Below are 54,339 nucleotides of genomic sequence, written 5' to 3' on the forward strand. Positions count from 1 at the left end.
CATCATGGCCGTTTATAGTACCGCAGTCTCTCCCCTTTATTTTTACTGAAGAGCAGACAGAAACCATAAATACCGGCTTTGACATGCCGGGGAAGTCCTTATAGTACAATAATTTTCGATATCCAAACTGACCCCGAGAATGCCATTAGCTGTGGGTTTACTTTGCCGGCGTGGCTTTCCGGATTGCGGCCTGCAGTTTTTCAGTGGTCACCGCCTCCGGGAGGACGGTGATGGTGTCCGGTGTTGCTCCGCTGACGGGCATCACGATGATTCCCGGCGTGCCGGTGAGACCCAGCGCCTCTGCCAGGTTACTGTTTTTCTCCAGGGACGCGGTATGGTCGCCCGGAGCTGAGGTGGCCAGCCCCGCTTTTGACGCCGCCCCGTAAATATCCTCCGCCGTCAGTTTGCCTTCATTATGGCCGCTGGCGTAGATGGCATTGTGATAGGTGACATAGGCCTGCGGACCTTTTTTTTGCCAGACCGTCAGCCCCTGCTGCGCTGCCTTAAGTGAGGCTTCCCAGCGACCACCAAAAATTGGCCACTCCTTAAAGAGGTAGCGGACGTCCGGCTGCGCTTTCATGACCTTCTCCAGCTCCGGCGCGAAGCGGCTGCAGAACACGCACTGGTAATCAAAGAATTCAATCACCGCGACCTTTGCATTATCAGGCCCGTAAGCCGGAGTATCCGGATCATGCAGAAGGTTCGCCTGATTCTCCATCACGCTGAGTGCAAACATCTTCTGCTTATGTGCCTCCTGCTGTTCCTGCAGCTTATGACTGACCGTCACCAGAATCTCCGGGTGGGACACCAGGTAGTCTGCTGCGATTTCCCCGATACGGGCCTCCTGCTCCGGGCTGAAGACCGGCTTCGGGGCCGAAGCGTGTGCCATTGCAATAAAGCCAATGTATGTTGTAACTAATAATGTCGCTAATTTATGTCTTTTCATTGCCTGATTCTCATGGTTAAAAGGGGGATTAACGTTCTTTCTGAATGGTACGGGTGAGGGTCTGTTCTTCACGCTCCGGCATGCGGCCGCGTTCAGTATTTTCTGCCACCCTGAGCATGTCGCGCTCAGCGTTTGCCAGATCTGCAATCACACGCGATGCCCGCGACTGTTCACCGGATGCCTTGTCAGCACCTTCCAGCTCACTCCTGACACCGGCAGCGGCTTTCATTTCCTGTCCATCGGTGTTTTCCTCACCTCTCACCCTGGCGATCACATCCGCATCCGGGTTGAGTGGTTCCGGTTTACGCGGATTAATTTCTTCCGCTTTCAGTCTGATAACCTCTTCCTGCGGAATTTCCGCCAGCAACGACTCAGGCTGCCTGTTCCGTCCGGCTTCTTCATTGCGAACCTGGTCTGCCAGCATCTGTTCACGCAGTTGCTGTACGTTCTGCTCGTCAGTCAGCGTGGAGACAATACCCGGAGAGACATCCTGTTTTGTCCCACCGCTCACCTTAAGCAACCATGCTGAAGGCGGTTCATCGCCGGTCTGCCAGACCACGCCATCCTTCGGGTGATGTCGTACTGCATCAAGCGCGGCCGCCAGGTCACTGGCCACAATCGTGTTGCCTGACTGGCTTCGCTGCAGTACCGCACCACGGGCACGCTCTGTCATCACCATCCGGGTCTCCCCCTGCGTCATCCGCCCTTCCGGGCTGGCAACCAGGGAAACCAGAGCCAGGCCCGCACTTCTGCCGTTGTTGTCATACACCGGCAGCGCCAGCGCCGGTTCGGGAAAGCGCCGGGTGGCCGGGATGATTTTTGCCGTCAGTGACGCGTCCTGCATGCCCTGATGGCGCACCCATGCGCGACCAATGGCCGTTTTATTCACCGGCTGCCCCATCGCCCAGATGGCTTTCGCCTGTTTACGCTGCGTTTCAGGTGCCAGCGCATCGTGCGCCGTTTTGATATCCCGCTCCGGCGTTTTTACCGCCTTAACCCAGTCCGCCTTCCCGTCAGTATAAATCTGGACATGCTCTTTCACGCGCGAGGCCGAGATGTAGAAGGCGCGACGGGAGGCAAGTGCCTTACGCCCGCCTTCCGTGCCCTCAAGCGCAATGACATAATCGCTACTGGCCCCCTGAGCACCGTACCCGGTGACAGCCCAGCCGTAGTCAATATGCTGCTGCGCCCTGACCGCCTGAGGATTGATGGTGATGCGGCCGTTCTCCCCCTTCAGACGAATATTGCCCGTTTCGCTGACCGACTCGACCGTATAGCGCTGGCTGGCCATCTGTCCCTGCTCCTTGTCTGTCGCCGTGAACTTCAGCAGATCGCCGGCGCGGACTTCCCTCTCGCTGCGGCGAAACAGCTGCACGTCGCCGGTGATGAGTTCCTTCGGGGAATACAGTCCAATCCTCCCCTCCTCATCGCGTACCGTGACCGTACTGCCGTTGCGGTCAACGGCCAGCACGTCCTGGTAGCGATCGCCGCGTTTAACCACCATCCCGGCTTCCCAGGCATCGGTTTTATTGAACTCATGACGGGTGTGGGTGATTTTATCGAGCACCGGCACCGTAATGGCCTTCTCCCCCAGCTCTCCCCGGGCAGCCAGCACAGCATGAATGCCGGCATTTACCGCACGACGGTCAGCGTTCAGCTGGGTGATAATGAGGGTACGGGACCGCGCCTCCGGCGTCCGGTCCGTCCAGTCAGCCACGATGTCGTTAACGGGCGTCTCCGTTTCCTGAATGGCACTCCCCGGCAGCGTGGCTGAAGCGCTACGCGCCACACGGTCAGCCGGCTGGGTTTCAATGCGCTGCAGGGCCGCATCGATCCGGTTATCAATGATGTCGTGAACGGCGCCGCGCAGCTGCAGGTCTTTCTGGCGGACGATTTGCTTCATAATGGCCACATCCATCGGGCTTCGCTCCTGCATCAGCTTAAACGGCGCGCCCACGTCGACCGCTTCAAACTGGTCGATATCTCCCATTGAGACCGCGCGACCGCCGCCACTGGCAATAGCCTGGAACAGTGCCGCCGTATCCTGGTTGCCTGCCATTGATGACTCATCGATAAGAAACACCTGTCCTTTATAGTCAGGCTTCTCGCCTGCGGCCGTCGCCTGGTCATGCTCAACGACAAAGGATTTGATGGTCTGCGCCCGGACACCGACGTCGCTCATTTCTTTCACCGCCTGGTGCGTAGGAGCAAGCCCCGTCATCACCGGACGAACGTCCGCCGGCAGGGTCTCCAGTGCAGATATCACCGCCTTCAGCTGCGTGGTTTTCCCCACGCCGGCATAGCCCTGAATCCCGATAAACTGATCCGTTGTACCCAGCACCAGGGTGGTCGCCTTTTTCTGGCCATCGGTGAGTCCGTTCAGCACTGCCTCCGGTACCTGTTCCAGCAACGGTTGCTGCGTACCTTTCCCTTCCTCCACCACGCGCAGAATGGCTTTCTCCATCTCCCAGGTGGACCGGGAAACCAGTACCGGCTCTCCCCCTGCGGATACGGACAACAGCTCGCCATTTTTAATCATCGCGCCAATTTCATTCCCGATAGCCTCAAGGTCGGGATGATATTTCTGCGCTTCCGTCGCCAGCTTAAGCTCGCTGATCACCACGGTGCGCTGGTCGTTAATGGCACGCCACACGGCCAGGCCCGCGTCCGACCGGACGCTGTCATGCAGTGAATCAACCGCCTGACTGACGTCCTGGTGACCGCTCAGGTTTCTGACCAGCTGCACGGGAGAGGCATTTGTCTTCATGCGCTGCAGCCGGGCTTCCGCCCGGTCCTGCACTTCGGCGGTGAACACTTCCGCCCGGTGGCCACTCTGTGCCAGCGAGTTCATGGTCTGGGTCGATATGTCTCGGCTGTTCAGCGCGGCCAGCACCACGCCGGTGTCGTTATCCCGGCCGCCCGGCGCGGTCACGTAAGCATGTGACAGATAGAGCGGCTGGTCTTTTGGCAGCGTCAGGGTGTCTTCCCCCCGTTTAACCTCTATCCCCTTTTCACTTATCCCGGTCACCTCAAGACGATCTTTGGCCTTCAGGCTGTGCTCGCGGTCACCCGCCACGGCCAGCAGTTTTTCGCCGGTGGCCACGCTGAGGGTTTCACGGCTGAAGAGACGCCAGTCAGCGCTGATATCGCCGATTTTCATCCGGGTCAGCACGCCATCCCCGTCGATGAGAGAGAGGACTCGCGTATCCTCATGCACCCGGTCAATCACATAGGACTTACGCTCTTTTGCGTCCGTGCGATCCTCAAGCACCATGCCGGAACGGTATGAACCGGGCATGCGCCGCGTTTTGCTGTCGAGCCAGACCGGCTGCCGGGCCTCTATCTCCACGCCGTCACGCCCCAGTTGTCCTGCGTTCTGCAGCGCCTCTCGTACCAGGCCTGTCAGCTGTGCCTGTTCACGCCTGCCGACCACGACGGCGGTGACGTTTTCACTGCCTCCGCTCAGCTCTGCAAACCGGTTGGCCAGCGCTTCGTAACGGTCGCGTTTGTTCGGAATACTGACCACTTCGGCCTCAAGCCCGGGCGCCGGCTCCGTGCGGCGGGAACGGGCAACCCCTGCGGACTCCAGCACGGACATGGCGTTACCGTTCGCCTGCCGTCCGGCACTGTCGAGAAAGACCAGCTGTGCATCCTGCGCACGCGCTTCGCCCAGCAGAACCAGCGTCTCCTTGAGCCCCAGACGTTCTGCCCCTTCGATTATCAGCGTGCTCTGGGGTTTCATGTGGAAATCACCGCTCAGAATATGCTGCCGGCTGATAATCCGCTCCCGTAAATCGTCGGATTTCGCCAGCGAAATGGCGCGCTCGGCAGAGCTGGCCAGCACCTGCACATCACGACCGTTCGCCCCGGAAATACCGGCCAGCTGGGCGGTCAGGTCACGGATGCCCGCCACGCCTGACGGGGCATTCATCAGAACCAGGGCGTCTTTCTCCACAACTTCCAGCGCCGCCGGCGCGTACTGTGCCGGGCGGGTGAAACTGACGACTTTTGTGGATTTGAGATGCTCCTGACTCAGCGCCTGGATCGAGAGTTCATCCAGCAGGTGAATACGGGAGGTGAAAACCCCTTTCTCACTGTCCAGCGGCACAATCATGCCGTCCTTCAGCGCCGCATCGATGGCCACACGAATATCCTTAATCTCCGGCAGCCGTTCGCTCAGCTCAGCGGTGGTCATCATCAGCTCGCCAAAGGTGAAGCGCGTTTTACTGTCGCTAAGCTGCGAGATGGCCAGCCGGACAGCCTCAGTCAGTTCCGGGCGGGGTATTTCAGTGTCCAGCTGCGCTGCAGGAAAGCTTCTGGTCGCCGGCGTCTTTTCGGGAACGATCTGTGCCGGCTGACTCAGCGTGTCAGTCTGTTGTGGTACTGGCTGACGGGACAGGCTTTCCCGTTCTGCGGGTTGAGCAGGTGTGTCGACGCTCTTTTCTGCCGTGGACGACGTCTGCGGAGAAGCCTGTTCAGGCCCGGCAGGAACCGGCTTAGCCTGGTGATCTCGCTCCGGCTGAGGCGCGGTCTCACGAAGACCTGCATCACGCGGCACCACGCTCTCCTGATACGCCTTCAGGTCAAATCCCTTCTCCTTCATCTGGCCCAGCCAGCGCTCCATCAGGCGCATCCGCGAAGGGTCAACTTTCGCCCTGCGGGTGTCTTTGGCGGCCACATCCCGGCTGCGCAGCGTGGCTTCAGCCCCCACGGCCCCCTGTATTTCCCTGCCCCGTGAGGAATATTCGTCCCTGACTTCTTCCGGAACGCCCTTGATCTCCCACATGCCATGCTTGCCTACTTCTTCCACTTCATGGCCGAGCGCTTCAACCCTCTCGCGCAGCGCGCTGCGATAGATTTTCCCGAGCGTGACCTGGTGCTTCATGACGGTCTCGATAAAACCGGCGTTATGGATATAGTCCGTGGCCAGGGCTTTCCATTTGCCCGCATACTCCGTCATGTTGGCAATCAGGAGATGGGTGTGCAGCTGCGGGTCGAGATTGCGCGAGGTATCATGCGTATATGCGGCCGCCACCATCTTGCCGGTGTGTACAATGGACGTAACGCCGTCTTTCGTGTCGCGGGCCGAGATGAGCTTCTCCACATAGCCGGCCGCCACGCGGACGGCATGATTATGTGCTTCCACCATTTCTTTATCGTTGCCGATGAGTGCAAGAATGGACACGCTCTTGGGGGCGGAAAAGGTCAGGTCATGACCGGGGCGGTGGACGTGCTGTCCGTTAACCTCCTTTCCAAGCCGTGAGCCGTCCGGCAGACGTCCCTCGAGCACGGCCGTCAGGTCATCGCCACGGACATTGCCCTCAAGGCCCAGCTCTTTTGCACCTTCCCCCATCCAGAGGCTCTGCAGGCTGCCCAGAAAATAGTAGTTATCGGAATTGCTGTAGTAGCCTGCAGCCTCGCCGGCTGACGCTACTGGGGCGACTGACATCATAGGTCATGCTCTCTGTCGTAATAGTGATGGTCGTTTTCGTCGTAACCCGGGTCGTCCGCGTCACGGTGAAGTAAAATGTTCTCTTCTTCCTGCGCCAGCCGGCGGTGAGTACGGTGTGATTCATCCGGTTTTTCCGGCGTGACGGTGTTACCGGCCGTCGTGAGACTCAGCCCGCCGTCTGGCAGTGCAGTCACCTTCATGTCCAGGCTCATTGATTCGCCCGCACTGTCGCTGGGCTGATCTTCCGCCCCCCCAGAGGTGGCTCCGGTATTGAGCCGCCGTTTCAGCATCCCCAGCGCGCCAGCTGGCGATGTTTCAGGTACTTCTTCCTGTTGGGTTCTGGCCCTGATTTTTTGAAGCGCTGCAGGAATATCCGGATTAAGGGAAGCAATATCTGCAGGACGATTAACTGAAGGAGAAGATGGTCGCAGAGAGACAACGTTGTCTTTTTTCTCTGCAGTGACAGGAGGTGTCACCGGGCTGTGATTTTCAGTCGCCGTTTCCGGCACGACTGTCGCTGAACCGGATTTGACTGGCTCCATGGCCAGTACCCGTTTCTGTTCAGGTACCGCCACCCGGGCTGGCTTCTGATCTGCGGCAGGTGCAGCCATCGGTTTGTCCACGGGCGTTTTTATGGATTCAGGCGTTGCTGCTTTGGCACCTGCGGATACCACGACTGCACCGCCCGATGACGGGATGGTTTCATCTCCCTTCTCCAGCACTTCATCTCCGGTCGGGAACGTCAGTCCTGCTGCCGTTGCTGCCCGTTCGTTCTCCTGAATGACCTTCTCCAGTTCCGGGCTGAGGGCATCACGGATATTGCGCTCTATCAGTCCGGCATGGCGTTTCTTCAGGGCGCGGTATTTCAGCTTCAGCCGGACCACCGGATACTCGCCCGGCAGACGCACGTAAAAACTCAGGTTTGGCAGGCGCATGATCTGCTCATAGTCAACGACCGGGTTATTCACCTCGTCCTTGCCGAGGGACACACCGTCACGCACCTGGTCCAGACCGTAGCTGTTCTGCTCACGGATTTTTCGTTTACGCTGGTTCCCCAGCTCCTCTTCAACCACTTTGGCCATTTCTGCACTCGGCGAACGGCCGTACATCCGGGTGTTCATCAGGTCAAAGATACTTTTGGCCAGCTCGCGGCCGTAGACGTGAACCAGCTGCGCCATGTTCTGCATTCCCAGCACGAAACAGCCGCCGAACTTACGCGCCTCGGCCAGTGTCTCGGCCAGCTCCGGGATACGCTGCAGGCTGGGGGCTTCATCGATAATGAACCACACGCGCCGGTCGCTGTTTTCTCCCATGCTCTGCAGCATCAGCGTGGCCAGCGACACCCAGAGTGAGATAAGCGGCCGCACGCTCTTGCGGTGACGGGCCTGGGTCGATATGAACAGCCAGCTGTTGTCATAGCGCTCCTGCGTCATCCACTCACGGATGGTGAACGGAGGCTTCGTCCCGTCATCCAGCCCCTGCAGATAGCGAAGGGCTTTGGCGTAGTTGGTCACCACCGAGCGAATGGAAATGGCCGTTTTCTCGATTTTCTCCTCAACCAGGTTGGCCGACGGTGTGTTGGCCAGATAGCCACGCAGGCTTTTCATGCTGAGAGAAAGCAGGGTTTTGAGGAACTTCTCTATGCTGCGTTCCGGGTCAACAGACATGCGTATCGCAAGGTCGGCAAAGATGGTGCGCGAGCTGGATACCCAGAACGGATCGGAATCCCCTTCAACAGGGATAAGGCTGGCGGCCAGGTTGTCATAGTCGACCGCGTCGACACACTCGCCCCACATCTGCCAGTTTGCACAGCGTTCGTCATGGGCGCAGAGAATAAAATCAGTGTCAGGGTTATAGTGGGTTTCGGTGAAGGTACAGCCGGAGTCGTAAATAATGGCCCGGTCACCGCGTTTGCGGATGAAGTCAAGAAGCCAGCGGATGAGGGTCGATTTACCCACTCCGATAGTGCCGTGCATCAGAAAGTTGAGCACTTCTGCCATCCGGACCATGTGCAGGTCACCCACACGCAGATCGGAGAGTTCATCGTTCTTTCGCAGCAGCCTGTTCACTTCCGCAGGCTTGTCGGTCAGCTCCATGCCGGAGATGTACTCGTCCTCACTTTCCTTACGACCGATATCCGCGATAAACCAGGTCACCGCCAGAAACACCACCAGGCTGAAGACGCCACTGGCACAGGCCGCCCACTGCAGCTCACTCAGACACAAATCGCCCATTGCCTGCATATACGGGTCGGCGTAAATCTGCGGCAGGGTCATTTTGAGTACCATTGCCGTCGCCGTTGGTGCATACCAGTAGTGAACGTCATAGATTTTTGGCGTGCCCGTTGCCGGCATCAGCTCGATAAAACTGCTGTTAAGGCTGGCAAACCACCACAGGGAGCCGTTATCAAGGGCTTCCGGGGGGATGCGCCAGAGAAAAATGGCGGTAGTCAGCACGGCGAACAGGATGAAGATCCAGAATCCTATCCAGTTGTTCACCTGAATGAACATGCGCCAGCGGTAAGCGGTCATCTGCCCGCCCTGGGTGAGGTTTTTTCCTGCGAAGCTCATAGAGTGTTGTCCGGCCGTTATCGCATCACCTGCGCGGTGATGTGTGTTATCAGGGGAGAAACGTTGAAAAAAGTGATGAAAAAACGTGGTACCACGAGGGGGAAAGCGTCGGGTTATACCATCTGGCTCAGCTCATATCTGGCCTGCTGGCATCCGTCCTCCCAGTCCTGTTCATTTATGCCCGCAGCAACAGAGCGGACTGACGTGGCCACATCAGCATAAGCCGCTGAATGCCACTCACCGGGAGCCAGCCCATAGAGGGTGTATTCATAGCCGGCCCAGTATGCAATGAGGGTCATACCCGCGCCTTCCGGAAGTGAACCGAATACCCGAAGGTATGCCACCGCCATCACCAGCTCACTTTCCAGATGGATAAGGTGCAATAAACCGGCAAGATCGCCTTCTGTACTTTCGAAACGCATGGTGTCCTCCCGTTAAAATGCCCCGTCGGCAGGGCATGTTTCAGTTCACTATTTCTTTGAATCACGAACGTTTGGGTTGATCCGAGAACAGCCCAATAACACGAAACAGATAAGCCGTGAGCAGGGAAACCAGCACACCGCCGCACAGGAAAATCAGAAGAATAACAATCGTGTTCAGCTCACTGGCCCACGCAAAACCCGCACCGGACAGCGCTGAGGTATAGGCCAGAAGCAATGAACTCCCGGCCCGCCATTTCAGAAGGTCGACGCCGAATCTTTCCAGCAAATAAATGGTGCTGACCAGCGTCAGAAAGGAAAAGAAAAGCACGTTTATTGTGCGGGAGAGGAATGTTGTATTCATGGTGAATGCCTTTACGTTTGTGTCTGCAACGCTCGCCGCAGACAGGGCTGCGCCTGGCGCAGCCCTGCGAGGAAGCGTCATTTCAGGGGACTGACAGAAAGCACTGACGCACCCTGCCCGGAATGAGCATGGTGAAAAATCAGTATGTGAGGGAGAACGGCTACGACGATCGCCGCAGCCGCAGGGTATTACATGATGCCGGCGATGGATTTGGCCAGCTGCGCTTCCAGAACAGGCTTAGCCTCTTCAAATTTGAGGTTTACCTTGTTGGCGTTGGATACCACGCGGGTCTGGTATTTAGCACGGTTCCCCTGCTCCGTGCTTGTCTGCAGCTTAATGCCGGACGTTCCCTGCTTCAGGGCAGCAATATTGTCGGTCGTGACGGCTGCTTTGCTGCGCTCGGAGATTTGCAGATCGGTCACCATCGTGTAGTTGACGTCCTCGACCATTGCATCTGCAGCCATACCAATCAGCCCGGTGGCCAGGCCTACACCCAGGGTCGCACCGGCAGAGCTGGAGTTGTAGGCGGTGATACCGGCCCCTAAAGCAGCCCCCATAGCACCACCTTCATAGCCGGTTTTCAGGAAGCCCTGCGCATCACGCAGATCCATTTTTTCGGCTTTCAGCACATTTGCCTGAATCCAGTAGTAGGCGGTGTCCGGAGAGCTGGAGACACGGTAGCCTTTTGCGGCCAGTTCATTCGTAATTTGTGCCTGCAGACCTGACATATCCTTGTCGGAGGTGTTGCGGATCTGCAAATAGACTGTCTTCTCTGAGGATGGCTCCAGCCAGATGGTTTCACTCATCTGGGTTTTGACCTCGAGATTACGCTTCTTCACTGCAGTGGACATGGCCCCACAACCTGACAGCGCGAGAGCAGAAGCGACCAGACCAACAACGGCTAATTGTTTTAATTTCATGAATTCATCCTGTGCATAGAAAAACGTCCCCGTTAGCGAGATGTAGCTAACAGAGACGTTATCGGCTGATTTGGAAAGGAATTTAGGTTAAATAAGAGATGGGAGTGTATTACTACAATAATTAAGGGGGCACAGCCCCCTTGTTATCAGTATCCCCGGTTGGGGTCATACGTATTTGAAGGTTCGTTGAAGTTTGTACCCCAACTGTTTCCGTGTACATCCAGTCCTGAGATACCACCGATCATCGGCATTCCTGATGCAGGGTTGATTGCATTACTTTGATTGCAATCGATGTTGCTAGAAGTGAAATGCATAGGAAGCACTGATGAACTTGTATCAAGGCCTGAATATTGACTTGATGAAAACTCAGCCAGTGTTATTCCTTTGCTAATCGCACCTGATTGATATCCAGCCATCTCGGAATCAGTAAGCCTATAAGCTTTATTCCCACGTATTTTATAGACATAGCCTGTATCTCTATCTTTTATCAGGTTAAATTCCTTCTTCCCGATTGCGAACAAAGCGGCTGAGAGAGCCATAACCGCAGACATTGCAAGATATAAAAATACTGCATTTTCCCAAAGCAAATACAGGCATATTATCTGCAAGGTAAGTGAGAGTAGCGCGAGCAGTATTATTGAGACGAACGAACCTCCGCCTCCATGTTTATCCGCTTTATTGAGCAGGTAACATAACGGTGAGGATACAAGCAAACCTAACCCATACATACCTACCAGTGCGATCCAATCTTCGCTGTGATAATCACTATGGTAAGGCATGACATCATGAATTAGTGGTAACACCGCATATAAACTAAAAACAGGGATGTAAGAAATTTTACATAAGTTAGCTTTTAGCATTTAATCTCCTAGCCGGTTCTTTTTCTCAACTCCTGCAACTGCTCTTCTAACTTTCTTTTTTCAGCACTATCTATAACAGGCTTCTGCTGGTCAATTTCGGCTTCTAATCGATGAACCTTGAAATTGCCGGTTGCATGTAAATCTTCTCCTTTCAGAATATCACTGGATGCCTGAACAGTGGATTGTTTTTTATCAATTTCTCCAGCAGATTCGTTGATTTTATGCTCATTTTCAGATCTTTGTTCCGCTACACGACGCTGTAAGTCATTTTGCGGACCAAAACCCTGCCCTGACTGTTGATGCAGTCTTGTCTGGTTTTCTTTGAAAGTATCCTGCATAGCGTTATCAGGTACCCGTTGCCCTTCTACATTCACGACTGAACGACCATGCGTCATTTCATTACCCTGGCTCGCTGCTACAGCCTGCTCTCGAATGGTTCCGGTCTGGTTTAATTCCTGATGAATTTCACCAGTAGAGCCAACCCGTTGCCGCTCAGTGGAATGTCGACCGGTATCATGTTCGCTGGCTGACATTGAGATGCCACTTTGTTCGCTTCTCTGCCCTCCTGCTCTGACAAGATCGCCTGTGTGCATGTCAGTGTTTTGTTCATGCCTTCCATAGTCAGAAGGGTTTACGTTATGTCCTCCAACAGAAAAGTGACTTTCAGTTTGTCTATGCGCTTGCAAAGACGATCCATCATTACCCAACGCAGAACTGGCTGTTCTCACCGATATATTTTCACTTCCTGCTGATACCTGGTCACCGGGCTTGCTTCCGTACTCCGTGACCTCTGATATTCCAGCTGCATGATGAGTACCTGCTCCAGTCGGGCTGGAAGAGCTGTTATCTGAATAGCTGTAATTCACCCTGCTGTCATTACCTGTAGTACCAGAAGTCTGTGTTTGATGATTACTGCTGGCAGGCTGGACAATGTGCTCTCCGCTGAATGCTGCATGTTCACTACCGCTGGCCAGGTCAGAACGTCCTTGCTGGTAGTCGCCCATAATTTCAGGCTTGAGACGTTCATTCACGAACTCCATCGCGGCCTCACGCGCCGACGGGGCGCTTGTCAGCATGGACTGAGCCTTGTCACCATATTTATTCGCCGCCCAGTCCACAAACTCCTGCGTATAGTTCGTGTCGAGGCTTGCACTCTGGTTCTGTGCAACCGTTGCCATACGGCTGAACTCATTACTCTGCGTAGAACTGGTGGTGTACTGATGGTACTGGCTTTCAGCATCATTAAGTGTTGCGGCCAGCTGCTGTACATTGCTGCTTGCCGCATTCTCAGTATGATTCGCCCCATCGGTGACACGGCTGGTTTTGACCATATCCATCCCCTGACGGAAATCATTAACAGCCTGGCTGTTCTGGTCATGCCGCATATCCTGAGTATGAGATCCTGAATCCTGAACGCCCCGAGAACTTCCCGTCGAATGCCGCAAATCGCTTGAAACACTTCCTTCAGCACCAACTTTTACTACACCTAAATTGAGGCCTGCTCCAGCTGTAGCTTTAACACCTGCCGATACAGAACCCTGATTACTGATATCCATCAGTTTGTTATAGGCTTCCTGCGTGGAGATATTGTTTGCTTTCGCATAGCTTTCTGCTGCCGACAACATCATGCTGGCACCGCGCGTCGCATTCGTTGCCTGGCTGTTTTCGCTGCCCTGAGTCAGGCTGTCACTACTACCGGTCTGATGAGAAAGCTGGGAAAGCTGCGACCAGCCACTGGTCACGCTGTGGTTGTAGCCATCGAGCGCCGTCTGTGCCTGAACCTGCGACTGGCGGGCTGATTCCTGAAACCCACTGCTGGCCAGCTGGCTGAGCCTCATGTTCACTGGCAGGTTCGACATCGCACCGGAGCCGTCGATAACCGTATGGCCACCGGCAGTCTGGGTTTGCGTTGAACCGTTGTCAGCCTGCCACGTCTGCTGGCCCTGACGCTGCACCAGGTTCGTGTCCATCTTGTTCTGGCTGACGTTGTCCATCGACATGTTGTTAAACGACCAGTTGCCGTCTGCCGTGGTCGCCGCCACACCTGCGGACGTGAATGCCCCCGAACTGAGCACACTGCCTGCCACCTGAGAGCCGATTGCCGCCGCCCCTTTGGTCAGATAGAACGACAATACCGGAATGGACAGCGACAGATAACCCGCCAGGTTGGCCACGTCCGAGTGCTGCAGCGCAACAATATCCTTGTTGGCCAGCACCAGGGGCGTCCCCCCGGACTGGCTCTGCAGCCAGTAGTTGGCGGCATAGTTCAGGATGGCGAACATCACTGGCCACATCTGGAAGTAAATAAAGCCACAGACGTAAATCTTCAGCGTGTTCAGCCCGAAAATGGAGTGGTTGGACGCTGCCAGCGCAATCATCAGCGGGAACAGACACACCAGGATGAGCATCAGCAGGGACTGCGCAAACGGCAGTGTGCGGGTGGCAAGTTCGTTACCCGCAGCCCAGCTGAGGCGCTGTTTGGTTGCCGCGTTCTCGGTGGCCAGATTCAGCAGGTTGGCGGTATCAGATGAACGCGCCGCAAAGCCCTTAATCCCCTGTCGCACGGCACTGTTCGTGATGTTGTTCTTCATGATCTGCGCGGCCGTCATACCGCCAGAGTAGAAGTACCCGTAACTTTCCCCCATTGCGTTTGACAGCAGTGCTGCGCCGTTCAGCTTGTTTCCAAAGACCTTACGCGTCAGCCAGGTAAAAGTTGCACTGCCCGGATTCACGTCGGTATTAACCAGCGTCTTTATCTCCGTGGCGGCCTGCTGACAGGTCAGGAACTGCCGCGAGGTGGACGTCATTTTAAAGATCCCCCGCAACGGACTCGTGTTGCTCGTTATCAGCGTCAGCGGGTCGGTGGAGTTCAGCAGCTGGTTAATCGTGTATTTGCCGTTCAGCAGAATGTCGCCTATCACACAGTTTTCCACATAATCCGGCAGCATCTGTGCCAGCTCAGGGTTTTGCGTGGTGAAGTCACTCGTTTCCGCCACAATCCGGGAGCCGAACAGCATCCCTGTCTTGCTGTAGGTGATTGAGTCAGGTCTGGCCATCAGCATGTCGTACACCGACGACATCTTGTAACCGATACTGGTGGTCAGTGACGCGATGGCCGCCAGTCCCACCGGCACGTTATCGGTTTTCCATACCGCAGCCGGATCTGAGAGGTCAATAACCTGCACAGAGCGTTTCGGTACCAGCAGAATAGAGGTCAGGATCATAAAGACTGCCAGCCACTGGACGAACACCATCGGGTTACGTTGTTTAATGAAGGTGAACAGTACGGCCAGCACCCCGAAGGTGCTGGCAATACGCATCAGGGTGTGGAAGGTATTCTGGCCGACGAGGGTGACAACGGCGTCGAGCGCCGTTTTCCACATCCCCCCGCCATAAATGGTGTATATCTCAAGCATCAGCGATCACCCCAGTGATAGTTGCTCTGATAGGAGCCTGAAACGATGGTAGATACCTGCTGCTGCAGGTACTGCATGTTGCGGTCGATACCGTCCAGCGCATTCTGATCTGCAGCTGACTGCAGCTTCATGTCAGCCAGCAGTCCCTGCGCGTGAATGACGTTGTCACGCAGCTTCGCGGCGGCTTCTTCGGGGAAGTTCTTGCCGGCAAGCGACAGACTGGCCTGTTTCACCAGTTCCTGGAGGTACTGGATCATCAGGTCCTGCGCGATGAAGTCAGATACCTGGAGCAGATATGTTGCACTCATGCCCATACTCTGGGCGTTGGTCAGATATTTCAGCACCGGTACGGACGTGGTGTTAACAAACCCTTTTTCCTGATCGGTCAGCGGCTTGTCATCAACCAGCTTGTTCTGCATGGAGATCATCAGGTTTTTAACCAGCGTGACCAGGGCATTGGATTCAGAAACGGTCAGGTCTTTTACGGTCGGCCCCAGGCACAACGTTGCCTCATCACATCCGTAGACCTTCGCGGTCCCCCCGCGCATCAGAACCTTAATCAGGTCGCGGTTATCGACCAGCGGCGTCAGGATGGTGACATCCCCGCTTTTATTGAAGATGATTGAGCCGACTGTACTCATGACCAGCTCCTTCAGCGCCCGATCGTTAGCGAGAAGTCCGTTCTTACTGAGCGTGTCCCAGATAAGGTTTTTGTTTTTCAGGACCTGGTCTTTTTCACCATCACCCGCTTTGGCCGTGACCTTGTCGCCCTGCCCTCCGACGGTGCAACCCTGACGGGATGCCGCCCAGTCAGCAAACATGTTGGTTTCGCCGGCAATGTCCTGGCAGATTTTCTGCTGGGAAACCTGCGTCACTGGCCACAGCCCGCCGATAATGCCCTGCGCGGCCTGGCACGAACTCATGTTCATGGAGTTAACATCGCTGGCCAGCTTCTGCAGGAAGTCTTTCGCCTGCTTCAGCTCCGGCACCATTGTCTGCAGTGCCAGGTCGAAGGCATAGCCTGCGGCATTGCTCATGATTTGCTTCACGAATCGCTGAATTTCCTCACCGCTGATCATACTGAACGACCCGAGATAGGCGTCGATACCGCCGCAGCCGGCGTTCAGGGAAGGCAGTTGCATCGAGATCAGCTGGACGTTTTTGACGGGGTTGCGGAGGTAAACAGAGCCGCCGGAGAAGTACCCGGCCGCCTGTCCCTGCCAGGCCTGAGCCTGAGAGACGTTACCGCTGTAGCCCAGCTTGCCAAAGAAGCCGTTCAGGTCGCCGTTAACGTCAGCCTGTGCCGGCAGCGCGGCCAGGCCCGCGAAAAACACGGCACCCGCCGTTATCAGGGCCTTAATCATGTGTCACCTCCGCGCTGTCGGCTACAGGTCCCGGGCCATCAGTACGGGTCAGTCGCTGGTGCAGTTGGGTTGCCAGACTAAAGCACAGACCCAGCAGAAGATTCAGGGCAAACAGTGCAAACAGGCCTCCCGCAATAGCCCAAAGGAGATACTGCGGATAATGGATAAGGGCTGAGAGGACAAACTGTTCGGGACGATTAAGATCCATTGCGGTACGCAGCGTATTGCCTGCCCACCACACATAAATTCTTTCGACCACGAATGAAAAAATAATGCCGTAAAGCAATTTAAGGTTTAATGAATCAATCCATTCCCGGGTCTTTGTTTCTTCCACAATGCACTTCAGCTCGTTTCGGATATACGTCCTGAATCTGGCGAATGTCATGCGATATCCTCACAGGGTTGACGGCTCAGGGTCTGACGCAAGACGTACAGCCCGGTGGTGGTTGAAAAAAAACCGATACTCAGCGAGATAAGCAGAAGCACCGGAAAGTCCTGCAGACAGGTGGTCAGTTCAGGACGGTCCATGACGCTGACCACCCGATGGGCCAGCACGCCATAGAAGGCTGCGGACACAAGCAGCGTCACACTGAATAACAGCCATACGCGCTCGGTACGCGATAACGCATACGAATTTGTCGTCATTTTGTAGTCCGTTTGTATTACTGAGGGGTGACCTGCGCGCTTGCCGGCAGGGGTGGCAGCGTTCTGGGATCGACGTTATCCATGTCAGCCTGGATGAGGCTGGCCATCCGGCTTTCCAGCGCGGGAATGTCCATTACGCCCTGGGTGAGCGGGTAGGCCTTGAGGGTGTTAACGTTGACCATAAAGGCCGTTGGGGTCGCAATGGGCAGGCCGTTACCAAAGAAGGTGACAATCTCATCCGCGATGGGGGACTTCAGGTCGGTCTTACGCGGGATCATCGGGGTCGGGTAAGAGACATCGCCACCACCGTCGAGTGTGTACGGGTATACCCTGATCGCATGTTCATCGGCCCAGCCTTTCAGCAGCGGGTCAAACTTAGCGCTGTACTGGCAGTGCGCCTGCATAAAGAGCACCACGGCATACTCTTTCATATTCGCCCGACGTCCGTCCGGCAGCAGCATCAGACTGCCGGGAGCCGGGACCGCAGGTGTGGACGTGGTGATGGTCGCAGCGTCAGCAGTTGAAGTCGTTTTTGTCGCCTCAAGTGCCATTAACTCCTCACGCGCACCGGCGTTCGCCAGCAAAGGCAGGGATAACAGGAGTGCTGTGAGACCGGTTTTAATGTTCATGATCGGCCTCATTATGCTTCTGCGTTCTGTCCTGGCGCAGCCAGCGGCATAAGGCAAAAATCACCATGCCCCCCGCGCCAACCCACATGCCATTGCACAGCCACAGTAGCCCCTGCTGAGTGTGCTCCACTGACAGGGTCATCAGCTCGCTCAGTACGCGCGCCATCGTGCCCCAGAAAATCAGTCCTGCGAGAATGGATGGTTTCATTCGTCTTTCTCCTTGTTCTGCCGTACTAAAATCGAATGCGTGTCTGGTGAAATGCGTTTTGGGGCGGCCAGGGATCGGCGACGGGATACAAACCACACTCCAAAGCCCAACATCACCACCATCATCCAGACGTTGCGTAAGGTTGCATCAACCGAACGCGCCCATGAATCGATGTCCACGGGGCCTCTCTGACACAAGACTTCAGGTGGTTTTTTCTCTAAAGCAGAAGGCTCAGGCTTTAACGTTTCTCCGGGTTTCGGTGGCGAGAAGCTTCCTGCCATCACCTTTTCATTAACACACCCCATCACCTTGCCGGCAGGTGCGCCGTCAGTCAGGTCATGAAAGGTCGTCAGGAATTGCCGGGACAGTGAACCCTCTGACGCCGCCAGCATCACAAACACATACAGCACCAGGGCCGGGCCGAGGACGAAGGAATACAGGGCAACCCGCCCTGCATCACGGATGAGGGTGAAAAGCGTTTTTAGCATATGACTCTCTCAGGAATTGGGTTTAAAACCGGTGGCCACGTTCAGGAATCGTTTTGACAGGTCATCCTGGGTCATGAAGCCGTAGGACAGGGCGCGGTAGTTCTGGTTGCGCGGGTCAACCAGGAAGAGCGCCGGAAAGTGCATGATGTTCATCGACCGGGACTGCCCCGTATCCGGACGGCTTTGCGGCAGGGTGGCCGCCACCTGGCCGTCGACTGAGACCGGGATAAGCGATATCCCGTTGGTTTTCGCAAAGTCCGCCACCACCCCGGCCATCTGCACATCAATCGGGTCACTGCCCCGGTAGAAGTAGAACAGACCGTACTGCTGGGACAGTTGTTCAACAGCATTCTGTTGCGTCTGCTGATCACGCGTCTGTGTAAACGGCGCCATGCTGTTGTAGTGCGGGTATTCCAGGTTGTAATCGAGATCAGGATGACTCAGCTGTGCCGCCGCAAAGGACTGACTGAACATTGATGCCCGGTCCGTCCAGAACTTCTGCCAGCGCAGGAACGTCGCCGTGTTTTCCCGCGAGGGGTACAGGATGGCGCGGTTAAGCGCCTCCTGTGTGTACCCTTTCAGTACGCGGGCCTGCTCCACAGGAGACATTTTGCTGAGATCCGGGATCGCCTTTTGCGCAGGCTGCGGCGGTTTCGCTGGCTGTTCAGGCGGCTTCTTCGGTTCGTTGTACCAGGACCAGCCGGTGAACGGCTCCGCTGGCGTCACAATTTCCTCGGACTGCGCCGTATGGCTCGCCAGCACCATAAGCAGGCCACAGAGGACACGCTTCATTTGCCACCTCCCTGCTGGTTCACCTGGGCGGCGATCCGCTCCTTAATCTGCTGAACCTGCGCGCTGGTATCCGGGATTTTCTGGTTCTTCATCAAATCCTCGTAGAAGTCTGAGAAGTTGATTTTGTCGAAGTCGATATTCTGCAGTTCCGGGACCGTGATGCCCCGACAGTCCGGACTGTCGCCGCTGCCGAACTTTACACCCAGCTGGTCGCGACGCCCCTGCTCCTGAATAATGCGGGCAAGCTTGCCGTCAAACACACAGTACACCTGGCTTTTCTGGATACAGGCCCCGAGCACCTTACGGTCGCAACGTTCGCCCACGCTGACAGTGATTTTCTTCGCCTTCGCTTTTCCTATGGCCTTCTCTTCATCATCACATGCCGCCAGTCCGGCACTTTGCCCCCAGCCGGAGTCTTTGCAGCAGTTAGAGAAACCAGCAAAGGCTTTACGGCACCGCATGGCTTTACCGGTGAACGCTTTTACCTCAATCGTGCTGCTTGCGTCTTTGGCGTCTTCAGCTGCCGAGGCCAGACCGGCCAGTTTGGCCACAGCCGTATCAAAACCGCTGCTTCCGGCACCATTCGTGTCATCACACTCGCCTGATTTGCAGATATAGTCTCCTCCGCAGACCAGGCCTCCCGACTGATGCGTGGTCTGACACTGGTAGGTGTAGCTCATGTGGGTACAGTGTCCGTCAGTCGATTCGGTACAGGTTGTACCTGCTGCGGTGCAGGAAGGGTTCGTCATCAGCGTTCCGCAGGTTCCCTTCGAGTCTGACGGCACAACATAGTTATCGGTGTACTCCCAGCAGTCGCTGTAGACGTCATAGCTCTGGCCATTATTGATAATGGTCTTGTTTCCTCCCGGAGAGGTGCAGGTTGACGTTGTTTTTTGCGCCTTCGCCATATCCAGACCGCAGGATGAGGACCAGGTCACTTCGGGGGTAAAGGTGGTTTCGACCGCGTTCATAACGAGAAGCAGTCTGAAGCCTGAAGCACCGGACTGAAAATCCGCTATCTGTTCCCGGATATGCTTTTCGCAACGGTCCTTGTTCCCGCTGGTACACCCTGTACTGGTATAGGTACCCGCGGGTAAGGAGCCACCTTTTGACAGCGGCGTACCTGGCGCACCCGGCATTTCCCAGTCAAAATTCTTCCCCACCATCGTCTGACTGACGCCCCACCAGGAGATTTTCCCGGCATTCAATTCCCGGTCTGCCCAGTAAAAATGTGCGCTGATCACCGGCCCTGATGCAGGTGCATTAAAACTAAAGTTAAATGATGTACCGTTAATACTGAACACGACATCCGCAGCGGTCAGGGTGAAGGTTTTCTGAACCGTGGTGGTTGATGACCGTCCGCCAGGGGTTGCGGTCCGGGTGCAGGCCTCAACGGAGGCCACATCTTTGTCGCAGCTGTAATTTTCAAAGGTGGTTTTCGATACCGTCACCTCCTTACACTGGTTCGCGGTTCCGTTAAGCACACCGTCTGCACCGGCTTCCGCATTTTTCCCGATCGTGATGAAAGGTGCCTGCGGGTCGATGGCGGGAACCGGATTCGTTTTGCCGGAGTTGATAACTGACTGCGCTGCGTCATTACCCTGCAGTGCGGCCTGCCCTTTGTTGGCCAGCCCACCGTCTCCACCATCCACACCGCCGTAATACCCTTTCTCCGGTGGGTTAGCGGTATAGCCTGGTATTGCCCCTGTGACGGTACCAGGATTTTTCAGGGCCCCCGTACCGGCGGAGGCATTGCCCTTGCCAAAGCTCGCTCCCGCCTCAAACGCAGGATCGGCTGCCCCCGCCAGGAGCGGGAAAAGCATCAGCATCGCTGAAAGTCGTTTTTTCATTTCGCAGCCTCCAGAAGATGGCGCGCCGTCGCTGCACAATCACCGCTTTCAGCGACTTTCTCCAGCGCCTGCTGCAGGGGCAGACTTCCCCGGATAACGTCATGATGACCCGGACAGATGACCACCAGTGCCGGCACTGTCGTGATGTTGTACTGAGTGAACAACGTCGGATCGATTTGCACGCCGGCGTCCTTGTCCTCCTTACTCAGCTCAAACATGGCCGCCGCAGTCTGTCGCATATCGTTATTGACCAGGCCCCGCAGCGTGGGCGGAATGTTGTAACGACGGGCGTCCTTCAGCATGGGCAGAAGACCTTCACGCGGAATACCGAGGCTCACAAAGTAAATAGCCGGGAACGTGTCTTTTTCCCCCATAGAGGTGGTTTGCGCAGCGATATTGCCCTGCAGGCGGTGAATCAGGTCCTGCTGCGGCTGCGGCAACACGGACACACCCGCAGGGTGACTCTGCAGGTCTTCCTTCATGTTTGCCAGCGCGTCCTGCTGGCCTTTGATCCAGTTATGGTCGGAGACGGAGATATCTGTCTGGGCGCTCGCCAGAGCCAGCGGCGCGAAACCCACCATGACGCTGACCATCAGCGCCCGGAGATAAGCGTTTTTCATTGTCATGTCCTTAGAGGAAGACGCAGTTACGTTTGCGCCAGAAGAGGTAGCCGAAGTTCTTTTTGGAGGACGGGGAATTATGCGTTGTGCCCCAGAGCTGCGTGCTGGCCCCGAAGGGATGGCAGTTGCCCGGTTCGGGGTACATGTTCACCATCTGATACCGCCATCGCTCTTTCGGGATGATCGGGGATGGGTACTGGTTACATACGGCAACATCCGCGCCCACGGAGTTCCAGACCAGCCCCTCCCGATGCATTTTGAAGGCCATTCGCTCTCCGACCAGCAGAGAGGCCTCAAGCGGGGAAAACTCCCCGCTGGTATAGCCGGTTAGCGGGTAGATGGAGCCCTGGCTGCCCGCACACCAGAACAGTGGCGACAGCGGAAGACCCGCTGATGAAGCAGCTGCGTCAGCAGCACAGGCACCCTGAGCAATCAGGTTGCCGAACAGTGCTGCCTCGGGGTTAATCAGCATCGAGAGCGTACTGTCATTCCAGAGTGGATCAACTTCAGAGAGATACGCGATATCCATGTCGCCGGTCTGCAGACACCCCAGACTGGTGATGATGTTCAGCCAGAAAATCAGCGGGTATTTATACCAGTGAACATGGTAGAACGTGCCGGCAGCGGGTCGGTCACTCTGCCCTGCGGTTCCCGTTCCCGTTCGTCCGAGATCGATTTTAAAGCCTCCCATGTTGACCATCACGCCAGGCTCACGTGTTACATCCACCATCGCCATTGGCTCCCAGAACCCGATGGCCAGACCGATGCGATAAAACACACCGTATGGGCAAATCTGGATCGGCGAAGCCGGGTTGTTGGTATCCTTTTGCGGGCCGGCCGCCAGCTGAATATTGCCGAGCGTCATCGGGAACAGGCACTTCCAGCAGACATCACTTATCGGATTAACCCAGCGGCCGTCACCGGCGTTACTGGCTGCGGCCGTTGCCTGCAAAGGTAAAGAGGACAGCAGAAGCAGCACCATGCCGGAAAACCATGACACATGCTTCATTTCACCTCCCGCAGCCAGACACAGACCGGACCATCTTCAGTGTCATGAATGGAGCCGATAAACCAGCCCTCTCCGGCGGGGGCTGACGGCTGCCAGTCACTGATGTCCGACGCACCGTTTTCCCAGGCGGTAATCACCTGGGGAGGAGCATCGTTTTCCATCCAGCGGGTGGCGCAGGTGAGTTTATGCAGGCGCATCCAGTCGCCAAACTCTGTCTGCGTGGCTTCATCACTGGCAGGTGTAAAGTAGTGTGGGTGCGTCCAGAAGCCGTTGCGGTCACGGGTAACCGTCACCGGCCTGATTTTTTCAGGGTGAGTCATGGGGGTATCTCCGGGCATGCCGCAGCCACCGGACGGCGGGAGGGCTTAAATAAGGATCAGTGGTTTTTGCCTTTACCGGCGGCTTTCATGATGATGGCCAGTCGTTGTTCCTGGCTCATTTCGTACAGGGCAAGAATGGCACCGCGCAGAACATGCGAGGGCTTGTACAGCGGGTTGTCGTTGAGGATCTCATCCAGCTGTCGGGCCGAACCCTCATCGTGACGTACTGAGGTGACATTCCGGCCCTTTTCAGTAACAGGGTCTTTTTTCATGGCGTTACCTGGTCGGGATTAAACGTAAACCGGGGTGGCATTCAGGCTGAGGCGGAGCGCAACGCAGTGAGCACCGAACATCCTGAATGGCAGCGCGGTTGAATCAATGGCCTTTTTGCGGTCTGGTGATGTACCAGCCAGCGCACTCACTGCCACGTATAAGCACACTGAGCCACGTGCCGGCATACCCGTCGTTCACCGCTATATCTTCGCTGTCTTTCATCGTCTGCTCAGAGACTCTCGGTGTGGTATAACGCAGACGCGCCCGAAAAATCCTGCGACTGAGAGCCAGTCGGTCTGCTGTCGGTATCGTTACGCGCTGTGATTCATCATGCGTCAGTGCATAACCTGCCTCGGTCAGACCTTGCTCCAGCTCTGCGAGCAGCATCTGGTAATAGTCTCTGTTGGCAAAGCCATGTACCGCATCGGCATGTCGGGCACTGCCAAACTGTGCCTGCGGAACGGGTATTCCCGGTCTGCTCTCCCACGCCCGGCGTTCACGGCGTGCATCTGCAAGATGCTGAACAACAAGCCAGCCCGCGAGTAGTGTTACCACGACCAGAATACCGGTCATGCCCTCAGTATCGCGCAAACAGGTGAGCATCCCCTGCAAGCCCTGAGGTCCGGTGAAGCAGCTGATTAACGCCATGCGTTCATCTCCTCCATTCTGTTGCGGATAAGCCTGACGAGGTACAGGGGAAACGCCTCATCCCGTTCTTCCGGCGCTATCGGCTGACGCTGGTTCTCCGCGCACCACTGACGCCACGCACCGGTGACCAGCATCGGATGCCAGGATGCGATTTCAGGGTACAGCTGGCAGAGTTGTTTCACTTTTTCATCACAGCCTCTGGTTTCAGCATTGCACTTCAGTGACATTCGGCGTTCTCCTGCTCCTCGCCCGCGAACAACCTGTCGAGGCGCTCAGAAAGTGACATCGTCTGGCCTTTTTTACGTTTCGCGCTGTCCTCGGCCCGCATGTTCTCCAGTAAGAGGTGAATGATGCAGTCCGGAAAACGCTCATCACGTTTCGACGGCTCCCGGCTGTCCTGCTGGTTCTGAACACACCAGTGGAGCCAGGCTTTGGTCACCAGTACCGGATGCCAGGAATCCAGCTCCGGATACAGCGTCTTTAGCCGCTCTGCCGTACCCATGCGGGATGTAACGGCTGATGCTTTGCGGGGTTGTTTAGCGTAGCGGCGATGCGTTGTGACGGCCTCGTGCATGTGCGGAAACAGATCACCTAACGTGGTTGCGCTCATTTTTTTGCTCCTGATACCGGAATTTCTTCCACCTTCATCACGCGGCCATCGCGTGAGATGCGCGCGGGGATATGTTCAAAACCAAACTTACGGGTCAGTACGCCAGACTGATCGAAGAAGATGCGTTCGTTCAGTGCATCGCTGGTTTCCTTAATGTTGCCTTTCACCAGGATGACCTTCACGTTTGTCTGGCCTGCGATCTGCTGACGGATCCAGTTCATCTGCTCTTTATCATCACCGTCGATGAAATAAAGCACCTGGCTGAAGGGCACCCTATCCAGGGGGTTGACCGTGTCGCCCTTACGGGCGATCACGTTGCCCTGCATGTCAGTGATCGTTTCCTTCACGGTGAAGGTCGGGTCCCACGCAAAACTGCGGTATTCCTTCGCTTTTGTGAGGCCCTCCACCGGCATCGGGCGTACCGCATGCTCCTTCACCCTGTCCGTTGCTTCCCTGCGCAGCCGGTCCAGTTCGCCCGTCTGCTCCATCCCCTTCAGGCGGTTCTGGATAAAGGCCAGCATATCCTGCTCGGCCGGTTCGAAGACGTTTCCCCAGGTCCCCAGGTCTTTCGCCCCGCTGCCGGCAGAGAGCATCAGGAGCATGGCCATCAGCTTCAGTCGTCTTTTCACTGGCCCCCCTGGGTACGCCGTGCAATGTCGGCACGGATCTCATTCGTGATATCCCGCTGCGGGTTTATTACCGCCGGTTTCACCAGAATGATGGCGTTGTGTGAGGCCTGCCACGCATCCAGGCTGCCGCTCAACGCCGCGTTGAACTGCAGGGTCATCGCTTTTGCGCTGCCTTCATCGAGATGCAGCTGGGCGGACTGCTGCTTGAAGAGATCTATCGTGCCCTTCATGTCGAAGACCACCACCTCAGGTGTGACGACTTTCGCCGTTACGTACGCGACGCCTGTCATGACCAGAAGTCCCGCCAGCCCCAGCATCCCGACCTTAACCCATCGGGATGTCTTGCTTACGATTGTTACACCGTCGCGGACGGTATCGCCGTCATATGGCTTGTCCTGTTGTTCACTCATGCTGCGTTCACCCATTCTTCAAGTTCACGAAGTTCACTGCCGTATTTCTTCTCCGCCAGCAGATACGCCGCTTCTTCCGCAGCCGCTCCGGCTTTCTGAGCGTTCTGCATGAAGGCAAAGTCCTCACCACGGGAGCTGAACATGGCGCGCGTGACGGGGTCGACAAACAGGCGGTGGAAGGAGCTGTATTCCCCGGCGCTTATCAGCAGGGAGCTGTAGCCGGTCTGCAGGGCGGGCTGGAAGCCGCGGATAACTTCTTTTTCCATGTCCGAGAACTGATCCGGGTTATCGGCAAGGTACTGTTTAAACGCCTTCGCATCCTGCAGCAGGGTGATTTTGGTGGAGCTGTTGTTCCAGGCCGCTTCGGCTTCCTTACTGGCGCTGAAGTCCTTGATGCCCTGTGTGATGGTGATAAACGCGCCACGGTGTCGACGCACCGTACGGTAGCCTGTTTCGATAAACCGGGCCGCATGTGGGTTTGAACCACCCAGCAGACGCCAGGCCTCGTCGATGATGCAGACTTTTTTGAGATCGCGCGGGCTGTGGTACATCTTTTCCTGAATTGCCAGGATGAGCGAGAACAGGATGGACGAGAGCAGCTTCGGCTTGTCCTCCAGGCTCAGCAGCTCCAGCACCGCGAAGCGGGTTTCACCGTCGAGCGTCGGGGTGTCGGCGTTGAAGTATTCGCCGTCCGGCCCCCAGGTGCAGTAGGTATCGAGCAGCATGGCCAGCTCAGCGAGACGCGCGATGATGGTCGGCTTGTCTGCGAACGCCTGATTCACATCCTCATTAGTCAGGTAATTATGAACGTCGTCGATACGGGCTTTGTTGCCTTTCTTCTCCCACGCATCCATTACCGCTTTCTGCAGGATCGCTTCACAGACACCGTCCAGCGGCTGTGTCGGGCTGGCCAGCACCGTCAGCAGACGCACAATCCCTTCCGCAGAGTGATTGATGTCTTTGACGTTAGCGAACGGGTTAAATCTAAGCTTCGCACCGTCAAGGTAGACCCCGCCGGCCTGATGGCAGTAGTTCTTATATCCATCCCCCATGTCGATGACCCAGCCAAAACCTCCAGCATTCAGCACATCACGCAGAATCCCCTGAATAAGGAATGTCTTCCCTGCCCCTGAGGTACCGGTTACCGCAATGTTAAAGTTGGTACTGCCGTTCTCTTCGCCAAACATGTCGAAGAACGCCACCTGGTTGCGATAGGTCGGCAGCGGCATCCCCACGTTGGACAGCTGGCGCTCGGCCACAACCGGCATCAGGCTTACTGCATTCCATGACTTGGCGCGCAGGGTAGCCCCTGTCATCTTCAGGTCTTCCCACATTCCTTCCTGCATGACGAACGGGAACCCGGCCAGCCAGTTACGCATCTGCTGGTACTGTATCGTGACCATCTCCAGCTCGTTCTTACGGAACACGTTCACGGCGGCCAGCTCGCAGGCCTGCGCGTCGGTGTTGTTGTCCGGCGCGAACAGGGTCAGGTTAAAGTAGGTTCTGCAGTGTGCAATTTCATTGCTGTTCAGCTGTTCACGCGCCCGACGCCACTCTTCGGCTGCTTTTTTGGTGCCAGGAAAGAGTGCGGCGTAGGCTGAGTTGGCCTTTTTGGACAGGTCCGTGTCTTTACGAAACGCCTCACTCTGGCTTTTGGTCTGTTCTTCCAGCTCAGTGGTCCAGGTCAGCATAAACGGACAGGGAATGCCGAGGTCAGGGAAGCGCAGATTTTGCAGATTATCTGCGCCCTGCCAGAGCGCAAACCGACGAGGGTTTTTGGCGAGCTGCATATTGATGATGCGGCATGCCGATGCCGGCAGGCGCGTCCCGCGCGCGTCGATAGTCTCCGGCAGCACCATCCGGATATGCGATGGATGAACCTTAAGGTCAATCCCCGGATCAACCACCTGGCGGTTGAGCCTCTCGTCCTCGCTGTAATCTCCGGAAGACATCAGCACCTGTTCCTGGCGGTAGTTCATGACTTCACGTACCGCAGACAGGAAGGCGTGAACATCAATGTTCATGCTGTCGATACGTGCGGCCCCCAGTGAGACGCGGATGGTGTTGCGTATCTGAATCAGCTCGTCAATGACCCGCTGCATCTGGGAAGAACGTTTTACCTCTTTGCCGTACACAAAAAAGATACGGTAGTTACGCAGGTAGAGCGGATATTCACGTTCGTTGGCCAGACCGTGGAGCGCGGAGCGCTGCCAGAAAGCGCGGGTGATTTTATTGAGGTGCTCAGCCATCCCGCCTTTCCACATATCATTACTCACGCCGCGATCGATACGCTCTCCGACACATTTGCTTGCGACCAGAATAACGGTGACGGGCGTCTGGCGTGGCAGCTTCTTGCGGAGCATGTCATCGAGCGCGGCCATCACCTGCTCGTTCGCGCCGGGAAGCGGGGCCGCTTCCATAATGAAACCTGCGGAGCCGGCATTGACGAAAATCTCATTCGTATCGTCGTAATACCGGTACGGCAGCGCGGCGACCAGAGAGGGATAGTCCCAGGTCTGAGAGAGGTTGTTGCGGGCCGTGGCGGCTCCGTCTTCCTGCTTCCCGTTTTTCAGCATATCCATCAGGCTGTCGACAAAACTCATTTTCGACCCTCCGCTGCGGCCCGGATTAATTCCAGGCGACGCAGCTTCTCTTCGTTCATTTGCCCGGCGTGCAGCGCGTCACCGGCAGTTTTCATCTGCCAGTCACAGCTCACGCTCAGAACGGCCAGCGTTTCATCGTCGGTATCGACTGACTGTGTGGCGGTGATTTGTATCGTTCCTTTCCGTGAGTGGGCTAACGGATCGAGACCACCGTTACTGTTGATGTAGAGGCTGTTCATTCACCCCCCTCCCCGATAACGCGGTAGCTCTCATCCCAGTGGGATTTGTTTTTCACGAACTCGACCACAGCCGGCTGATGGAAGTTGTCGTCCGTGTCCACCCAGGGGGCAATCCACAGGCGCTGCGTGGCATCAGGAATACGCTGAACCGGAACGCGGCCCGCCGTGTTAACCGGTACAGGTGCCACATGACTGGTCGTGGTCAGCGGCGTGACCAGTGAGCCGGACGCTTTCACCGGCGCAGTGTTCAGCGGCTTAGCGGCGGCAGTTCCGGTTGCTGCGACGGAGACAGGACGGAACGGATTCACGACCGGTGCCGAATTGCGCAGTGCCGGCAGGGTTTCACCCGCAGGCTTTTTTGCGGTTTTATCTGCCGTCAGGTCATCCAGACTTTTACCCTGAGCGGCCAGCTTGTTGGCTTCACCGGTGGTCAGGCACTGGTCGGTCGCGGTCTTGTTGCAGTCGAAATCAGAATTGAGACCGGCGCAGCCGGTCAGTGCGCTGCACAGCAGTGCAGCACCCAGTAGTTTTTTCATGGGGTAACTCCGGTTGGAATTTGAGGGTTATATGTACAAGGGGGGAACGATTTGTGGCTTACACGAAAATTTCTCGCATGACATTGAGCATTACCTGCAGACCGAAGCTGCACAGTACGCAGGTAAAAAACCAGTCCATCGACAGAAAATGCAGGTTCATTTGAATGAAACCCTAGACGATGATTGAAACAGACGCGCTGAGCCAGGGCGCGAGAGCCCCTGCAAACATCATCCATGCTTTATCAGTATCGCCATAAGCTGCAGCACTGGACGCGATGATGGCCACGCTTATGAGCAGAAAGATTCGCCATGTGGAAAAGTCCTCGTCGCCGAGTCCCTTCAGGTTCAGAATCGCCCATACCGTCATTTCAGTCGCATAAATAAGCACTAAAAAGACGACGTGGCGGTAGTCATACAGGATCTTGAGTAATGAAGAATTTGTCCTGATTGAAGGCATAAACACTCCAGTGAAAAGAATTCCAGGATTGTGATGATGAGGTGATATAAACCGGTGAGAGTAATCAGCAATCCGAGTGCCGCTTTGCTGTTCACTCGCTCCCGGACTCTTTCTCACGGTCTGGACTGTTGTTGAGAAATTTCAGGTCAGGTTTCTTTTCTGGCCAGGTGCTCATCGCTTCCAGCTGATACCAGTTTCTGACGTTGCTGGCCGTCAGCCCCTCTGTTTCAGCCTGACGCTTCAGGTGCTCCCAGGCAGGAAGGTTCAGGGGTTCATAAGCAGACAGCATCCTGTCGAATACCTCCTCCCAGCTTTCGTTGTAGCGGGGGACAATTCGCCTGCATATCCATTGAGTCAGAAATAGCCAGACAATCAGGATACCCAGCGCCCACAGTGGAGGGCAGTACGAAAGAACCGGTCCCCCTGCACAGAGAAAGATGACAAACCCCAAAAACATGTACTTGCTTCCTGCAGGGGTTGGCCGGCCGGTCTCCCAGTCAGCAATATGCATCCGCATTTTCCTGAGCAGGTCGTTGTTACGTTTTTCTTCACGCATTCCGGCTACCTTATTTAGCGGTTCTCTCTTCTGGCCAGACAGACATCGCTTCTTCCTGAAACCAGCTTCTGACTGCAGTCAGCGTAAGTCCCTCTCTCTCAACCTGCAGTTTCAGTTTTCCCCAGGCCGCCTGATTAACCGGTTTGTAGGATGACAGCGTATCGTCAAACACGGCCTCCCACGATTCTGTCTTGCGTGGTATGAGCTTTCTGAGCAGCAGGTTGCTCAGGACGAACCAGACTGCCAGAAATATCCATCCCCATACTGGCCAGTAATGCAGGAAGAGACCGCTTCCTGTGAGAATCATGAATACCCATGCAGTTACGAAAAACCGCTGCACCGGCGTTGATCGACCGGCGCTCCAGTCATCGAGGTCCTCCCGGATTTGTGTCAGCGCGTTGTCTTTACGCTTTGCTTCACGGATAAAGGATTTCATCCTGGATTCCTCATTAGTTGATGGTGTCACCGAGGCGCAACTGACTGGCCTGGCGGAGAACGTCATCAGGGTTAATGTTACCGACAGAGGTGGTGCTGGAGGTTGTGGTCTGGCTCGCAGGCTGCGGCGTCACAGCGTTCTGTGCGGCGTTGCCGGCTTTCTGCAGTTCCTCTTTCGCTTTCGCATCATCGGCATCCTCGATGGTTTCAAGGCGGAAGCCCTTCTGGAAGACCACAGTTACCAGGTTGCCAGCGCCGATATCAATGACCGGGTGATACTGTTCGGCGCGCTTAATCCAGTACTGGCTCAGCGTGTCGGCTGCCTTACTGGCCCCGCCGCCAAAGCCCTGCTTAAACACGTCGCCGGCACCTACTTCCGCTGTGGCACCGAGGCCGACAGATGGTGTTGCCGCAGATTTGATACCTTCACCAAAACCTGACAGGAGGCCTGCAGCCCCCGCGTAGCCGACAATCATGCCGTTTCGCATAACAGGCTTGCCACGAACACCCCCTTTACCCTGATAGCTGACGTGGCCATCGAATTCCATATCGACGTGCTTGCCGTTTTTCAGTACGCAGCTGATTGATTTCGTCCGGACAATCCCGCGCTCGCTGGAGATGTCGCCCCAGATTTCACCCACCACAAAGCAGCCGTCAGCGCTGTATTCTTTGTTGTTCGGCATCTGGATATTGCCCAGCAGGCGGATGGTGACGGGCTGGGTGTTCTGCTGGCCGGTAACACTGGCGTTGGCGTCGGCACCTTCAATCATGATGGCGTCGGAGAAGGAGCCTGACGGAATCCAGGGGAGTTTCGTTGGCTTTTTCTTCAGGCTTTCATAGCTGAACTTTGTTGTCGACAGGCCGCCAGTCATTCTCTGGCCGGAGCCCCCCGGGTAGAACGCTGCGCCCTGCCCCATATTCACACCAGTGGCGGCCGGTGTGCCTGCGGGGGTCACAGTGTATTCGGGAGGCCGGGCCTGACCGGCAGCAACGGGACCGGGGAGTGGTGTTCCGTTCTGACCTGCAGGTGGTGTCTGCTGGCCAGTGGTCTGGTTGCTGCCGGGGGCTTTCGTAAGCTGGTCATTCAGACGCTGAATTTCTTCGTCCTTTTTGGCCAGCTGTTGCTCGGTGGTGAGTTTGTTCTGTGCGAACTGCTGCGTGAGCGTAGCGAGCTTGTCTTCAAGCTCTGATGTTTTGGCCTGCTGCTGCTGCAGTGCGGCATCGTTAACCTGCTGGTTAAACGCTGCGGTAACCACGCCGGTCATATTTGGCGTTGCGACCGGGGCGGGTTGCTTCTGCTCCTGCTGATGCTGCCCGTACCAGATAACGCCGCCCGTTGCGGCCGCGCCGCCGACTATAACGGCAGCGAGAATGGCCAGCTGCTTACGGCGGGTTTTCAGGTTTTCATTCAGGTTCATGGGCGGGTGTCTCCGTCATCTGAAAACACAATCCAGGCATACCCCTCTCCGCCGGCGTAGAGCTGGTTCTGCGACAGCATTACGGCCCGGACGCCCTTGCGCCAGAAATCACGCTCGCGCAGGCTGCGGGTGATGCTGCCCGGGTTGCTCATCCGGAAGCGCACAATGCGCAGGTGGTTACCTACAAACTGGCGTTCCGGCGTCAGGCGTACATCACTGGCGGGTGTGTATGCCGGCATGCGGCTGACCGGGTACTCCTGGTAGTCGTCCGGCACCTGGCCATTGACTACAGCGCGGGACAATGCGACCAGAGTTTTTTCGTAGGTCTGCCCTTCTTCCCATGCCTTCGCGTCATCGTTCTTGCGAAGTGGTGGTGACATTGGGGTGAAGCGCAGTGTTTTGCCGTTACCCGGCTGGGGTCTGACGTTCAGGCTCAGGGATGAGCCGCGGTCAGTCTGGATAAACACCGTGAAGTTCTGGCCTACGAGTGGAGACAGAATTAGCGCTCCGTCGTCGGTTGTGCTCTGGTCATAGGCACCGGTTGGTCCGCTGATGCTGGTTATGAGTTCTCCGTCAACAACAACCTTGCTCGGGTTGGTGTTGCTGAGTGTGACGTTAAAGGCGGCGTCGTTCTCAAACGGAATGGCTGCGGGTGCGGAAGCGGCCCGGAGGCCGCTTGTGAATAATCCCGCTGCCAGAAACACAGCAGCAGCTGCCGGTGAAATGCGAAATTTCATGGGCAGTCCTGTCAGTTGGTGGAAGATACCGGCTGGAGTTCTTCAAAGCTGTGGAGGTTAATCACACCATTGTCATAACTCAGTTTAAGTCGGTAGGTTTTTTCCTGGTCTTTCAGTGGCGTGGTGATTGCGCCGTTGGTGGTGGATGGTTTCAGTATTCCGCTGTACTGCACGGTGTTATCGTCAATAACGCGAATTTCTTTCGTGTCGAATCGGGTGGTGATGCCCCCGTTTTTGATTCGCTCAGCTTCAATATCCAGGGCTTTCTTGAGTGCGTCCCGTTCGGCGGAGGGGACGAATCCAAGAACCATTTTCTGGTTAGTGTCGACGTTTTCCGGGCTAACATTCAGCCGCCAGTAAATAAAGGAAGCGGCGAACTGTGTCAGGCCGGTGGCGTCGACACTTTTTGAATCTGATGCAAATGGGCGGTTAAACGTTAATGGCGTGGTGATGATTTTCTGGGTGGTGGCGAAATGCCATGCCAGCGAACCTGTTAATACGTTTCCCGCGCCCATAATTAAAGTTAACGCTGAAAGACCAATAAACGCATAACTAAGTTGTTTATCGCGCTCTCCTTTAATTTTCAGTTTCATAAAAACTATGCCCTCCAGTGCCGGAAACTTGAATCAGGAATCTGGCGAAAGGTTACTTTGAATAAAAGTGATGGCAGGTGCCAGTAACAGAAATTAAGTAACCAGTACGACCCCTGCCCTTTCTTCAGATATCTGACGAGAAACCAGAGCAGGCCCGCTATGATGGAGAGTTCAATAGACATATTGTTGAGGATGCCCAGTATAGCCAGAGGGGCGACAATAATAATTTCATCTAATGGCAAACCAAAATAACGGTCCTGCTGGTTCAGTGTTTCCGGGAAGTAGTATTTATCCTCTTCCCCGCTCATGGTTAGCTCGCAATCGCAAAACCAATGCGTGTTGCAATGATTACCAGCGGCACGCCCAGGAATGTGAGTGGGGAGCGGGTTTTCATATAAATGAAGACACCGAAAAGAATTTCCCCGAGGTAAAACCATTTAACGATTGATGAGCCAGAACCAAAGGTTGAATTAACCGTTGTGTTCTGTGATGCGAGAAGGTCAGTACCGGATGCGAATGCCGGGTGTGTGACCAGGAATGCAAAAAGAAATGCGCCAACTGTCTTTAAGTAAAATTTAGTCAGACGATTTTCACGAGCTTTGCGGAATAAGGACGCTACCGCCCATCCCTTACCGACGTTAAGGGCACTGCCTTTGGTTAACATGCTTGTTTTCTCCGAAGTAAACAAAAGTGAATCGCGTAAGTGCTTGTTTACGCGGGCGCAATTGTCCCATGACCCTAAAAAAAAAAAACTGTGACGCATGTCACATTTTTAGAAGGTATTCAGATTTATCCGAATATGTAAGTGAGTAGGCTTTGTTGACCAGTAAGTTCAGAAATGGCCTCAGGGATCTATAGCTATGAAAGTTAAAGAGAAAATGTGGGATGGTCGCGGCCGTCCACGGAAGTTCCAGCCAGGGGAGGCTGTGGAGTGGAGGTTGCGGGCGCCCGATAATTTGCTCATGGAGCTGAGAATATGTGCCAGAGCGGGTAACAGGAGCGTGAATGAGGAAATTATTGCCAGGCTTTTGTTGTCTCTGAATTATCAGCCGGGTAAGCCTGTCATTAAAACTGCGGAGGGTGAGCGGCTTATTGCGCTGGCGGTCAGATTTGAGGAATGGCTTGGGAAATTACTTGATGGTGAATCCGTTGAGGTTGTGAGTGAAATTAAGACCCCACACAAACAGGAGCAATTGTGGGTATGGCGGGAGGGTGAAAGAATTTTGCTTCCGGGGAAAACTACCGGCTATAGCATGCGTATTCCTGAGAATCTTGCGGATGAAATCAGGGCGATGGCGAAGGTGCATAACCGCAGTCTGAATGATGAAATGCTCACCCGGTTAATGAATACTCTCGGCTATTTTACTGAAAGATTGCTTGACCAGAACGAGGATGTGCAGGCGCTTAAAGTGCTGTGTATGGAATTTGAAGTTTTCCTGAAGGAAAAAATTAAGGAGGTGGAGAAAAGCGAGCCTCTGTGGGACGAAAAGTCGTCTCAGTGATCGATGCGAGCCGGGGTTTCCGGCTCGCAGATTTATTCTTTTTCGTTGATGAAGTGCCTTGCTTCCGCCTCGTTCTCGGCGGTATTTATGCCGCTTAAAATCATATCAAGCGTATCTTCCAGGCTGCCTTCACCGTCTTTTCCTGTCATTTTTAAATACATCTCAGCAAGTAGAGTGGCTATAAGGACTGTGCCTTCGCGTGAACCTGCTGCTTTTCTTATGAGGTCTCTCCGGTATCCTTCGATATCAAACTGGTTGCCATCTTCTCCGTCGCGTTTATAAACAAGAAGGCCAAGCCGGATTAATTCATTGCAGGTGGCTGAGATGTTTGCTTCTCCTGCGTTTGCGCCGTTTTGCAGGTCCTGCTGTACAATATCGCGAACTTCGCGTTCAATTTTATCTTTAAGGTAGATGCCGACTCTTCCCATATTTCTTACCTGTTTTAAGTTAGTGTCGGAACCGACACTACATATGGCCTGTTGGTGGATTATCAGATTGCTGCGCAAAGGTGTAATGGATTGATGCTACTGTGAATTCCTGTTCTATACAGTAGTACAATCCAGCACCATGATGTGCGATAGTGTGACACTGTGCGATATATAATTCAATGTAATTACAGTATATCTACAATTGTACGATACATGTGAGACATACCGACACTAACAGGTATCAGGATTATACGATAGTGTAGTGTCGGTATGTACGACATTAAACGGTCATATTCCAAATGCGCGCAAATTTCTTACAGACATCCACCTGAAATTAAATGAAAAATCTGCAAGACGAAGTCTTGCGTGGGGTGTGATGTTTTAAAGGGTTAGTAAAGAGCGGCATATTAATACCGCCCACTGTCCTGACATGTTTATTCCGACCAGGTGTTAAATCCCTGCAGGAGAGCGCTCACGCGCGTTTGTAGTGAATTAACTTGATTACGACGATCCGCCGGGGTATTTTTTAAAACGACGCTCCAGAGCCCGTGTATTTCGTTAAAAGGCCAAACCATGAAAATATCGTTACTACCTGCGGCATTGCTGACCATTTCACTGTCTGCTGGCGCAGCTCCCCAGATGTGCTTTGATCAGGCCGGGAAAGATTATCAAATTGATCCACTACTGCTTATGTCAATTTCGATTAAAGAGAGCAGGCTGAAGCCGGGTGCGATAAATGGATCAAACAAAAATGGGACAGAAGATGTCTGCGGGATGCAGGTGAACAGTTCCCATTACGGTAAACTTAAAAACTTCAATATTACCCGTGATCGCCTGTTGAATGATCCATGTATCTGCGTTTACACCGGGGCATGGGTGCTGGCGCACAACTTCAGGTCATACGGAAAAAACTGGGACAGCGTGGGGATGTATAATACGGGGCCGAGCAAAAAGCTCATTGCGCAGCGCAAGGCCTATGCTCAGGATATCAAAAATATATATCGCGTTTTACTGGCCAGAAAAAAGTTACTTTCTGAACGTCTGGCGCCAACTGCGGGAAAGGAACATGAGATAAAAATTGCAGAAACAGCATCTTTAAACAGCGGACAGTAAAAAGCCGCTCTGTTGAGCGGCTTAATTATCAGGCCTTCAGTTTTGCAAACTCTTCAGCCATTTTCCAGAGCACCTGATTTAATTTGATGTCACCATCTATTCCGGTGACTTCCCGCGTTCTGGTCATCTTCCCTTTTTCCGTTCTGCCACGAATTCCCCCACGGATCACATTTTCCTGAACCACGTTAAACGTGGTCCATAAATCCTGGCCTCTGTCGAGCACACGGCGCGGGTTAATAATTTGCTCCGGTGTAATCGGCGCTGGTTTTCCATCGTACTTAAGTTCCAGGGCGGTCGCACCAAAAAGGCGCTGCTCAGGCAAAGTGAGCTGAATGCTTTTCATGAGGTCAATATTTTCATCAACCGCGTCAAATGTTTTCAGCACCGTGTAAGCGCCTTCAATAACCTGACCGACAATATCCCCTTTGTGGGGTACGCGGATTTCACCAAAATCCTTCCACGCAACCAGACCATTACTGCAAATCTGACGGAACATACCGGGGATCATTTTATAGCTGCTTGAACCATCATGGCTATTCAGCAGAATAATTTCCGGTACTTCTTTTCCGTTAATCTGGTCATGACGACGCAGGCGAAGCATATGCTTTGTAAAGTCGCGTTTATCCTGGTCACGTGTACGTGACTGAGTTGCATAATACGGCTGAAAACCTTCATCACGTAAGCGATCAAGAATGTTTATGGTCGGGATATACGTATAACGTTCAGAGCGTGAATCGTGTTTATCCGATGAGAACGCGCTCGGAACGATGTGCTGTAATTCCTCATTCGTCAGCGGACGGTCTTTACGAATCGAGGTAGGCATACGATAGCGGCTTGCGAAACTGACCATATTTATTTACTCCTGATTATTTAGTTAGTGATGAAGAAATAACGCGGTGAAAATTATCCAGCGGCATTGCAACTGCCACCGGGCGACCATCTACGATCCAGACAGAGATATAATCCGGGCATTCGTCATTAATTAACGTCAGCTCAGTGGCATTCTCTGGCGGCGTAAAAATTGCCGGTTGTGGCTCCCCTTCCGATGCTGCCAGGACCCAGCAAAACAGATCCGTGAACTGGGACGTGGTGAGGTTTGAATCACATCTTCCGGTAGATTCTTGAGCGGCGGTTTTGACGTTGGCGTTTCGTGTGTGCATCCTGGTTTTCTCCTGTGGTGATGGTTGTCCATCTCCCTGGTGAGTTCTCTCGCGGCAAAGGGCAAAGGAGCAACGGCGAAGGGAGGAAGGAAAGGGGCGGAGACGAAAGTTTTTGCGGCACGCAAAAAGTTTTGGCGGAGTGCATTTCACCCCTTGGATGACGACCCGACGGTGCTACGACAAGCCCTCCGCGTGAGGACACACGGGGGATGGCCTCACCGGACGGACAGGATGCACACACCCGACACGTCGGAACGGCGTGGCGCCATTAAAGCGACGGCATCAGCCGGCGCGGTGAAGGCGTTCCGGACGGCACGGCCGGAGAAGCCGCAGCCTTTGACCTTCGCCATCAGACCCTAGCGTCAGCCCGAAACCCGGAGGGGTTCGGCGGAGCCCGGCGGGTGCGCAGCGGCCGCCCTGGCGGAGTGGGGCTCGACGACCGGACAGCAGCGCTGGCCGGGAGCCGAAGGGGGCCATCGCCCTGCCCTGTTTTTCGGTTGTGGCCATAACTGAGCTGCAGCTGAGAAAGTTAACCAGCAGGACGCCGGTTGTGATCGCAAGAGAGGAGAGAAGCACTGCAACGGGGAACGGCAGGAGCGCCGGAGGCGCTTTCGCCCTCCCCGTTTCCCCGCAGGGGAAAGAGGGTTTTTGCGGTTGCCCCGATGATATGCACCGGGGCTAAGATTTCCGATCAGATCGGTTCTTCGCTGTCACCTCCGTTTTCCTGCTCATAGTGCATCATGGCCATATTCAGCAGGGCATTAAATCCCTCGATGCCAGCCCCGTCCGGCTCGCACTGTTCGCACAGGTGCAGCAGATTGGCCAGAAAATCCGTGATGACAGTTTGCACGCTTTCGCTTTCCCTGTTCAGCCCGGTTTTACGGGCAAATTTCCAGAGCACATCTGCAGCCAGCGCGGCGTGATCATCGTTGCTGCGGATTTTTATCGGTTCAGCCTGGCCTTGCAGGCGTTCTGCCATCGTCTCCAGCACGGTGGCCGGAACAGCGTTCAGTGTGTTGCTCATCATGTTTCTCTCTCCCTGCGGCAGGTCTGCCCTGCCGCTCTGTCAGTCAGGCGGCCACGGTGGCCAGAAAGTTTTTCATAGCTTCGAAACGGCTGCGGAACTCCAGACGTCCCTGCCAGTCATTGAAGTAATAAACGGGGGTATAACGCACGCGATTTGCTTTCAGGGTCAGCGTATTACCGGTCACGACTTTCGCAGGGATACCCAGCAGTGACAGCTGGATAAAGGCCATATCAGCCACCATCGGATCGATATCTGTGCAGGTGGCATAAAGCTGTTCTGACGGGTTATATCCCGCGTCAGTCATCCAGTATGCAAAGGCAATGACCATACCGGCGCTACCACAGGCAGGCTCATCGAGCGTCATCCAACCCTCACGCTTTATCGTCTCCTGAGCGCCGGGCATGAGTAGTCCGGCCATCAGGCGGGAGATGCAGGACGGGGAAAAATACTGCCCCATTTCGTCCGCGCCCAGCTCATGCTCCATATACAGTGCGCCCAGAAAATCATGCATTTCACCCGCCAGCCCCTCCACCAACAGGCAGAACAGCTGTCTCATGGCGTCTAAATCGTCCGGCTGATACCGCCCGCAGATTCGTCGGCTGTTTTCGATGCTTTCTGGCGATCGTATGCTCGCTATATCAAGCCCGCTGGCGGCCAGGGTGATAAAGTCGCGGAACACTTCGGAACGGCGCATATATTTCGCGGTTTGACGGAACACACTGGCGAACTGCTTACGCGCCTCAGCTGGCGACTGCACCCGGACAGGAGCGGAAACCCGCGGCTGCGGATCAGCCTGGTCTGCCAGGAACAGGGATTCAAAACTCAGTTGTGACATGGTTTCTCCTTACCGGCCGCCCGCAGGCGGCCGTCTCCTGTTAAGCCAGTCCAAGCGCCGGGTAGACGCTGACAGCCAGACCACAGTCAGCATCGGCGGCGTAGCCCGTTTCGGCATTTACCACGGACAGGAACGGTTGCCACTGTGAGAAGCGCAGCGCGGGTACGCGAGCGCGTTTTCCGGCGCGGAGGGCATTTACAAATGCCTTCGCCTGTGCGACAGTTTGCGGGTCAAATTTCACGATCAATCTCCTTACTTTGGTTGTGATTGCCGGTTCACCGTTACAGCGGCTACCCGGCGTTGAGAAAGCAGGGGCAACCCTGCTTTTTTAATGCGCGGAATTCAGCGGCGCATCGAGACAGAAACGGGCGATCACGTCGCCAATCAGCTCCCGGTGATGGCGGGTGTGCAGGTCGTGGCACTCAAAGAAGCGCGCGCCGTACCGGACAAAAATCGCGGTCACATCCCCGCCCGTAAACTCCATCGACTTGAACGACTCCCCGCCATACCCTCTGCACCAGTCCACTGGCGGCAACGTTTCCAGCTGGTCGATGTACCGGGCCTCGGTGATTTCCACCCAGGGACGGCGATAGCCGTCATTCAGCTTTTCCTGCACCTGAGTCGCGGGGATCAGCTCCGCGTCCGGATAGAGACGGCGCAGGGATTCCAGCGTTTTCGCTTCACGCTGAGTCACCCACTGCCCGTCCAGCTGTGTTGCGCGGTCATAAACAGCGTTATGAGACGGAACGAAAAAGGCCATTGGTGCAGCGGTCGGGGTGTTAACGTTCATCTTTCATGCTCCTGTCTGATGAGGTTCCGTGCGGCGGCCGCACGGGGTGAACCGGATTTAAATGTCGATACCTGCGCGCTCGATCAGGCGCGCAAACTGTTTGAAGTGGTCAGCTTCAGCCACATGGATATGGCGGAACTGTTTATCGACGCCGCTGCTGAGGGCGTAGAAATAGGTGCAGCGCATCGTTTCGGGGCAGCGTCTGCGCAGTTTCTTCAGCTCAGCAAGGCTGCTGAACTCCAGAACGTCGGCTTCCTCCGCTGAGTTTTTTTTCGTCTCAGCGACGAGGATCGTGTACGACACGGTTTTTCCCCCCATCTTTCTGGAAGATTCTTGAGCGGCGGTTTTGACGTTGACGTTTCGTGTGTGCATCCTGGTTTTCTCCTGTGGTGATGGTTGTCCATCTCCCTGGTGAGTTCTCTCGCGGCAAAGGGCAAAGGAGCAACGGCGAAGGGAGGAAGGAAAGGGGCGGAGACGAAAGTTTTTGCGGCACGCAAAAAGTTTTGGCGGAGTGCATTTCACCCCTTGGATGACGACCCGGCGGTGCTACAAGCAGCCCTCCGCGTGAGGACGCACGGGGGATGGCTTCACCGGGGGAACAGGATGCACACACCCGACACGTCGGAACGGCGTGGCGCCATTAAAGCGACGGCATCAGCCGGCGCGGTGAAGGCGTTCCGGACGGCACGGCCGGAGAAGCCGCAGCCTTTGACCTTCGCCATCAGACCCTAGCGTCAGCCCGAAACCCGGAGGGGTTCGGCGGAGCCCGGCGGGTGCGCAGCGGCCGCCCTGGCGGAGTGGGGCTCGACGACCGGACAGCAGCGCTGGCCGGGAGCCGAAGGGGGCCATCGCCCTGCCCTGTTTTCGGGTTATGGCCACGGAGCTGCAGCTGAGAAAGTTAACCAGCAGGACGCCGGATATGACGCCCGGGATGAAGAACACAGGGAAAACCAGGCTGAAGCCAGGCACAGGCAGGTAACTCATGGCGCTCTGACTTCAGCAAAATCAGGCAGGAAAGGCTGGAGTGTGGACAAGGCGGAGGGAGCAAAGGGGCAGCGCCGAAGGCGCGTCCCCCTTCCCCCGTTCCCCGCAGGGGAACAGCCCTTCCCGGAAGTTCAGGCGTGCGGTCGCGTCAGGAAGGAAAAAGGGGCTACCGGTAAACCGGCAACCCCTTCATAAAGGCGCTTCAGGCATGTCCAGACAGCCTCAGCCCCTTAATGGCGGGGGGGGTTCCCCCCGCCGGGGTTGGCTACTTAGCGGATTCGTAAGCCATGAAAGCCGCCACCTCCCTGTTCGTGTCCCTGTAACGGATTTCGCAGAGGGATTTCCGTGTCAGGTAAGTGAATATCAGCAGCGTGAGACACACAATCAATACACACCAGATCAGGGTATTTCGTGGCAGTTTCATAGCCGTCTTCTCCTGTCAACGCAAAGCAGAAGTGTCACCTTCGGTGCGAAACAGAGATGTCATGCTTTGGTTCAGAGAATGCGTTTGACCGCCTCGCTATATACTTCCGAGCGTTCTCTTTTCCCAACAGAAATCACGAAAACGACAACTTTCTCGTCTATAACCTGGTATACAAGGCGATAGCCTGAAGACCGGAGCTTAATCTTGTAACAATCAGGCATACCACGGAGCTTGTTTGCTTCAATCCGGGGTGACTCAAGTACTTCAACCAGCTTCTTTTTCAACTGTTCACGTACCGTCGAGCCCAGCTTTCGCCATTCCTTTAGTGCCCGCTCGTCAAAATCCAGAAAATACGCCATCAGAGTTCATCCAGCGTCACACGTACTGGCTTAGGATTACAAAGTCGTTCTTTCACTATCTCCACAAGTTCAGCATCTTCATCACTCAGGAGTGTCTGTTTGAACGGCAAGCGTTCATTGTCAGCGATATACTCGAGCATGAGACGAAGCGCTTCAGAAGGAGTTACGCCCATTTTTTCAAGCGCGGCGTAAGAACGCGCTTTAAGTTCATCGTCAATACGTAGGTTAATGCTACCCATGTCTTACACCCCTTGTAATTACAAATGTCATTACAAGTATCGCACTACAACATGCTTAGGGCAAGTCACGAAGTAAGTCAGAAAGTAGTCGTAAGAACGGTGATCACTGTCCGCTTTGTGCCAGAAGTGGACGGCAGGATTTGTTGAACATTTCAGACAAAACCAAACTCAAAACAACTATTGAAATCAAGCCAGCATAGCGGATACATTACGCACGTTGTTACTTTGTATCATCAGGATGCCGTTAACTGTGTTTATCAGCCGTGAAGTCATTTCCAGAATCGTGCTTATCATCATGGCTGTTGCCGTGCTGAGCAGTTCGTTTATGGCAAAGCCACAGGCTGCATACAGCGTTCAGGAAACAACGTCCATCAGTGACCATCAACACGACAGCGATGAACCACTGAATGAGCACGATCCATTGTTGTTTCACTCCCACGGTAGCGTGCATCACCTCAATGCCGATCATTCCCACGATCTGAATAAACTCTTTGCTCTGCCTACTCTGCACGCATGGAATCCGGGCATGCGGGTGATATATGCGTTGAGTTCAGAACAAATACTGCAAATGCCGCAGTCCACCCCCGAACGCCCTCCGAGAATCCTGTCTGCGTAATAACTTCTGCTAATTCGTTATTATTCAACATGTAAGGATTTTTATGTATACCAGCCTTGATACACAGGGCCGGTTGAGCGCTCGCCTGCTTTCAGCTCAGGCGCGTTCGGCTTGTCTGTTTTTCCTGTTGTTACTGCTTTTCTACAGCCAGGGCGCGTATGCGCACGGCGTGGCGGAAGGCGACAAAGGGTACATCCAGGAAATCACCGGGGTGAACATCATCCCGTTTATCTACCTTGGCGCGAAGCACATGGTGACCGGTTACGATCATCTGCTGTTTCTGTTCGGGGTGATTTTCTTTCTCTACAAAATGCGTGATATCGGGCTGTACGTTAGCCTGTTCGCTATCGGGCATTCAACGACGCTGCTCATCGGCACCTTCTTTGATATCAGCGTCAGTGCTTACCTTATTGACGCCATTATCGGGCTGTCCGTGGTCTATAAAGCGCTTGATAACCTCGGGGCATTCCAGCGCTGGTTTGGCGTTCAGCCCAACACGAAGCTTGCGACGCTCATCTTTGGATTCTTCCACGGTTTTGGTCTGGCAACCAAAATCCAGGAATTCGAAATCTCTCCCGATGGCCTGTTTGTCAACCTGATTGCCTTCAACATTGGCGTTGAGATCGGCCAGCTGCTCGCGCTGAGCGCCATCCTGATCGTTATGAGCTACTGGCGGCAAACGGCGAGCTTTTTCCGACACGCTTATACCGCCAATGTGGTGATGATGAGCGCGGGATTTCTGTTAATGAGTTACCAGCTTTGTGGCTACATTTTAGCCTGAGGGAGACAAAACAATGTACAACACTGATTTACCAACACGCGCAGAATTACCTTCTGCCATCAAACTGATGCAGTCCACTATCCTCGCCGCCATCGTGGCGCTGACGCTGCTGATCACCGTCGTCATGCCTTCGGAATACGGCATTGATCCTACTGGCGTGGGTCGTTTACTGGGGCTTAAGCAGATGGGAGAAATCAAAACGCAGCTTGCCGAAGAAGCTGATGCCGATAATCAGGCCAGCGCTGTTCAGCAAGGACAGCTGGCTGCGCCAGTTAATGAGCGACCGATCCCGGATAATCCTCCGGCAATAACGCAGAACACCTACCCGGAGCTGAGCGTTCCGGCGACCACGCGCGCGCCGGAAGTACCATCGGCTGGCTCGCAACGTCATCAGATGCTCATCACCCTGAAGCCTAACGAAGCTGCTGAAGTTAAACTGGAAATGCGCAAAGATGCCCGCGTGACCTATCAGTGGACAAGTTCCGGACCGGTAAACGTGGATGCGCACGGCGATCCGGTCAACGCCCCGAAAGGCTTCTACCATGGCTATGGTAAAGCCCGGCAGATCACATCCGGAGACGGCGTTTTACAGGCCGCGTTCGAGGGTAAACATGGCTGGTTCTGGCGAAATCGTGGTTCTGAGACCATCACGATCCAGCTTGATACAACCGGCGACTACCTGAACATCAAACGGGTTATCTGATAAATCAGGGGCAGGATAACCTGCCCCTTTTCACACAGCTGACAGCCCGGTCAGGCGGAGTATCAGCCCGGCGAGAGCCGCCATGGCAATAACGTGCGTAACCTTCCATTTTAATCTGAAAAGCGCAAACGCAGCGGCGACGGCAATCAGGGCGGCAGGGATATCGATCCCTCCCTTTGCGCCTTCCGGCCATACGGTATGCCAGATAAAAAACAGCCCCAGATTAACAATGACGCCCACTACGGCCGCTGTGATGGCGGTTAAAGGTGCCGTGAAACCCGCCTTGTTGTGGGTCGTTTCGATAAACGGCCCGCCTGCCAGCACGAAAATGAAGGACGGGAGAAAGGTAAACCAGGTCACCATGCAGGCGGCAACGGCGCCGCCGACAAACAGCATATCCGCGCCAAAAACGGCATGGGTATACCCGCCCACAAATCCGACAAACGTGACCACCATAATCAGCGGGCCGGGCGTGGTTTCTCCCAGCGCCAGCCCGTCCATCATCTGCCCGGCAGTCAGCCAGCCAAAATTGACGACAGCACCCTGATAAACGTATGGCAGGACGGCGTAGGCCCCACCGAAGGTAAGGAGCGCAGCCTTGGTAAAGAACCAGCCCATCTGCGTCACCGGATGCGCCCAGCCCAGCCCCAGCGTCAGCACCGTCATGGGAATAAGCCAGAGCAGTGCACCCGCTGCCACAATCCTTAACAGTTTCGCCCAGCTGAACAGGGCATGCGCCGGTACGGGCGTATGATCGTCAATAACCGCAGCATCAACGGCGGCTTTCTCCTGTTTGTTATGCCCGCTGCCGCTGTGAAATTTTTCCGGCGCGATGCGTCCGCCGATAAAGCCAGTTATCGCTGCTGAAATAACGATGACGGGAAAAGGAACGTTCAGGGCGAAAACGGCCACAAAAGCCGCAGCAGCTATGGCCCAGTGGGCACCGTGTTTCAGCGCACGGGAGCCGATGCGATGCGCCGCCTGCAGCACGATTGCCGCCACGGCGGGTTTAATGCCGTAAAAGATACCGGCAATAATGGCAACGTCTCCCCAGGCGATATAGATCCACGACAACGCGATAAGAATAAAAAGTGAGGGAAGGATAAATAACAAACCCGCTATCACTCCGCCCAAGGTCCTGTGCATCAGCCAGCCAATGTAGGTGGCAAGTTGCTGAGCTTCCGGACCGGGCAGCACCATACAGAAATTGAGTGCGTGGAGAAAACGGGACTCGGAAATCCAGCGCCGGTTCTCGACCAGTTCCTGATGCATGATCGCAATCTGTCCGGCAGGACCGCCAAAGCTGATAAAACCCAGCTTCATCCAGAACCAGAACGCCTCCTTCAGGGGGACCGGCTTGGGCTTAACGTTTTCCTCTGCCAGCGTCAGCAACTCCGTTTTGTTCATCATGGCCGGACCTCATTTCAAACGTCGTTAACAGACCGTCAAACAGCGAACAGGCCGCTGTGAGTAATGTGTCATCATCCGTAATGCTTTCACGCAATCCTGCCAGTACACTTTCAACGCCAGCGGCTTCGGGGGGCTGAACCCCGCCAACATCAAGGTAATGCACAAGCATCCCCAGACCATTCAGGGCATCCCCCGTCAGCCCGAAGCGGACCATCAGCACTTCAAAGGTCACACGATTGTCGATGTGGCTGAAGGTCGCGCCATCAAAATCAAACCCCACCGCCTCTTCCGGGCAATCGTTGCCATCCTTAAGCCAGAGAAACTGCGCATCCTGGTCGATAAAACGCCGTATAAGCCAGGCGCTGGCAAGCCTGTCAATCCATGGCCGGCGACGCGTAGCCCAGATCCTGTTATGAAAATCCTCAGGCTTCAGCCGTGTCAGCAAGCCACTGACGGCATGAGGCTCTCCGGGAGAGATGAACCTGTTAATGCCAGCTTCCAGTTCTGACAAGGCAAAAATGGCCTGCGCCTGCGCTTCACCAGGAAAGAAATCAATCGCCACAATCCGATCCAGCTCGCGACGAAGTTTTCTTACCATCTTCAGTTGGCTGACCGCGGTTTCCTCATTAAGGTCGTTTTTACAAACCTGAAGGCTCTCCATCAGGATCAGGTACTGCTGAGAGCGATCGAATAACGGGCGAATTTTCTCTTCGTCGGAAGTCTCTGCGTCAAAAACAAAGGCCGTTCCTCCCTCACCGCTGATTTCACGACTCATCTCGTTAAAAATCTCATGGCTCTGTTGCGCTTCAGGCAACAGATAAACGCCGTCGCGCAGCATGGCGGCACCGGTATTTTTTAATGCCCGCCAGACACGCATACGTAATGTGGCCTGCTCAGTGGGCAGTGTCAGAATAAGGATATGTAGTTTCATAGTGTAGAGATTAATACATATGGTAGAGATTGCTACATATTTTCAGTCTTTCTAACCGTACATATCGCTATCTTTTTATGGTGCTCATAATTGCTCTTATCGGTACCGGTCTTGCTACCGTTGCACTGGGCCTGCTGGCGGGCGACAGGGCAGGGGGAGTCGGGAACGGCGCTGGCAATGAAGATGCTTGCTTATATTCTGGTCGCCCCGGTCGCTGATGCATTATGCGGGCCTTTTTATTCATATCGCCAATACAAGACTTTACATTCCAGCCCTTACATCCTCCCCGGGGGGATTCTAATCTTTTTATACCGTTGTCATTGTCTATTGAGGAAAGCAATCAGCGATGTACCCGATGTTTAAACGTTCGCCCCGTTATGTTCTGATGATCGTCATCATGGCCATTGGCATGATGATGTCGTCGATGGTGACGTTTGCGTCGCACGGTACAAACGGCCTGACAGGCTACGAGATGAATCTGCATGACGCAGAAGTCACCATGTCAATGCAGGATCACTCTCACGATTCGGATATCCCTCAGTCTGGCCACGCAGGCCATCATCAGACAGACCATTTCCATGAAACCCCTGAGCAGCCGCCCTCTGTAGAGATTTCCCTCTCTCCTGTAACAGACAGATGGTTGCCGCTTGCCGATCTTCGTAGCCCGGTTAAGGCCACGGACATCATTTACCGTCCTCCCAGCATCCGCCAGATCTGATCGCTGTTACCGGCAGTTTTTGCTGCCCGGCTTTAATCAACTTCAGATTTAGCGGAGAGGCTATGTATAAAGACTCTATCCAGGCGCGTCGAGAGATTGCGCGTAATTTCACTGCACTCAATTATCGTGTTGATCCCCTGCACTGGCAGACGCTCTGCATGGGCGTTAATCGCGACCTTCAGGCCAAAAAAATGCGTCCGAATGTCCCGGTTCCTTCACGGCGTAAAGTCATTCCGTTCCTGAAAATGATGCATCAGGAAACGGGCTCGATGCTCAAAGCGATCCTTGCCTTTGGCTTTGATGGCCCCTGGACATCCAGCGGCGGTTCATTTCGCCTGGCGCGAGAAATTGGGTTCGACATCGCCCACTATGCGAAAAACATTCACCACAAAAACGGGAAAGTCACCTTCCTGGAAATTGGTGCCGCCTGGGCGGGTTTTCGCGCTGAGGAATGTGCCGGCCATCAGGCGACGATTTCCGGGCTTTCCGGGGAGTTCAGGGAGCAACTTGGGGAAAGCGTATTCCTGCACTTCACTAATCTCACACCGTGGCATGCATCGCTGCCAAAAGGCGTGACTGAGCATCCTTACGTGACAGCAGCCGGGCTGGGAGCGCTGGAAAACAGAGGTGTTCAGGCAGGTGAGGTCGATATTATCTACTCCCAGGCAGCGGCCTATTTCGAACAGGATTACACGGCTTTCCTTCGCAGCGCTGCACGCCTGCTGAAAGAGGATGGCGTCCTGATCTTCAACCATGACCCTGTTCTGGCGAGCGCGATGGATGAAGTCGCCTGGGAGCACGGACTGCGGCTGGTCAGACGTAAGCAAATGGGAGGAATGAATGGCGCGATTGCCCGTTATCACCGGCTTCGTTCGTCCCCGGTAAGTCAGATGGTCTTCCCCGGCGTAAAGCGGGCAGAGGATGAAGAAGTGGTCTGTGAATCACTGGTTATGTCGGCGCTTCGTCGCAACGTAGAGGTGTAACGCCCGATATGTTGACGCGCAGACATTTTCTCACCACCACAGGAGCGTTGCTGATGACAACATTACTGCCGGGGGAAACCCTGGCAGCCTCTCTGGCTGAAAAAGTCAGTGAAACATGGCAAAAAATAAACACCCGCCGCAATCAACAAGAGGCGATAACGCCGGGCTGGGTTTTGCAGTCGCTCGGGCTTAAACCTGGCTCAACTGAACTGCGAAGAGCCATTTTTGAGCTGGTCAGGCGGATACCCTATCAGCTCGGTGCATGGAATGGCGAAAGCATGAGTCTGTTTCAGCAGGGCTTTGGCGACTGCCGTCATAAAGCCGCTGCTGCCGAACGACTGCTGACCGATGGTGGCATTACGGCAAAGCGAAAGCTGGTGCGGTTTGACTGGGCTGATTTGCCTGTACCTGCGGATATTCTGGCAATTTTGCCGCAAACACAGGGATTTCATGACACTGTGGCTTTTGAGCTACAGGGCAAAACATACCTGTTTGATGCCACCTGGGATATGGCCTTGCGCGGAGCGGGTTTCCCGGTGATGCCTTCCTGGGATGGCAACTCTGATACCTGGCCGGTGACTTCCCGGATGTCGACGCAGCAAACCGTACTAATGCCGCAGCCAGGGCAGGACATTTACAGCACTAACCAGATGAGCTGGCCGCAGCGCGAGAAAACCATGGCGTTTAATCAGGCACTGAATAACTGGCTGGAGGTCATTCGGGCTAACCGTGATGACTGGTGCACCATTATCCATAGTGATATTGAAGCCACCCGGTTGAGCCTGAAAACCTGTCTGGGACAACTGAGTTAATTCCCTTCTCGTCAGGAGGGGCTGCGCAGGGAAGCGGCGATAACACCTTCGACACTTTTTATGCTGCTTCAGGTATAACGCTGGGATACCTGAAGCTTTTTTATTTAACATCCAAGATAACAGACGAATCAGTATCCTCCTCACCCGGATAAAGCTTGTCATTTTTTTCAGGTCCCTCTATGCTTTGAATATCCCCCTGGGGGGGATGTGATTTCAAACCAAGAGATTTCCTGATGCTCAACATTCTTTCTAATCGTACCTATCGCCACCTGTTTATGGCACAGGTTATCGCCCTTATTGGCACCGGTCTGGCGACCGTTGCGTTAGGGTTACTGGCCTACGATCTCGCAGGTGACAGAGCCGGGGCAGTGCTGGGTACCGCGCTGGCTATCAAAATGAGCGCCTATATTCTTGTTGCGCCCGTGGCGGCGGCTTTTGCCGATAAATTCCCGCGTCGCACCATGCTGGTAACACTGGACCTGGTTCGCGCTCTCGTGGCTATCACGCTGCCTTTTGTCACCCAGATATGGGAAATCTACATCCTGATCTTCATTCTTCAGGCTGCCTCGGCGGCGTTTACGCCTACTTTCCAGGCAACTATCCCGGATATTCTTCCTGACGAACGTGAATATACCCGGGCGCTGTCTCTGTCACGTCTGGCCTACGATCTTGAAAGCGTCATCAGCCCTATGCTGGCGGCTGCACTGCTGACGGTCATGAGTTTCCACAACCTGTTTGCCGGTACGGCAGTCGGGTTCCTTGCTTCAGCAGCTCTGGTTGTTTCCGTGACACTGCCGAAGATGAAAGCGTTAACGGTCAAACGCAGCATCTATGACAAAACTACACGAGGTATGCGCATCTTCCTGAAAACGCCCAGACTGCGCGGCCTGCTGGCACTCAACATGGCCGTAGCGGCAGCGAGTGCAATGGTTATCGTCAACACCGTCGTTCTGGTTCAGGCGGACTTTGGTTTCTCACAGCGGTCTACCGCTATTGCGCTGGCCTTCTTCGGCGTGGGGTCCATGGTATCGGCCCTGGTTCTCCCCAGACTCCTCGACAACATGAGCGACCGTATGCCGATGCTTGCAGGTACGGCGCTTTTAGTCATTGGCCTGGGGTCAGGCATTTTCCTGAAGGATTACATCACGCTGGTTGTGCTCTGGGCACTGCTGGGGGTGGGCTATTCACTTTCTCAGACACCGGGTGGTCGCCTGCTGCGCCGTTCGTCAACAGCGGAAGACAGACCGGCGCTGTTTGCCGCCCAGTTTGCACTGTCACATTCATGCTGGCTGGTGACTTATCCGCTGGCCGGATGGGTTGGTGCGGCATGGGGGACACAGGCTTCATTCATCGCCCTGACTGTTGTGGCAACATTGTCGCTGGTCACCGCCGTACTTATCTGGCGTCCTGAGCATGAAGTGTACGCTCAGGTTCACAGCCACAAAGACCCGGAAACAAACAACGAATCGACCCATGAGCATGATTTCGTCATTGACGATGAACATCCGTCCTGGCCGAAGAAAGAGAAGTAATTTCCCAAAAAAAGACAACGTATCAGGAGAGGATAAGCCGATAAAAAGTGTGACCATGGCGTTGATACACATTATCTTATCCCTTCCACCTGGAGAGGATAAACCATGACCGTTCATGCATCACACCCTGACATTATTAAAAGACTTAAACGTGCCGCAGGGCACCTGAAAAGTACCATCCAGATGCTCGAAGATGAGAAAGCATGTCTGGATATCGCCCAGCAACTGCACGCTGTGGAAAAGGCGATAACGAATGCGAAGCGTACCTTAATTCATGACCATCTGGATCACTGCCTGGAGGATGCCCTTCATGCTGACCACACGGAGTCTGATAAGACGCTTAGCGAATTTAAAGAGATAACTAAATATCTTTAAGGCAAGCGAAACATGACTGATTTTTCCACTCTTTTACAGCAAGGCGTGGCCAATGCCTGGCTGTTCATCCCCAGCGCTATTTTGCTCGGTGCGCTTCACGGACTGGAGCCAGGGCATTCCAAAACGATGATGGCCGCCTTTATTGTGGCCATCCGGGGAACGGTCAAGCAAGCGGTATTACTGGGGCTTGCCGCGACAATTTCTCATACGTCTGTTGTCTGGCTCATTGCGTTCGGCGGAATGTATATCAGTCAGAAATTCACTGCTGAATCAGCCGAACCCTGGTTTCAGCTGATTTCCGCCGTCATCATTCTCGGTACGGCGGCATGGATGTTCTGGCGAACCTGGCGCGGCGAAAAGCTGTGGAAGATGGAGCAGGAAGAGGAACACAGCCACGGTCATCACGATCATGACGAAACCCGCATCATCGATACGGGCCATGGCAGCGTTGAACTCTCGATTTTCGAAGAAGGACAACCCCCTCACTGGCGTTTACGCTCGCTCAGCGGCAAGAAATGGGAAGCTCGCGACATTTCTCTGGTGACCAACCGTGGTCCAGGGACATTTTCACAGGTATTTGATTTCGTCGAAAAAGACGGGTTTATGGAATCGGCCCTGGCGATCCCGGAGCCACACAGCTTTGATGTTCGCCTGTCTTTAGGCCATCGCGGCCATGTGCATGATTATGATGTGGAATTCCGTGAACATGAACACGACCACGATCATTCCTCGCTGGAAGGTCTGGATGTTAATTCTCGCGAATATCAGGATGCTCACGAAAAAGCGCATGCGAACGACATCAAAAAACGTTTTGCGAATCGCAGCGTAACCACCGGACAAATAATCCTGTTCGGCCTGACCGGCGGCCTTATTCCTTGCCCGGCAGCCATTACCGTTTTGCTGCTCTGCATCCAGGTGAAGGAATTTACGCTCGGTGCCGCGCTGGTACTGTGTTTCAGCATCGGTTTAGCGATCACGCTGGTTTCAGTGGGCGCAGCGGCGGCTTTCAGCGTTCGTCAGGCAACCAAACGCTGGAGTGGCCTGGATACGCTGGCGCGGCGGGCTCCATACTTCTCAAGCGTACTGATTGCACTTGTCGGCATTTACATGGGCTATCACGGCTGGATCGGCGTAACGAGCTGATTTTCTCCTGTATGAATCTCACGCCTGAACCCACCAACCGGTGGGTTTTATATTTCTGAAGCCCATCATATTTTTATCCCCCTGCCGGGGATAGGAATTGAGCTTTTATAGCCGCTCATTTATCATCGACAATATCCCCCATGGGGGATGTAAAATTATAAATGGAATCTGCTATGCAAAAACAATATTTCAGTCAGTTCGTCACCGGAGTGTTACTCACTTCGTTCATCGCCATTCCTGCTCTGGCAGCGCAAGGTGGCTTCTCCGCAGAGAAAGAGCCTGTCGTCACTGAGCACATGTATGCCGGTCATAAAGTTCAGCAGGAGAATAGTCAAAGCCGGATTCAGATCGTATCGTCAATGCACGAAGGGGCGTGGATCACACTGGAAGGCAATGTTGTCAGCCAGCAGCAGGACGAGTGGTATACGTTCCGCGACCCAACCGGTACCATCAAAGTCCGCATCCCGCAGAAAGTCTGGAACGGGCAGCACTTCGATGCTCAGGACCTGGTACGGGTCAGTGGACCGGTAAGCCATGAAAATGATGGTTCAATTTTATATGTTGCAGTTATCAGCAAACCCTAAAACACAATTCTGACGGGCTATGTTTTTTTATATATATAGTTCGTCAACCAAACGTCCGCTTCTCGCTCTTAGCGGACATTAGCATAGGCTATTTACCATAACGCCGCATTACGCGCACCGCCCAGACTGACTCAGCGCGTTTCTGGCATATCCCCGGTAAAACAAGTAACAAACCACCCGAAAATGAACACCAGAAACGCGACTTAAGAATCTACCCTATGAATGGATATGCACTCAACCGAATCGATCTTGGTTTCAATCTTTTTTATCGGGATCAGGCTTCTTTTTAGGTAACTTCGGGGGCTTAACTTGCTGATGACTTTGCGTTCGGCGCGTAAGCCAGGGATGGTCAGCTTTAGGTTTAACATAGTATTTTGAGCGTAAATCAATACGGGCATTATCCACTCGTTCATGGACACTCTTTTCATCATCCAGTGGTATAGGCTCCGGGCCATCAACATACTTTTCCCAGCCCAGCGCTTTCCCGTCATACAGAACGTTAATTTCACCGTCAAAGTTCTCGCATACAGTAACAACCGAATGCCTAAGTCGATATCCCCGGCCCTCACTGCGTACCTGAAACGCACTGCTTTTGTACTGGAAAGTGAGATTTTTAGACAGAACGCGCTTCGCCTGTAGGCTGAAGATATAACCCAGTTCCTCTTCAGAATGGTGCACATCAAGATGAGCATTATCAGTAGTACGAGGCGACGTAGCGAACCGGTTGTTATAGGCTTCAATAAAGGTCGGCAACCATGCATTTGCTGTTTCAATATCACTGATATTCTGAAGCCGCATTTCTTTGACCAGCCTGTCCTGTAGTGTCTGATTGGCGCGCTCTACCCGCCCTTTTGCCTGCGGGCTGTTGGCATGGATTGGCTCGATGCCCAGTGTCTTTATCGCACGAGTGAACTGGGTCAGCTCACCTTCCCGCTCTGGGTTATTTACCCTGAATATACTGTGTCTATCAGAGTAGAGAGCGAGCGGTACGCCATGATCATTAAGGTAACCCCGGAGGGTTTCCATGTAAGCCCGGGTTGTTTCAGCAGGCACAAAACGCAACGCCATCAACGCACTGGTGGCATCATCAATGAAAACGATCAGTGTACATCTGGGGCCTCGATTTTCAAACCAGTCATGAGGTGAGCCATCAATCTGGATCAGTTCACCGTAAGATGGTCGTCGCATGCGGCGTTGATATATACGGGCAATTTTACGACGGCGTTCACGCCATAACCCCTCTTCTATCATCCACTTTCTGAGAGTTTCAACGGATAAAGATAAACCGTGTATCTCGCGCAATTTTTCGCACGCAAACGTAGGTCCAAAATCAGCGTAACGGCCTTTGAGGAGTGAAATTACTGTTGCTCTGAATTCAGTAGAAAAGGAATTATTAGGACGCTTTCCACGTCGGTGGGAAACCAGACCAGAAGGCCCTTCATTTCTATACCGTTGCACCAGACGTTTAACCTGCCGAATAGAAATGCCAATGCGTGCCGCAGCTTGTTCCTGAGTAATATGTCGATTAATTGACTCCTGAATAATCTGAAGTCGGTGGAGTTCCTTATGACTCATCGTAACAGTCTCTTTGATCATGAAAAATCCCCCAGAGAATTGTCTGGGGACATTTTAGAATGGTTCAAAGGGGACATTACAGCTTGGTGTTAACAATGTTAACACTTCTCCTTGCCTTGCGGCTGCTAAGAGGCTATTCTGTTGGTGTCTAGTCAAGCAGATGGCCTCGTTTTGGACTGACCCCACGCCCGTAGACAAATTCTGTCCTCACGATGAGGCCTGTTCGAAGGCCTCCGGACTGAGGCCGCCGAGGTGACTGTGGCGCCGGGCCCGGTTGTAGAACACTTCAATGTAATCGA

63 protein-coding genes and 2 pseudogenes are annotated in these 54,339 nt (G+C 54.6%); 14 read left to right on the plus strand and 51 right to left on the minus strand.

Annotation, left to right across the window (positions count from 1 at the left end; all coding sequences use genetic code 11):
* Positions 1-157: 157 nt before the first annotated feature.
* From ACHH0Z_RS22415 to ACHH0Z_RS22590, 36 genes are all read right to left on the minus strand, one after another.
* Positions 158-946 carry a DsbA family protein gene (locus ACHH0Z_RS22415; protein WP_045409450.1) on the minus strand — a complete coding sequence of 263 codons (789 nt, stop codon included), beginning with the start codon at positions 944-946 and terminating at the stop codon, positions 158-160.
* Between the two features lie 28 nt (positions 947-974).
* A complete protein-coding gene (gene traI, locus ACHH0Z_RS22420) occupies positions 975-6,398 on the minus strand; it encodes a conjugative transfer relaxase/helicase TraI (RefSeq protein WP_045409447.1) in 5,424 nt (1,807 codons plus the stop codon).
* The gene (gene traD, locus ACHH0Z_RS22425) at positions 6,395-8,968 is read right to left on the minus strand and encodes a type IV conjugative transfer system coupling protein TraD (protein ID WP_045409444.1); all 2,574 of its coding nucleotides are present in this window, start codon (positions 8,966-8,968) and stop codon (positions 6,395-6,397) included. Before traD ends, traI begins: the two co-directional genes overlap by 4 nt.
* Positions 8,969-9,081: 113 nt before the next feature.
* On the minus strand, positions 9,082-9,390 hold the full coding sequence (locus ACHH0Z_RS22430; protein WP_045409441.1) for a hypothetical protein: 309 nt from the start codon (positions 9,388-9,390) through the stop codon (positions 9,082-9,084).
* A gap of 61 nt (positions 9,391-9,451) precedes the next feature.
* Positions 9,452-9,832: a hypothetical protein gene (locus ACHH0Z_RS22435; protein WP_239519690.1), complete on the minus strand. Its 381-nt coding sequence runs from the start codon at positions 9,830-9,832 to the stop codon at positions 9,452-9,454.
* A 107-nt stretch (positions 9,833-9,939) separates the two neighbouring features.
* Positions 9,940-10,671 carry a conjugal transfer complement resistance protein TraT gene (gene traT / locus ACHH0Z_RS22440; RefSeq protein ID WP_045409436.1) on the minus strand — a complete coding sequence of 244 codons (732 nt, stop codon included), beginning with the start codon at positions 10,669-10,671 and terminating at the stop codon, positions 9,940-9,942.
* A gap of 146 nt (positions 10,672-10,817) precedes the next feature.
* Positions 10,818-11,531 carry a hypothetical protein gene (locus ACHH0Z_RS22445; RefSeq protein ID WP_045409434.1) on the minus strand — a complete coding sequence of 238 codons (714 nt, stop codon included), beginning with the start codon at positions 11,529-11,531 and terminating at the stop codon, positions 10,818-10,820.
* Positions 11,532-11,539: 8 nt separating this feature from the next.
* Positions 11,540-14,947: a conjugal transfer mating-pair stabilization protein TraG gene (traG, locus tag ACHH0Z_RS22450; RefSeq protein WP_045409431.1), complete on the minus strand. Its 3,408-nt coding sequence runs from the start codon at positions 14,945-14,947 to the stop codon at positions 11,540-11,542.
* The gene (gene traH, locus ACHH0Z_RS22455) at positions 14,947-16,311 is read right to left on the minus strand and encodes a conjugal transfer pilus assembly protein TraH (protein WP_045409428.1); all 1,365 of its coding nucleotides are present in this window, start codon (positions 16,309-16,311) and stop codon (positions 14,947-14,949) included. Before traH ends, traG begins: the two co-directional genes overlap by 1 nt.
* Positions 16,304-16,645: a hypothetical protein gene (locus tag ACHH0Z_RS22460; protein WP_230682132.1), complete on the minus strand. Its 342-nt coding sequence runs from the start codon at positions 16,643-16,645 to the stop codon at positions 16,304-16,306. The genes traH and ACHH0Z_RS22460 overlap by 8 nt, the downstream gene beginning before the upstream one ends.
* 47 nt (positions 16,646-16,692) lie before the next feature.
* A complete protein-coding gene (locus tag ACHH0Z_RS22465) occupies positions 16,693-16,956 on the minus strand; it encodes a hypothetical protein (protein WP_045409422.1) in 264 nt (87 codons plus the stop codon).
* A gap of 17 nt (positions 16,957-16,973) precedes the next feature.
* Positions 16,974-17,585 (minus strand): F-type conjugal transfer protein TrbB, encoded by a 612-nt coding sequence (trbB, locus tag ACHH0Z_RS22470; protein ID WP_045409419.1) that lies wholly within the window; start codon positions 17,583-17,585, stop codon positions 16,974-16,976.
* Complete coding sequence (locus ACHH0Z_RS22475; protein WP_045409416.1) at positions 17,575-17,793, minus strand: hypothetical protein; 219 nt, start codon at positions 17,791-17,793, stop codon at positions 17,575-17,577. The genes trbB and ACHH0Z_RS22475 overlap by 11 nt, the downstream gene beginning before the upstream one ends.
* Complete coding sequence (locus tag ACHH0Z_RS22480; RefSeq protein ID WP_045409413.1) at positions 17,790-18,281, minus strand: hypothetical protein; 492 nt, start codon at positions 18,279-18,281, stop codon at positions 17,790-17,792. Before ACHH0Z_RS22480 ends, ACHH0Z_RS22475 begins: the two co-directional genes overlap by 4 nt.
* Positions 18,282-18,290: 9 nt before the next feature.
* The gene (gene traF, locus ACHH0Z_RS22485; RefSeq protein WP_045409411.1) at positions 18,291-19,073 is read right to left on the minus strand and encodes a type-F conjugative transfer system pilin assembly protein TraF; all 783 of its coding nucleotides are present in this window, start codon (positions 19,071-19,073) and stop codon (positions 18,291-18,293) included.
* Positions 19,070-20,923, minus strand: a complete 1,854-nt coding sequence (gene traN, locus ACHH0Z_RS22490) for a type-F conjugative transfer system mating-pair stabilization protein TraN (protein ID WP_045409409.1) — start codon at positions 20,921-20,923, stop codon at positions 19,070-19,072. Before traN ends, traF begins: the two co-directional genes overlap by 4 nt.
* Positions 20,920-21,543: a type-F conjugative transfer system pilin assembly protein TrbC gene (trbC, locus tag ACHH0Z_RS22495; RefSeq protein ID WP_045409407.1), complete on the minus strand. Its 624-nt coding sequence runs from the start codon at positions 21,541-21,543 to the stop codon at positions 20,920-20,922. The genes traN and trbC overlap by 4 nt, the downstream gene beginning before the upstream one ends.
* A gap of 10 nt (positions 21,544-21,553) precedes the next feature.
* Positions 21,554-22,552, minus strand: coding sequence for a conjugal transfer pilus assembly protein TraU (gene traU / locus ACHH0Z_RS22500; RefSeq protein ID WP_045409403.1), 999 nt, complete (start codon positions 22,550-22,552; stop codon positions 21,554-21,556).
* Positions 22,549-22,872, minus strand: a complete 324-nt coding sequence (locus ACHH0Z_RS22505; protein WP_045409400.1) for a hypothetical protein — start codon at positions 22,870-22,872, stop codon at positions 22,549-22,551. Before ACHH0Z_RS22505 ends, traU begins: the two co-directional genes overlap by 4 nt.
* A 56-nt stretch (positions 22,873-22,928) precedes the next feature.
* Positions 22,929-23,144: a hypothetical protein gene (locus ACHH0Z_RS22510; protein WP_045409397.1), complete on the minus strand. Its 216-nt coding sequence runs from the start codon at positions 23,142-23,144 to the stop codon at positions 22,929-22,931.
* Positions 23,145-23,247: 103 nt separating this feature from the next.
* Positions 23,248-23,793 (minus strand): hypothetical protein, encoded by a 546-nt coding sequence (locus tag ACHH0Z_RS22515; protein ID WP_074147105.1) that lies wholly within the window; start codon positions 23,791-23,793, stop codon positions 23,248-23,250.
* Complete coding sequence (locus tag ACHH0Z_RS22520) at positions 23,784-24,020, minus strand: hypothetical protein (RefSeq protein ID WP_045409394.1); 237 nt, start codon at positions 24,018-24,020, stop codon at positions 23,784-23,786. The genes ACHH0Z_RS22515 and ACHH0Z_RS22520 overlap by 10 nt, the downstream gene beginning before the upstream one ends.
* On the minus strand, positions 24,011-24,403 hold the full coding sequence (locus ACHH0Z_RS22525; protein ID WP_395149566.1) for a hypothetical protein: 393 nt from the start codon (positions 24,401-24,403) through the stop codon (positions 24,011-24,013). Before ACHH0Z_RS22525 ends, ACHH0Z_RS22520 begins: the two co-directional genes overlap by 10 nt.
* On the minus strand, positions 24,400-25,032 hold the full coding sequence (gene traW / locus ACHH0Z_RS22530; RefSeq protein ID WP_045409388.1) for a type-F conjugative transfer system protein TraW: 633 nt from the start codon (positions 25,030-25,032) through the stop codon (positions 24,400-24,402). The genes ACHH0Z_RS22525 and traW overlap by 4 nt, the downstream gene beginning before the upstream one ends.
* On the minus strand, positions 25,029-25,442 hold the full coding sequence (trbI, locus tag ACHH0Z_RS22535; protein WP_045409385.1) for a type-F conjugative transfer system protein TrbI: 414 nt from the start codon (positions 25,440-25,442) through the stop codon (positions 25,029-25,031). The genes traW and trbI overlap by 4 nt, the downstream gene beginning before the upstream one ends.
* Positions 25,439-28,045: a type IV secretion system protein TraC gene (gene traC / locus ACHH0Z_RS22540; RefSeq protein WP_045409383.1), complete on the minus strand. Its 2,607-nt coding sequence runs from the start codon at positions 28,043-28,045 to the stop codon at positions 25,439-25,441. Before traC ends, trbI begins: the two co-directional genes overlap by 4 nt.
* Positions 28,042-28,284 carry a hypothetical protein gene (locus ACHH0Z_RS22545; RefSeq protein WP_045409380.1) on the minus strand — a complete coding sequence of 81 codons (243 nt, stop codon included), beginning with the start codon at positions 28,282-28,284 and terminating at the stop codon, positions 28,042-28,044. Before ACHH0Z_RS22545 ends, traC begins: the two co-directional genes overlap by 4 nt.
* Positions 28,281-28,820 carry a type IV conjugative transfer system lipoprotein TraV gene (gene traV / locus ACHH0Z_RS22550; protein ID WP_045409379.1) on the minus strand — a complete coding sequence of 180 codons (540 nt, stop codon included), beginning with the start codon at positions 28,818-28,820 and terminating at the stop codon, positions 28,281-28,283. The genes ACHH0Z_RS22545 and traV overlap by 4 nt, the downstream gene beginning before the upstream one ends.
* Before the next feature lie 172 nt (positions 28,821-28,992).
* A complete protein-coding gene (locus ACHH0Z_RS22555; RefSeq protein ID WP_045409378.1) occupies positions 28,993-29,277 on the minus strand; it encodes a hypothetical protein in 285 nt (94 codons plus the stop codon).
* Positions 29,278-29,368: 91 nt separating this feature from the next.
* Complete coding sequence (locus ACHH0Z_RS22560; protein WP_045409376.1) at positions 29,369-29,833, minus strand: hypothetical protein; 465 nt, start codon at positions 29,831-29,833, stop codon at positions 29,369-29,371.
* A 10-nt stretch (positions 29,834-29,843) separates the two neighbouring features.
* The gene (locus tag ACHH0Z_RS22565) at positions 29,844-30,269 is read right to left on the minus strand and encodes a hypothetical protein (protein ID WP_045409374.1); all 426 of its coding nucleotides are present in this window, start codon (positions 30,267-30,269) and stop codon (positions 29,844-29,846) included.
* Between the two features lie 13 nt (positions 30,270-30,282).
* Positions 30,283-31,686 (minus strand): F-type conjugal transfer pilus assembly protein TraB, encoded by a 1,404-nt coding sequence (gene traB / locus ACHH0Z_RS22570; RefSeq protein ID WP_045409372.1) that lies wholly within the window; start codon positions 31,684-31,686, stop codon positions 30,283-30,285.
* Positions 31,683-32,423, minus strand: coding sequence for a type-F conjugative transfer system secretin TraK (gene traK, locus ACHH0Z_RS22575; RefSeq protein ID WP_045409369.1), 741 nt, complete (start codon positions 32,421-32,423; stop codon positions 31,683-31,685). Before traK ends, traB begins: the two co-directional genes overlap by 4 nt.
* Before the next feature lie 11 nt (positions 32,424-32,434).
* The gene (locus ACHH0Z_RS22580; RefSeq protein WP_045409367.1) at positions 32,435-33,016 is read right to left on the minus strand and encodes a TraE/TraK family type IV conjugative transfer system protein; all 582 of its coding nucleotides are present in this window, start codon (positions 33,014-33,016) and stop codon (positions 32,435-32,437) included.
* A 5-nt stretch (positions 33,017-33,021) separates the two neighbouring features.
* Positions 33,022-33,324: a type IV conjugative transfer system protein TraL gene (gene traL / locus ACHH0Z_RS22585; protein ID WP_045343954.1), complete on the minus strand. Its 303-nt coding sequence runs from the start codon at positions 33,322-33,324 to the stop codon at positions 33,022-33,024.
* A gap of 2 nt (positions 33,325-33,326) precedes the next feature.
* Positions 33,327-33,680 (minus strand): type IV conjugative transfer system pilin TraA, encoded by a 354-nt coding sequence (locus ACHH0Z_RS22590; RefSeq protein WP_045343953.1) that lies wholly within the window; start codon positions 33,678-33,680, stop codon positions 33,327-33,329.
* A 196-nt stretch (positions 33,681-33,876) separates the two neighbouring features.
* On the opposite strand from ACHH0Z_RS22590, the gene ACHH0Z_RS22595 reads away from it, so the two are divergent.
* The gene (locus ACHH0Z_RS22595) at positions 33,877-34,518 is read left to right on the plus strand and encodes an Arc family DNA-binding protein (RefSeq protein ID WP_045409364.1); all 642 of its coding nucleotides are present in this window, start codon (positions 33,877-33,879) and stop codon (positions 34,516-34,518) included.
* Between the two features lie 32 nt (positions 34,519-34,550).
* On the opposite strand, the gene ACHH0Z_RS22600 is transcribed toward ACHH0Z_RS22595, so the two are convergent.
* Positions 34,551-34,946: a conjugal transfer protein gene (locus ACHH0Z_RS22600; protein WP_045343951.1), complete on the minus strand. Its 396-nt coding sequence runs from the start codon at positions 34,944-34,946 to the stop codon at positions 34,551-34,553.
* Between the two features lie 573 nt (positions 34,947-35,519).
* Between ACHH0Z_RS22600 and ACHH0Z_RS22605 the strand changes: the two genes are divergently transcribed.
* On the plus strand, positions 35,520-36,059 hold the full coding sequence (locus ACHH0Z_RS22605; RefSeq protein ID WP_045409361.1) for a lytic transglycosylase domain-containing protein: 540 nt from the start codon (positions 35,520-35,522) through the stop codon (positions 36,057-36,059).
* Between the two features lie 28 nt (positions 36,060-36,087).
* Here the strand turns inward: ACHH0Z_RS22605 and ACHH0Z_RS22610 are convergent, their stop codons facing one another.
* The 10 genes from ACHH0Z_RS22610 to relB form a co-directional block, all read right to left on the minus strand.
* Positions 36,088-36,909: a DUF932 domain-containing protein gene (locus tag ACHH0Z_RS22610; RefSeq protein ID WP_032656128.1), complete on the minus strand. Its 822-nt coding sequence runs from the start codon at positions 36,907-36,909 to the stop codon at positions 36,088-36,090.
* 16 nt (positions 36,910-36,925) lie between these two features.
* Positions 36,926-37,219, minus strand: coding sequence for a hypothetical protein (locus ACHH0Z_RS22615; protein WP_047722420.1), 294 nt, complete (start codon positions 37,217-37,219; stop codon positions 36,926-36,928).
* 691 nt (positions 37,220-37,910) lie between these two features.
* Positions 37,911-38,246, minus strand: a complete 336-nt coding sequence (locus ACHH0Z_RS22620; protein ID WP_045409790.1) for a hypothetical protein — start codon at positions 38,244-38,246, stop codon at positions 37,911-37,913.
* Between the two features lie 43 nt (positions 38,247-38,289).
* Positions 38,290-39,081, minus strand: coding sequence for an N-6 DNA methylase (locus ACHH0Z_RS22625; RefSeq protein WP_045409787.1), 792 nt, complete (start codon positions 39,079-39,081; stop codon positions 38,290-38,292).
* Between the two features lie 40 nt (positions 39,082-39,121).
* Positions 39,122-39,322 (minus strand): hypothetical protein, encoded by a 201-nt coding sequence (locus tag ACHH0Z_RS22630; RefSeq protein ID WP_031494497.1) that lies wholly within the window; start codon positions 39,320-39,322, stop codon positions 39,122-39,124.
* Positions 39,323-39,409: 87 nt separating this feature from the next.
* Positions 39,410-39,871, minus strand: coding sequence for a DUF1419 domain-containing protein (locus tag ACHH0Z_RS22635; RefSeq protein ID WP_052672942.1), 462 nt, complete (start codon positions 39,869-39,871; stop codon positions 39,410-39,412).
* 57 nt (positions 39,872-39,928) lie between these two features.
* On the minus strand, positions 39,929-40,243 hold the full coding sequence (locus tag ACHH0Z_RS22640) for a hypothetical protein (protein ID WP_045409782.1): 315 nt from the start codon (positions 40,241-40,243) through the stop codon (positions 39,929-39,931).
* 877 nt (positions 40,244-41,120) lie between these two features.
* Positions 41,121-41,279, minus strand: a complete 159-nt coding sequence (locus ACHH0Z_RS22645; protein ID WP_004146151.1) for a type I toxin-antitoxin system Hok family toxin — start codon at positions 41,277-41,279, stop codon at positions 41,121-41,123.
* 71 nt (positions 41,280-41,350) lie between these two features.
* Entirely contained in the window at positions 41,351-41,638 is a 288-nt protein-coding gene (gene relE, locus ACHH0Z_RS22650; RefSeq protein WP_000323025.1) for a type II toxin-antitoxin system mRNA interferase RelE, read from the minus strand.
* On the minus strand, positions 41,638-41,877 hold the full coding sequence (gene relB / locus ACHH0Z_RS22655; protein ID WP_004196370.1) for a type II toxin-antitoxin system antitoxin RelB: 240 nt from the start codon (positions 41,875-41,877) through the stop codon (positions 41,638-41,640). The genes relE and relB overlap by 1 nt, the downstream gene beginning before the upstream one ends.
* 24 nt (positions 41,878-41,901) lie before the next feature.
* On the opposite strand from relB, the pseudogene ydfV reads away from it, so the two are divergent.
* From ydfV to ACHH0Z_RS22675, 4 genes and pseudogenes are all read left to right on the plus strand, one after another.
* A pseudogene (gene ydfV / locus ACHH0Z_RS22660) lies at positions 41,902-42,000 on the plus strand (protein YdfV); the annotation flags it as partial.
* A gap of 127 nt (positions 42,001-42,127) precedes the next feature.
* Positions 42,128-42,493, plus strand: a complete 366-nt coding sequence (locus ACHH0Z_RS22665) for a hypothetical protein (RefSeq protein WP_009651956.1) — start codon at positions 42,128-42,130, stop codon at positions 42,491-42,493.
* Positions 42,494-42,536: 43 nt separating this feature from the next.
* Positions 42,537-43,274 carry a HupE/UreJ family protein gene (locus tag ACHH0Z_RS22670; RefSeq protein WP_008460272.1) on the plus strand — a complete coding sequence of 246 codons (738 nt, stop codon included), beginning with the start codon at positions 42,537-42,539 and terminating at the stop codon, positions 43,272-43,274.
* A 13-nt stretch (positions 43,275-43,287) separates the two neighbouring features.
* Positions 43,288-43,977 carry a hypothetical protein gene (locus ACHH0Z_RS22675; RefSeq protein WP_004196322.1) on the plus strand — a complete coding sequence of 230 codons (690 nt, stop codon included), beginning with the start codon at positions 43,288-43,290 and terminating at the stop codon, positions 43,975-43,977.
* 30 nt (positions 43,978-44,007) lie between these two features.
* On the opposite strand, the gene chrA is transcribed toward ACHH0Z_RS22675, so the two are convergent.
* Together chrA and ACHH0Z_RS22685 are read right to left on the minus strand one after the other, a co-directional pair.
* Positions 44,008-45,384, minus strand: a complete 1,377-nt coding sequence (gene chrA / locus ACHH0Z_RS22680) for a chromate efflux transporter (RefSeq protein ID WP_004196363.1) — start codon at positions 45,382-45,384, stop codon at positions 44,008-44,010.
* The gene (locus ACHH0Z_RS22685) at positions 45,341-46,318 is read right to left on the minus strand and encodes a chromate resistance protein ChrB domain-containing protein (RefSeq protein WP_004196334.1); all 978 of its coding nucleotides are present in this window, start codon (positions 46,316-46,318) and stop codon (positions 45,341-45,343) included. The genes chrA and ACHH0Z_RS22685 overlap by 44 nt, the downstream gene beginning before the upstream one ends.
* Positions 46,319-46,395: 77 nt before the next feature.
* Here ACHH0Z_RS22685 and ACHH0Z_RS22690 point away from each other — a divergent pair.
* From ACHH0Z_RS22690 to ACHH0Z_RS22725, 8 genes and pseudogenes are all read left to right on the plus strand, one after another.
* Positions 46,396-46,540: pseudogene (locus ACHH0Z_RS22690) on the plus strand (MFS transporter); the annotation flags it as partial.
* A 133-nt stretch (positions 46,541-46,673) separates the two neighbouring features.
* Complete coding sequence (locus tag ACHH0Z_RS22695) at positions 46,674-47,036, plus strand: hypothetical protein (protein WP_223883548.1); 363 nt, start codon at positions 46,674-46,676, stop codon at positions 47,034-47,036.
* A 62-nt stretch (positions 47,037-47,098) separates the two neighbouring features.
* Entirely contained in the window at positions 47,099-48,019 is a 921-nt protein-coding gene (locus ACHH0Z_RS22700; protein WP_004196315.1) for a methyltransferase domain-containing protein, read from the plus strand.
* Positions 48,020-48,072: 53 nt separating this feature from the next.
* Positions 48,073-48,831, plus strand: coding sequence for a hypothetical protein (locus ACHH0Z_RS22705; RefSeq protein ID WP_004196325.1), 759 nt, complete (start codon positions 48,073-48,075; stop codon positions 48,829-48,831).
* Positions 48,832-49,064: 233 nt separating this feature from the next.
* The gene (gene nirA / locus ACHH0Z_RS22710) at positions 49,065-50,363 is read left to right on the plus strand and encodes an MFS transporter (protein ID WP_004196314.1); all 1,299 of its coding nucleotides are present in this window, start codon (positions 49,065-49,067) and stop codon (positions 50,361-50,363) included.
* A gap of 105 nt (positions 50,364-50,468) precedes the next feature.
* Complete coding sequence (locus ACHH0Z_RS22715; protein ID WP_004196355.1) at positions 50,469-50,738, plus strand: nickel-sensing transcriptional repressor NcrB; 270 nt, start codon at positions 50,469-50,471, stop codon at positions 50,736-50,738.
* Between the two features lie 12 nt (positions 50,739-50,750).
* On the plus strand, positions 50,751-51,881 hold the full coding sequence (locus ACHH0Z_RS22720) for a Ni(II)/Co(II) efflux transporter permease subunit NcrC (RefSeq protein ID WP_004196366.1): 1,131 nt from the start codon (positions 50,751-50,753) through the stop codon (positions 51,879-51,881).
* Between the two features lie 161 nt (positions 51,882-52,042).
* Positions 52,043-52,465, plus strand: coding sequence for a nickel resistance OB fold protein NcrY (locus tag ACHH0Z_RS22725; protein ID WP_032072095.1), 423 nt, complete (start codon positions 52,043-52,045; stop codon positions 52,463-52,465).
* A 255-nt stretch (positions 52,466-52,720) separates the two neighbouring features.
* Here the strand turns inward: ACHH0Z_RS22725 and ACHH0Z_RS22730 are convergent, their stop codons facing one another.
* Positions 52,721-54,061, minus strand: coding sequence for an IS1202-like element ISEsa1 family transposase (locus tag ACHH0Z_RS22730; protein WP_004196353.1), 1,341 nt, complete (start codon positions 54,059-54,061; stop codon positions 52,721-52,723).
* Positions 54,062-54,247: 186 nt separating this feature from the next.
* On the minus strand, positions 54,248-54,339 hold a 92-nt coding region (locus ACHH0Z_RS22735; protein WP_326491880.1), incomplete at its 5' end, for an IS3 family transposase.

Source organism: Enterobacter cloacae complex sp. 2024EL-00227, assembly GCF_043945315.1.
GTDB lineage: Bacteria > Pseudomonadota > Gammaproteobacteria > Enterobacterales > Enterobacteriaceae > Enterobacter > Enterobacter roggenkampii.

Bases quoted from the DNA above. Each gene is read 5' to 3' on its own strand.
- ACHH0Z_RS22415 (WP_045409450.1), bottom strand. From the start codon at position 946: ATGAAAAGACATAAATTAGCGACATTATTAGTTACAACATACATTGGC.
- traI (WP_045409447.1), bottom strand. From the start codon at position 6,398: ATGATGTCAGTCGCCCCAGTAGCGTCAGCCGGCGAGGCTGCAGGCTAC.
- traD (WP_045409444.1), bottom strand. From the start codon at position 8,968: ATGAGCTTCGCAGGAAAAAACCTCACCCAGGGCGGGCAGATGACCGCT.
- ACHH0Z_RS22430 (WP_045409441.1), bottom strand. From the start codon at position 9,390: ATGCGTTTCGAAAGTACAGAAGGCGATCTTGCCGGTTTATTGCACCTT.
- ACHH0Z_RS22435 (WP_239519690.1), bottom strand. From the start codon at position 9,832: ATGACGCTTCCTCGCAGGGCTGCGCCAGGCGCAGCCCTGTCTGCGGCG.
- traT (WP_045409436.1), bottom strand. From the start codon at position 10,671: ATGAAATTAAAACAATTAGCCGTTGTTGGTCTGGTCGCTTCTGCTCTC.
- ACHH0Z_RS22445 (WP_045409434.1), bottom strand. From the start codon at position 11,531: ATGCTAAAAGCTAACTTATGTAAAATTTCTTACATCCCTGTTTTTAGT.
- traG (WP_045409431.1), bottom strand. From the start codon at position 14,947: ATGCTTGAGATATACACCATTTATGGCGGGGGGATGTGGAAAACGGCG.
- traH (WP_045409428.1), bottom strand. From the start codon at position 16,311: ATGATTAAGGCCCTGATAACGGCGGGTGCCGTGTTTTTCGCGGGCCTG.
- ACHH0Z_RS22465 (WP_045409422.1), bottom strand. From the start codon at position 16,956: ATGACGACAAATTCGTATGCGTTATCGCGTACCGAGCGCGTATGGCTG.
- trbB (WP_045409419.1), bottom strand. From the start codon at position 17,585: ATGAACATTAAAACCGGTCTCACAGCACTCCTGTTATCCCTGCCTTTG.
- ACHH0Z_RS22475 (WP_045409416.1), bottom strand. From the start codon at position 17,793: ATGAAACCATCCATTCTCGCAGGACTGATTTTCTGGGGCACGATGGCG.
- ACHH0Z_RS22480 (WP_045409413.1), bottom strand. From the start codon at position 18,281: ATGCTAAAAACGCTTTTCACCCTCATCCGTGATGCAGGGCGGGTTGCC.
- traF (WP_045409411.1), bottom strand. From the start codon at position 19,073: ATGAAGCGTGTCCTCTGTGGCCTGCTTATGGTGCTGGCGAGCCATACG.
- traN (WP_045409409.1), bottom strand. From the start codon at position 20,923: ATGAAAAAACGACTTTCAGCGATGCTGATGCTTTTCCCGCTCCTGGCG.
- trbC (WP_045409407.1), bottom strand. From the start codon at position 21,543: ATGAAAAACGCTTATCTCCGGGCGCTGATGGTCAGCGTCATGGTGGGT.
- traU (WP_045409403.1), bottom strand. From the start codon at position 22,552: ATGAAGCATGTGTCATGGTTTTCCGGCATGGTGCTGCTTCTGCTGTCC.
- ACHH0Z_RS22505 (WP_045409400.1), bottom strand. From the start codon at position 22,872: ATGACTCACCCTGAAAAAATCAGGCCGGTGACGGTTACCCGTGACCGC.
- ACHH0Z_RS22510 (WP_045409397.1), bottom strand. From the start codon at position 23,144: ATGAAAAAAGACCCTGTTACTGAAAAGGGCCGGAATGTCACCTCAGTA.
- ACHH0Z_RS22515 (WP_074147105.1), bottom strand. From the start codon at position 23,793: ATGGCGTTAATCAGCTGCTTCACCGGACCTCAGGGCTTGCAGGGGATG.
- ACHH0Z_RS22520 (WP_045409394.1), bottom strand. From the start codon at position 24,020: ATGTCACTGAAGTGCAATGCTGAAACCAGAGGCTGTGATGAAAAAGTG.
- ACHH0Z_RS22525 (WP_395149566.1), bottom strand. From the start codon at position 24,403: ATGAGCGCAACCACGTTAGGTGATCTGTTTCCGCACATGCACGAGGCC.
- trbI (WP_045409385.1), bottom strand. From the start codon at position 25,442: ATGAGTGAACAACAGGACAAGCCATATGACGGCGATACCGTCCGCGAC.
- traC (WP_045409383.1), bottom strand. From the start codon at position 28,045: ATGAGTTTTGTCGACAGCCTGATGGATATGCTGAAAAACGGGAAGCAG.
- ACHH0Z_RS22545 (WP_045409380.1), bottom strand. From the start codon at position 28,284: ATGAACAGCCTCTACATCAACAGTAACGGTGGTCTCGATCCGTTAGCC.
- traV (WP_045409379.1), bottom strand. From the start codon at position 28,820: ATGAAAAAACTACTGGGTGCTGCACTGCTGTGCAGCGCACTGACCGGC.
- ACHH0Z_RS22555 (WP_045409378.1), bottom strand. From the start codon at position 29,277: ATGCCTTCAATCAGGACAAATTCTTCATTACTCAAGATCCTGTATGAC.
- ACHH0Z_RS22560 (WP_045409376.1), bottom strand. From the start codon at position 29,833: ATGCGTGAAGAAAAACGTAACAACGACCTGCTCAGGAAAATGCGGATG.
- ACHH0Z_RS22565 (WP_045409374.1), bottom strand. From the start codon at position 30,269: ATGAAATCCTTTATCCGTGAAGCAAAGCGTAAAGACAACGCGCTGACA.
- traB (WP_045409372.1), bottom strand. From the start codon at position 31,686: ATGAACCTGAATGAAAACCTGAAAACCCGCCGTAAGCAGCTGGCCATT.
- traK (WP_045409369.1), bottom strand. From the start codon at position 32,423: ATGAAATTTCGCATTTCACCGGCAGCTGCTGCTGTGTTTCTGGCAGCG.
- ACHH0Z_RS22580 (WP_045409367.1), bottom strand. From the start codon at position 33,016: ATGAAACTGAAAATTAAAGGAGAGCGCGATAAACAACTTAGTTATGCG.
- traL (WP_045343954.1), bottom strand. From the start codon at position 33,324: ATGAGCGGGGAAGAGGATAAATACTACTTCCCGGAAACACTGAACCAG.
- ACHH0Z_RS22590 (WP_045343953.1), bottom strand. From the start codon at position 33,680: ATGTTAACCAAAGGCAGTGCCCTTAACGTCGGTAAGGGATGGGCGGTA.
- ACHH0Z_RS22595 (WP_045409364.1), top strand. From the start codon at position 33,877: ATGAAAGTTAAAGAGAAAATGTGGGATGGTCGCGGCCGTCCACGGAAG.
- ACHH0Z_RS22600 (WP_045343951.1), bottom strand. From the start codon at position 34,946: ATGGGAAGAGTCGGCATCTACCTTAAAGATAAAATTGAACGCGAAGTT.
- ACHH0Z_RS22605 (WP_045409361.1), top strand. From the start codon at position 35,520: ATGAAAATATCGTTACTACCTGCGGCATTGCTGACCATTTCACTGTCT.
- ACHH0Z_RS22610 (WP_032656128.1), bottom strand. From the start codon at position 36,909: ATGGTCAGTTTCGCAAGCCGCTATCGTATGCCTACCTCGATTCGTAAA.
- ACHH0Z_RS22615 (WP_047722420.1), bottom strand. From the start codon at position 37,219: ATGCACACACGAAACGCCAACGTCAAAACCGCCGCTCAAGAATCTACC.
- ACHH0Z_RS22620 (WP_045409790.1), bottom strand. From the start codon at position 38,246: ATGATGAGCAACACACTGAACGCTGTTCCGGCCACCGTGCTGGAGACG.
- ACHH0Z_RS22625 (WP_045409787.1), bottom strand. From the start codon at position 39,081: ATGTCACAACTGAGTTTTGAATCCCTGTTCCTGGCAGACCAGGCTGAT.
- ACHH0Z_RS22635 (WP_052672942.1), bottom strand. From the start codon at position 39,871: ATGAACGTTAACACCCCGACCGCTGCACCAATGGCCTTTTTCGTTCCG.
- ACHH0Z_RS22640 (WP_045409782.1), bottom strand. From the start codon at position 40,243: ATGCACACACGAAACGTCAACGTCAAAACCGCCGCTCAAGAATCTTCC.
- ACHH0Z_RS22645 (WP_004146151.1), bottom strand. From the start codon at position 41,279: ATGAAACTGCCACGAAATACCCTGATCTGGTGTGTATTGATTGTGTGT.
- relE (WP_000323025.1), bottom strand. From the start codon at position 41,638: ATGGCGTATTTTCTGGATTTTGACGAGCGGGCACTAAAGGAATGGCGA.
- relB (WP_004196370.1), bottom strand. From the start codon at position 41,877: ATGGGTAGCATTAACCTACGTATTGACGATGAACTTAAAGCGCGTTCT.
- ACHH0Z_RS22670 (WP_008460272.1), top strand. From the start codon at position 42,537: ATGTATACCAGCCTTGATACACAGGGCCGGTTGAGCGCTCGCCTGCTT.
- ACHH0Z_RS22675 (WP_004196322.1), top strand. From the start codon at position 43,288: ATGTACAACACTGATTTACCAACACGCGCAGAATTACCTTCTGCCATC.
- chrA (WP_004196363.1), bottom strand. From the start codon at position 45,384: ATGAACAAAACGGAGTTGCTGACGCTGGCAGAGGAAAACGTTAAGCCC.
- ACHH0Z_RS22685 (WP_004196334.1), bottom strand. From the start codon at position 46,318: ATGAAACTACATATCCTTATTCTGACACTGCCCACTGAGCAGGCCACA.
- ACHH0Z_RS22695 (WP_223883548.1), top strand. From the start codon at position 46,674: ATGTTTAAACGTTCGCCCCGTTATGTTCTGATGATCGTCATCATGGCC.
- ACHH0Z_RS22700 (WP_004196315.1), top strand. From the start codon at position 47,099: ATGTATAAAGACTCTATCCAGGCGCGTCGAGAGATTGCGCGTAATTTC.
- ACHH0Z_RS22705 (WP_004196325.1), top strand. From the start codon at position 48,073: ATGACAACATTACTGCCGGGGGAAACCCTGGCAGCCTCTCTGGCTGAA.
- nirA (WP_004196314.1), top strand. From the start codon at position 49,065: ATGCTCAACATTCTTTCTAATCGTACCTATCGCCACCTGTTTATGGCA.
- ACHH0Z_RS22715 (WP_004196355.1), top strand. From the start codon at position 50,469: ATGACCGTTCATGCATCACACCCTGACATTATTAAAAGACTTAAACGT.
- ACHH0Z_RS22720 (WP_004196366.1), top strand. From the start codon at position 50,751: ATGACTGATTTTTCCACTCTTTTACAGCAAGGCGTGGCCAATGCCTGG.
- ACHH0Z_RS22725 (WP_032072095.1), top strand. From the start codon at position 52,043: ATGGAATCTGCTATGCAAAAACAATATTTCAGTCAGTTCGTCACCGGA.
- ACHH0Z_RS22730 (WP_004196353.1), bottom strand. From the start codon at position 54,061: ATGATCAAAGAGACTGTTACGATGAGTCATAAGGAACTCCACCGACTT.